This is a genomic window from Methylobacterium sp. E-005, from assembly GCF_022829725.1.
Classification (GTDB): Bacteria; Pseudomonadota; Alphaproteobacteria; order Rhizobiales; family Beijerinckiaceae; genus Methylobacterium.
This window is the reverse complement of the sequence record NZ_JAKSYG010000108.1, coordinates 1-54287: the sequence shown is the minus strand read 5'-3', so window position 1 is coordinate 54287 and position 54287 is coordinate 1. Positions and strand designations below refer to the sequence as shown.

The following is a 54287-nucleotide window of genomic DNA, read 5'->3' as shown; positions in this document are numbered from 1 at the left end:
ATCTTCTTCAGTGGCAGCACGTAAAGCCCGGATAGGGATTGGTAATCGGCTACGTCCCGGTCGACGAGCCCGAACTTGAAGTCCTCGCCCGGCCTCGGGACGCACAGGGTTCCGAACAGCCGGTCCCAGAACGAGAACAGCAGGCCAAAATTTTTGTCGTAATGCTCCGGCGCCGTGGAATGGTGGAGCTGGTGCCAATGCGGGCACAGGATGATCGTGTTGAGCCGTCCGAACGAGATCTTGAAATGTGTGTGCCGGACGAAGTCCATCATCAGGATGTTGCGCATAATGTAGACATTGATGCCGAACACGGTCAGCTCGACCGGGTTCAGCGCCAGCAGACTCCAGATCCCGAAGCAGATGCCGGGGATCACGCCGTCCCAGATGCGGTTCATCAACTCGTCGAGGGGGTGAACCCGATCCTTGGTGATCCCGACCATCACCTCGGCCGAGTGGTGGACCTTATGGAGTTCCCACAGGAACGGGTACCGGTGCTGCGCCGTGTGGTAGAGGTAGTAGGACAGGTCGTAGGCCAGCAGCATCGTGGCGGTGAAAACCACCACGGTCACGGTCACGGTCACGGGCCCGGGGTCGCCGAGGATCGGCTGATCGATCCCGAAGAGCGCGCCCAGCACCCGGTTGGTGGCGTAGCCGACTGCGACCACGAAGGTCACCCCCGCCGGGATCAGCAGGAACGGCATGATCGCCTTGCGGGTGACGTAGAACAGCAGATCTGCCCGGGCTGAGGGGTGGGTCATGACCTCCCGCGGCAACGCGAACTCGAAGAACTCGGCGAACGAGTATCTCTCCGCTGTGCGCAGATAGGCGATCAAGGCGCAGCCGATCGCGGTTGCGAACAGCAAACCGGCGGCGAGCAGGTTCTCGCCCGAGAGCTTCGCGACGATCCGCTGGATGAAGTCAGCGACATCCATGTCTACGCGTTCCCTTCATCCAGGAGGGTTGGAGCCGGACGTGCGCCGCCCCGATGCCGCTGGCCGGATATCCGTTTCGGTAGTCTGCTCCGCCCGCAGGCCCTGGCGGGTGGACTATCTTGCTCCGATGAACGTCTGCCGAACATTGGTTTCAATTGCGGACTCGTGCATCGGACGTCATGCAGCGCAAGGCACAATCCGATTGCGCGGGCGATTTCTTCGCGCATTGCGGTTCATCCGACCGGCAATGTTGGGCGGATCCCGGCTTTCGCGCGCCGCAGGGTGTCGCGCACCGCGGCCGTGATGCCCGCGGCCGCGGAGGCCTCGGCGAACAAGGTCTCGTAGCGCGCACGGGCCGCCGGCCCGAAGGCGTGCCAGCCGGCCGGATCGGCGATCATACTGGCCAAGGCCTGCGTGATCGGTTCAGGGCTGCCGTGCGGGACGACCCATCCCGTCCGCCCATGGTCCACGACCTCCGGGAGACCGCCAATCGCCGTCACCAGCGGCGGCACGCCGTACGCCATGGCTTCGATCGCGACCCGGCCGAGGGATTCCGGGCGCTGCGAGGGCATGGTCACGACATCGGCCCAGCGATAGAGTCCGGCCGGATCGGCCACGAAGGGCTCGAGGCTCACCTGTTCCGACAGGCCGGCCGCAACGATCCGTGTCGCCAGGGCGCGCTCACGGGCCTCGTCCTCGAAGGCGCTGCCGACGATGCGCAGCTTGACCTGCCGCCGCAGCGTCTCCGGCAACGCGGCGACCGCATCGACCAGCACGTCCTGTCCCTTGATCCGGCTGATGCGCCCGAGCATCAGCACCCGCAGCGGGCGGCTGCCGTCATAGGTGGTCCGGTTCGCCTCCGCGGGTCCGGCCACGCCATTATAGACCACCCGGGCGGTAGCTTGTGGGGGCAACGCGTAGGTCCGGGCGGTGGCGTGCGAGTTGAACACCACGTCGGCGCCGCTCCAGCGGATCAGCCCCCGCAGGACCGTCAGCACGGCCCCCTCCGGGATCTCGTGAACGTGGACGATGCTGCGTCCCGCAATCAGGCGCGCGGCGAGCAGGTAGTCGGCCACCACGGTGGTGTTGATGTAGACGAGATCGCTGGCGCGGATCCGCCGGAGCGCCCGCAGGATCGCGATCGGAAGAGCCATCAGTTCGACGGTGAGACGCCGCGCGAGACCCTTGCGCCGGAGGATCCACAGCGGCTCGATCAGAACGCGGCTGGCGAAGGGTTCCAGGGCCGCTACGATCGGCCCCTGTCGCGGCAGAATCACGTCGATCCGCGCGGTCGGATGGGCGGCGCGGAGGGTGCGGACCGATTCGATGAAGCAGCGGTCGGACCCATAGAGTTCGAAGCCCTGATGCACGCAGGTGATGATGCAGGCCCGTGCGGCGTCCTCCGGTCTGGCGGACGCCGGAACAATCCGGTCGTCGGTCGCGGTGGCATCAACGGACTGCAATATCGAAACCTCTACCGCAGGACTATATTTTCGAGAATTGGCAAACCGAAGGTTGAGAGCCCCGCGACACCGCTTGGCTGACATGTCCTGTTACAATATAAGCGCTGGATTGGGAAGGAAGGACAATGCCGGACCGGGTACCCATGGTGCTTATTCTGGGAACGCGCGGTATCCCGGCCGCTCACGGCGGGTTTGAGACTTTTGCGGAACGGTTCGCCCGCTACTTAGTCGACCGAGGCTGGCGCGTCGGCGTGTACTGTCAGCGGGAGGTCGAGCGGGTCGGCACGCGGGTTTCGTCGGATGTCTGGAACGGCATCGAGCGGATCACCGTGGAGGTGGGCCTGACAGGTCCGGCCGCCACCCTGGCGTTCGACGCCCTCTGCGCCCACGATGCTGCCCGGCGCGGCGGCGTCTGCCTTGTGCTCGGCTACAACGGCGCGGCGTTCCTGCCCTACCTGCGCGCCCGTGGCGGCCGGATCCTGACCAACATGGACGGGATCGAGTGGCGGCGCCCGAAATGGTCCCTGCCCATCCGTGCATACTTCTACATCAGCGAGTGGATCGCCGCTTGGGCCTCGCACCGGCTCGTCGCCGACCACCCGGCCATTGCCGACCATCTCGCCACGCGGCGACCCCACCGGGCCATCGCGACGATCCCCTATGGCGGCGACCCGCTGCCTACGGAAATCGGGCCCCCGCCGCTGGGGCTGGAAGCCGGCCGCTACCTCATCTCGATCGCCCGGATCGAGCCCGACAACAACATTTTGACGATCGTGGAAGCGTTCTCGCGTCGGCCCCGGGGCGTCCGACTCGTGGTGCTGGGCACCATGAGCGTGCGCAACGCCTACCATCGGGCCGTCGAGGCGGCCGCCTCGCCCGAGGTGCTGTTCCCGGGCGCCATCTACGAGCCCGATCAGGTCCGGGCCCTGCGGGCCCATGCGCTGGCCTACCTCCACGGCCACACGGTCGGCGGCACAAATCCGTCGCTGGTGGAAGCCCTGTGGGCGGGCAACGCGGTGATCGCGCACGACAATGCCTTCAACCGGGGGACCGCCGGCGAGGGGCAGTTCTATTTCACGGACGTCGAGGCCTGTGCAGCCGCGATCGAGCGCGTCCTGTCCGATGCGTGGGCGGTCGACGGCGCCCGCGCGGCCGCCCGGCGGCGGGCCGAGCATTTCCAATGGGGCGATGTCCTGGCGGCCTACGAGGACGAGGTGCTGCAGGTTGGGGATTATCCGCCCGCGGAACGGATCCGGCCGGTGACGCCCGGGCCGATCGGTGCCACGGCCGGGGCTGATTGGTGAATGCCAGCCGCCGGACGCTGCTCACGGGCGCACTGGCGGCAGCCGGGATGGCGGCTTACCCGGCCCTGGGTGCCCCGGAGCCGCTCAGGCTCCGCCGGGGCATCGCGCTCTGGCCCTGGTTCTCGCTCACCACCGAGTATCCGGCGCCGCGCATCGATTACGCCTGGCCGCCATTCCAGGCGGACCGACCCGTACCCAGCCACGCCGATCTAAGGCGGCTCGCCGCCCTCGGCTTCGATTTCGTGCGCCTGCCCCTCGATCCCGGCCCGTTCGTGGCCTTTACGGGCGCCCGCCGGGGAGAACTCCTCGGAAGCCTCTCGACCGCGATCGACGCGGTGCTGGCGACCGGGCTGCGGGTTCTGCTCAACGTTCAGGCCAATGCCGCGACCCACCATTACACGCCGGAGGCTTTCTACGGCACCGACCGTGCGCCGCTCTTTCCGGCCTACCGGGATCTCATCGGCGAACTCGCCCGCCTATGCGCCCGGAAGGGGGCGGACCGGGTGGCGTTGGAGCCGATCAACGAGCCGCCGCAGGCCTGCGGTGCCCTCGTGTGGAACCGGGTTCAGCACGCGCTCCTCACCGCCGCCCGGATGGCGGCGCCCGGGCTGACCCTGGTGGCGACGGGCTCATGCGGCAGCCTGATCGCCGGCCTGACAGCGCTCGATCCGGCGCCGCTCGCGCGGTTTGCGCCGCTGCTCTACACCTTCCACTTCTATGAGCCGTACCTGTTCTCCCACCAGGGTGCGACCTGGCTCACCGATGAGCCGTTCTATCGCTGGCTCAACGCCGTGCCCTGGCCGGGGACGCGCGGTCGGATGCCGGAGACGTTGAGTGCCGTCCGGGCTCGTATGCAGGCCGACCGGTCGGTCCCGCCGGCCGAGAAGGCCCGCGATCTGGCGGTGATCGAGGCCAAGTTGCGCGAGTACGGCGCGGCCGAGCCCGGACCCGCCTACCTCGCCGCCGCCATGGATCCGGTTTCGACCTGGGCCGACCTCTACGAGATCCCGCGCCGGACCGTGCTGATGGGCGAGTTCGGGGCCCTGCGCACCGACGTCCGCTACACGGCCGCGCGGGCCCCCGACCGGGCCGCCTATCTCCGCGACGTGCGGCTGGCGGCGGAGCGGTCAGGGTTCGGCTGGTCGTTCTGGAACCTGTTCGACGGGCTCGGCCTGATGGACGAGGCGCATGCGGTCGATCCCGCCCTGGTCGCAGCGCTGGGCCTGAAGGCCGCGCCGTAGAGCCGTTTAGCCGGCACGTCCCCGCAGCGGTCCCCGGGGGAACAGGACGATGAGCATCAGGGCGAACTTGGCCAGCAGCGTGGACTTGCCCGCCAGCCCCTCGAAGGTGTTGACCAGGATCACGAAGGCCAGGATCGGCAGCCACACGCCGTGCCGGCAGGAGCGCGCGATCTCCGCGAGGTAGAGGGCGACCGCCACGACGAGGAGCGTGGTCACCAGGATGCCGTTGTAGAGCAGGGTCGAGAGGATCGAGTTCTCGATGCCCCATTCCAGACCCCAGATTCGCCGCAGGGTGGTGACCTGAACCAGATCCGGGCCCAGCAGCAACTCCCGGAACGGGATCGCATCAAAGACTGCCAGCATGTCGACTCGGGCCTGCGCGCTGCCACCATCGGAGGAGAACCGTTCCAGCAGGGTATCGAAGAAGCCCAGGGCGGCCAGAAGAGCCACGGCGACCGGCACCAGCGTCAGTGCGAAGCAGGCGCAGGCCGCGCCGATCAGCGGGATCCGCCCGCCCCGCAGGACGCGGCCGAGGGCGACGAGGCCGACAACACCGCCGAGGACGAGGGTGATGATGGTGGCGGACCGGCCGCCGAACGTCACCAGTGCCACGAGTTGCAGGGCGATCATCGCGGCGCGCTGAGCCGGGCCGAATCGTCCGCCGCCAGCAGCGAGCGCCAGGATGTAGCAGGCGGTGACGGTCGCGTTGCTGAGCGGATGGCCCTGTAGGGCCGCCGAGCGCGTGTCCCACGCGAAGTCCGCACCGTCGAGGCGGAACGGGAAGAAGCGCTGGCCACTGGCGAGTTCGTACAGGCCGAGCAGCGCATTGGCGAGCATCACGACGTGGAACACGGTCTCGATCCGCGCCAGCGTCGCGGCGTCGCGGTCCATGAGCAGGATCGGCAGGAGGCCGGCCAGCACGAAGGTATCGATCGAGCCGGCGAGGCCGTTCCCGCCGCGGATCGCGATCAGGGCGAGGAGCAGCACGCCCGAGATCGTCACCAGCACGCTGGCGGGGCGATGGATTAGGGCCTGCGCCACCGGTCTGACCGGGTTGCCGGCGCGCAGCAGCATCCATCCGGCGAGGACCACCGCGAGATAGGTCGCCGGATGGATCTTGGACGCGGCCGAGCCGGTCAATCCGTCATAGTTGAGCCCGACGACCCACAGCACGCCCCCGGAGACCCCAACGAGGACCGCGGCCCAGAGGACGAGGAGGTGGGATTCGAGGCGGGCAGGCACGCTTCGCTGGGTCGCGCGCGATTGCGCGGGCGCGGCGCGGCGCGGAATGGGCTCGGCCCGCGCGATCCTCACGCCCGGCGCCGCGTCAGCAGCAGCGAGCCCGAGATCGGCCGGCCCAGCGCTTCGGAGGTGTCGACGAGGTCGATCAGGTCGCGCTGGCGGGTCGCACCGTTGCAGGCGACCATCAGCACCCGGTCGGCCGCGGCCGCCAGGGGACCGAGCCGCAGGTTCTCGCTGAGCACGCCGCCATCCACGATGACCAGATCGAACCGGCCCTTCACGCCGGCCACGAAGCGCTCGATGTTGTCGGTGGTGAGGGCGTCGCGGACCGGTTTGCTCGCATCGCCAAGCCCCATCCGGCGTGCGCCGGATTTCGGATCGGTCTCGGTCACCGCGTTGAGGCTCTGCTCGCCGCGCAGCACGTCGAGGAGGCCGCCCGCGCTTGAACCGTCGCCGCGCAGGTCCGCATCCACCAGCAGGACCCGATCCCCGCGCCCGACCGCCACCGCGGCGAGCAGCCCGATCACGGCCCGGCGCTGCAACTCGTCCGAGTCACCCGACGTCACCATCAGCACGAGGGAATGCCCGTGGCTGCCCGTGGTCGCCGCGAGATGGTCCAGTGTGAAGCTTGCGGCCGCCGCATTGGCGCCCCGCGGCCGCAGGCCCGGCAGCACCGCCACGACCGGCGCATTCGAGATCCGCTCCAGCTGGCGCGGCGACAGCACCGTGGGCGCCAAGTATTCCCGCATCAGCGCGAGCCCGGCTCCGAGACCCAGCCCGCCGAACAGGGCTGCGGCCACCAGGACCAGCCGCGGCGGCCAGCTCGGATCCTCCGGCGGTCGGGCCGCCGTGATGATCCGCGCGTTCGAGCTGTCGATGCTGGTCTGCTCCTTGATCTCGCGGGCGCGGACCAGGAAGCTGTTGTAGACCGAGCGCGCCGCCTCGACCTCACGCTCCAGCTCGCGCTGCTGCACCGAGGACTGGGAGTTGACCGCCGCCTGCTGCCGGAGACGCCCCAGTTCGGCGGTGAGCGTCCGCTCGTTGGCCTGGGCGCGGTGGAACTCTGTTTCGGCGGCGCCCGCGATCCGGTTGAGTTCGGCATCGATCAGGCGGCGGACATCCTGCATCTGGGTCCGCACGGCAGCGATGAACGGGTGGCGCTCTCCGAGATTGGTGCGCAGATCCGCCTCTTTGGCGGCGAGTTCGGCGTACTGACCGCGCAGGCGTTCGACGGCCGTTGACTGGACCGCCTCCGGCATCGCGCCGGCCCCGACCGCCCGGCCGCGGGCGTCCCGGATCCCCTGCAGGCGAGCCTGCGCGTCGGCGGTCCGAGCCTGGGCCGCCACCAGCCGGGTGTTCAGGTCGGTCAGCTGCTGCTCGTTGACCAGCCGGCCGCTCGCCGTGATCAGACCGTTGCGGGCCTTGTAGTCCTCGAGCTTCTTGTCGGCGGTGTTCACCGCGTTGCGCAGCTCGTCGAGCCGGCCCCGCAGGTCGCCCGCCGCGCGGCGGGCGGCCTCGGCGCGTGCCGCGGTCTGATCCGCGAGGTAGGCATTCGCGATGGCGTTGACGATGCGCGCCGAAAGGTCGGGGTCGATCGTCGTGACGATCACGTCGATCACGAACACCTTGTCGGCGCGCTTCACCGCGAGCTTGCGCCGGAGCTGGTCGAGGGCCCGGCCCTGCGCGTCGATCTTCCGTTCGGGCCGCGGCCCATTCACCAGCTCCCGCAGGGCGGCCGCGGCGCGGACGTACCAGACGTTGCGGGGCACGCCGAAGCCCGGCTCCGTTTCGAGCCCCGTCTGGGCGACGGCCCGGCCCAGCACCGCGTCGGACTCGATCACCTTCACCTGGCTCTCGACCTGCGCGATCCCGCCATCCGGCGAGAGGGTGCCGGGATTGACGTCGTTGGAGACGACCTGACGGTCGCGGGGGTCGATCAGGATCTGGGCGGTCGCCGTGTACAGGGACGGCGTGAGCAGGGCATACGTCAAGGCCAGGAGGGCGAGCAGCAGCGCGGTCCCGATCACGACCCGCTTCCGCCGCCAGAGGATGCGCCACAGATCGCCGGCCTCGGCGCTCGTCTCCGGACGGGCGGGCCGCTCGGGCAGAGCCGGCTGCACCGGCGCCAGCCAGGTCGCGACAGCGAGGTTAGGGTCGATCCGTGTCACGATCGGTCACCGTCGTCTCAATCCAGGGCAGGTCCGCATGGGCTACAGGACCAGTTGCAAGAGTCGCGCATGTGGCTGGTAAGCTGCAGAAACTGAGATTGTCCCGGCAAGACGTACCCATTACTGAACATGTCGTAAACGCCCGGTGCAACTTCGGATCAGTTATACCGTGCAATCACCCTGCTTACGGTTAGGGATTGGATCTGGGGCCGATACGGTGATCAACGGATCACGGGGCAGCGAAGGGGCGTCCAGATCGATGCATGTGCGTGTGCGCCTCGATGGCACCAGGCCGCGCCGCTGGCATAGCACGCTGCTCCAGCGGATCAGCGTGATCCCCGGCATCGGCCCGGTCAGCGTAGCGGATGCACCCGGAAGCGGGAAATGGCCGGACACGGCCGATCTGCTGTTCCGGCTCGAGGCCCTGATCCACAGCCTGAGCCGCCTCGATTCGGGGCCGATCGCCAAAGCTGAGCTCGATCGCTGGCGTCAGGCGGATGGCGCCCCCGATCTCGTGCTCGACCTGTGCGGCGATGTCCCGTCCGGACCCAACATTTGGCATCTCGCCTATGATGGCAGGGCCGGCGAGGACGCGTTGTTGGCAAGCCTGCTCGCCGGGGCGGTACCGCGTCTCACGCTGGTTGAGAACGGGACGCTTCGCGCCGCCGGCCGCCTCGGCGCCGACCGGCCCGGAATCGTGCTGGCGAGCTTCGAGGACGCCCTGGCGCGGACGATCACGCTGATCGTTGCGGCCCTGCGCGACCGGATCGCCGGACGGGGCGGGGCGGAGGCATGCGGCGATAGTGCCCTAGAGCATCCGGCGGCCCTCACGGTGCCGCGCCTCGGCGCGCGGGCGGGGCGCATGCTCGCGGGCGCGCTCATCCACCGGCTGTATCGCCTCTGCTACAAGGCCCCGCACTGGCGCTGCGGCTGGCGCCCCCTCGCCGGGCCGGACCTCATCGATCTCGGGCGCCATCCCGAAACGGGCTGGATCGTCCTCCCGGATGACGGAAGGCGCTTCTACGCCGATCCGTTTCCGATCTCCGTCGCGGGACACACGCATCTCTTCGTTGAGGACTTTCCGCACGCCACCGGCAAGGCGCTCATCTCGGCGGTGCGCTTCGGGCCGGACGGTCCGGAGGGGCCGCCCGTGCCGGTGCTGGAGGAGGCGCATCATCTCTCCTACCCGTTCGTCTTCGAGCGGGAGGGATCCGTCTGGATGGTTCCGGAGAGTTCCGCTGCCGGAACGGTCGACCTTTACCGCGCCACGCGCTTCCCCGGCGGCTGGGTCAAGGAGGCGACGCTTCTCTCCGGCGTGGTGGCGAGCGATGCGACCCTGATCGAGCATGCCGGCCGCTGGTGGATCTTCGCCACCGTCCGCGATGCGGGGCTCGATGCGCCGGCCGGGGCGGGCTGCTTCCACGACGCCCTCCACCTCTGGTCGGCGCCCGATTTCCGCGGCCCCTACACGCCGCATCCGGCCAACCCCGTTCTGGTCGATCCCGCTCTGGCGCGCCCGGCGGGCCGGATCGTGTGGCGAGGCGGCCACCTGATCCGCCCGATCCAGGATTGCGCCACCGGCTATGGCCGTGCCCTCGTGCTGGCGCAGATCGACCGCCTCGATCCGGAGGGCTTCGGGCAGACCGTGATCGGACGGATCGAGCCCGGCCCGGCCTGGCCCGGCAACCGTCTGCACACCCTGAATGCGGGCGGCGGGATCGAGTGCATCGACGGGGCCGGGCGGGCCCCGCGCTACAGAGGGCTCATCGGCGCTTGAGCGGCGGCCAGCCGTGAATCTCAGCCGGCGCGATTTTCTCCGCCGTGCGGCCCTGGCGGGAATGTGCCGGGATCGCTACATATCAGTGGCGGGGCTGCAGAGTTCGTCAGGAGCACTATCCCCGGGGCCTTATCGACTCCCTCGGGAGCTGTCCCTGGCCTCGTCCCTGGACCTGGCCAACACGGCGCCCACCTACGCTGTAGGTTTCCCGGGATCGATCCTCCAACGGCTCACGTGGCTCCGCACTCGCCTTCCTCTGAGACTACCGACGCTGCGCGCAAACAGGAACTGCGCCGCGCGGCCCTGGCGGCCCGCGACGCCCTGGGCGTCGAACGCAGGCAGGTTGCCTCGGCGACGATCGCCCGGGCACTCCTCGCCTTGCCCGAGCTGACACAAGCCCGGCTCGTTGCCGCCTTCTGGCCGATCCGCAGCGAGGTCGACCCACGCCCCGCCGCCGAGGGACTGCTGGCCCGCGGGCAGGCCGTGGCTCTGCCGCAGGTCACCCGTGAAGGGCTCGTGTTCCGGGAATGGCGGGCCGGGGACACGCTGGTCTCCGGGGGCTTCGGCCTGAGCGAGCCCGACCCGTCCCTGCCGCCGGTGGATCCTGACGCGCTGATCGTGCCGCTCGCGGCCTTCGACCGGTCTGGCCAGCGGATTGGATACGGCCGCGGCTATTACGACGGCGCGATCGAGCGCCTGTCCCGGAGCCAGCCGCTCTTTACCGTCGGCATCGGCTTCGCCGTGCAGGAGGTCGAGCGCGTGCCGGCCGAGCCGCACGACCGGCCCCTCGACTGCGTGATCACCGAGGCGGGCCTGATCCGCTTCGACAGGACGGCCTGACCGATGCGGCTCCTCTTCCTCGGCGATGTGGTCGGCCGTTCGGGCCGCACCGCGGTGTGCGAGCAGCTGCCGCGCCTGCGGGAGCGCTGGCGGCTCGATTGCGTTGTGGTGAACGGCGAGAACGCGGCCGGTGGCTTCGGCATCTCCGAGTCGATCTGTGACGAGTTGATCCAGGCCGGCGCCGATGCGGTAACGCTGGGCAATCACAGTTTCGATCAGCGCGAGGCGCTGGTCTTCATCGCCCGCCAGCCGCGGCTGGTGCGCCCGGCCAACTACCCGCCCGGAACGCCCGGTCGGGGCGCCACGGTGGTGGAGACGCAGGGCGGTGCCCGCGTTCTCGTGGTCAACGTGATGGGCCGCGTCTTCCTCGACGCGATGGACGATCCCTTCGCCGCGGTGGAGCGCGAGATCATGGCCTGTCCGCTGGGAGCGGCGGCCGACGCCGTGGTGGTGGATGTCCACGCCGAAGCGACCAGCGAGAAGCAGGCCTTCGGCCACTATCTCGACGGCCGGGCAAGCCTCGTGGTCGGCACCCACACCCATACGCCGACCGCCGATCACCGGATCCTGCCCGGCGGTACGGCCTACATGTCGGATGCCGGCATGTGCGGCGATTACGATTCGGTGATCGGCATGCAGAAGGACGAGCCGATCCGCCGGATGATCCAGAAGACGCCGGGCTCCCGCTGGGAGGTCGCCACCGGCGAGGGGACGCTCAGCGGCATCGCCGTCGAGATCGATGCGCGGGGGCTCGCCACCAGGGTGGCGGCGCTCCGGCTCGGCCCGCATCTCGAGGAGAGCGCGCCGCATTTCTGGGATGAGGGCTGATCCCGATTGCGTCAGGCGGGCGAGGTCCGGATCCGCCTTCCGTTCACCACGCGATGCGCCTGCGTCCTGGGCGTGACTTGATCGCATCCGGCCCTGCCGCCACAGTGAGCAGGACGGACGCCGCCGGCGACCGCATCTTCTGAGATCAGGCTAGAGCGACCGATGGCCGCCCGCGATACCGGCGAGAACACCAAGGAACCGCTGGCCAAGCCCGGAATTTATCTCGGGCGCATGGTCGTCTTTCTGATCCTCGTCGGCTTCCTCGCCTTCATTCTGTTCAAGCAGATCACGCCGGCCTTCCTCGCCAATCCCGGTCTCAACGGCCTCATCCTCGGGGTCCTGCTGATCGCGGTCGTGATCGCCTTCGGGCAGGTCATCCGACTGTTTCGCGAGGTCGCCTACGTCAACGCCGCCGCACGCGGCGCCCAGGCCAAGCGCCCGCCCGCCCTCCTGGCGCCGATGGCGTCGATGGTCGCCGCCCGGACCGGGGGGGTGACGCTGCCCGGCACCGCCGGCTACCTCGACACGATCGCGGCCCGCCTCGACGAGGGGCGCGAGATCCTGCGCTACATCGCCGGCATCCTGATCCTGCTCGGCCTGCTCGGAACCTTCTGGGGCCTGATCGACACGCTCTCGGCCGTGGGCGGCGTGATCAGGGGCATGCGCGGCGGCGGCGATGCCGGGGTGATGTTCGATGAGCTGAAGTCGGGCCTGGCCGTGCCCCTCTCGGGAATCGGGCTCGCCTTCTCGGCCTCCCTGTTTGGCCTCGCCTCGTCGCTGATCACCGGCTTCCTCGAGCTGCAGGCCGGCCAAGCCCACGCACGTTTCCACAACGAATTGCAGGATTGGCTGATGTCCGGCGAGGCGTCAGTGGCCGCTGAGGCCGCCGTTCCCGTCCGGACTGGGGGAGCCGGCACCCAGGAACTGAAGGAGGCGATCGATCGCCTGGCCACCCTGGTGGCCGAGGGCGGCGGCAGCCGCGCCGCAACGCTCGCCATGACCAACCTCGCCGAAGGCATCCAGGGTCTCGTGCAGCACATGCGTGCCGAGCAGCAGATGATCCGTGACTGGGTCGAAGCCCAGGCGAGCCGCGAGCGCGAGCTGAAGCAGGTGCTCGACCGGCTCGGCCGGGAGCGGGTCTGATGGCGTCCACGGCGGCGCGGTCCCGGCGCACCCTCAACGTCTGGCCGGGCTACGTCGATGCCCTGGCGACGCTCCTGCTCGCGGTCGTGTTCCTGCTCACGGTCTTCGTGGTCGGGCAGTTCTTCCTCTCGCAGGAGCTGACCGGCCGGGACGAAACGCTCGTCAAGCTCAACCGCCAGATCGCCGAACTCACCGATCTTCTCGCCCTGGAGCGCTCGAACCGCCGCAATCAGGAAGACGAGGTCCGCAATCTGCGCACGACGCTCGCCGGCGTCGAGGCCGAGCGCGATCAGGCGAAGACCCAGGCCGAGGCCGCAACCGTCAGCCAGGGGGCGGCGGGCGCGTTCGACAAGCAGCTCGAGGCCGAGCGGGGCGCGACCAAGCGGGCCCTGTCCCAGATCGATCTGCTGAACGAGCAGATCAGCGCCATGCGCCGCCAGCTCGCCGCCCTGGAGGATGCGCTCGCCGCCTCCGAGAGTCGCGACCGGGAATCCCAGGCCCGCATCGCCGAGCTCGGCAGCCGGCTGAACGTCGCCCTGGCGCAGAAGGTCCAAGAGCTGGCGCGCTACCGCTCCGACTTCTTCGGCCGCCTGCGCCAGATCCTCGGCAACCGCCCCGACATCCGCGTGGTCGGCGACCGCTTCGTGCTGCAATCGGAGGTGCTGTTCCCCGCGGGTTCGGCGACCCTGAAGCCCGAGGCCGGGCCGGAACTCGACCGGATCGCCGGCGCGATCTCGGACCTCGCCAAGCAGATCCCGGCGGATCTGCCCTGGGTGCTGCGGGTCGACGGCCACACCGATGCAAGGCCGATCAGCACGTCGCAATTCCCATCGAACTGGGCGCTCTCGGCGGCCCGCGCCATCGCGGTGGTGCAGTACCTCTCCGGCAGGGGCATCCCGCCCCAGCACCTCCTGGCCGGCGCTTTCGGCGAATTCCAGCCCCTTGATGCCGGAACCACCGAGGAGGCCTACGCCCGCAACCGCCGGATCGAGATGAAGCTCACCGAGAGGTAGGAGCGGCCTCCCTGTCCGGGCGGCCCGACAGCACGCTCAGCCCGCCAGCGCGTCCTTGTAGGCGAAGATCCCGGGCGTGCCGCCGGTCATCAGGAACAGCACCGCTGATCCCGCCGGGTAGAGTCCGGCCCGGACGTCGTGCAGCAGGCCCGCGAAGGCCTTGCCGCTGTAGACCGGATCGAGGAGCTTGCCCTCGGTTCGCGCCATCAGCCGGACGGCCTCCAGCATGCCGGCCGTCGGGATCCCGTAGCCCGGGCCGCGATGGCCGCCGTCGAGGTTGATGTCCTCCGGTGACACGCGCTGCTCCGTTCCGATCAGCGCCAGCGTCGCGTTGGCCTTCTCCAGGACCTCCGCCCGGGCACGTTCCTCCTCGGCGAGTACCGCGAAGGATTTCGCCAGGCGCGGGTCGAGGCCCATCGCGGCGAGCCCCGCGACCAACCCGGCATGGGTGCCGGCGCTGCCGTTCGCCGTAACGATCTGGGCGAAGGTCACGCCCAGCTCGTCCGCCTGAGCCAGAATCTCGGCGGCGCAGTTTGCGTAACCGAGGCAGCCGGTCGGGCTCGAGCCGCCGGAGGGGAAGGTGTAGACCGTCCGGCCCTGCGCCCGCAGCGCGTCCGCCCGCGCCTCGGCGGCTGCAAGGGAATCGGCCTCGCCCGGCAATTCGTGAACCGTGGCGCCGAACAGATCGTCGAGCAGGCGATTGCCGTTGCCGGTATAGTCGGGATCCTGGCGCGGCACGCTGCGGGTCAGGAACAGCTCGCAGGCGAGGCCCGCCCGGGCGGTCGCCGCCGCGGTGAGTCGCGCGTGGTTCGACTGGATGGCGCCGACAGTGATGGCCGTGTCGGCGCCCGCAGATTTTGCGGCACCGAGCAGGTATTCCAGCTTGCGCAGCTTGTTGCCGCCGAGGCCGATCCCAGCCACGTCGTCGCGCTTCACGAAGATCCGGACGCCGTTGAGCGCAGCCCCAAGATGGGCCGTGAGGCCGTCGAGTGGCTCGATCGGCGTCGGAAGGGCCAGGAGCGGCAGGCGCGGGAAGCGGGTGACATCGAGCGTCGGCATGACGGCCTGTCTACACCGTGCCGCGACCCCTGTCCCGGGTTTGGCTCACTCGGCCGCCGGCAGCCGCTCGCCGCGTGTGCGGGGCTCCTTGCCCCGGGCGGTCTCGTCGAGCGCATCCGTGAACTGCAGGTTCGCGAGTTGCGCGTAGAGCGCGCCCTGGGCCAGCAGGCTCTCGTGGGTCCCGGTCTCGACGATGCGGCCGTCGTCGAGGACGAGGATCCGGTCCGCGGCGCGGATCGTGGCGAGCCGGTGGGCGATGACCAGGGTGGTGCGCCCGCGCATCAGGGTATCGAGGGCGGCCTGGACGGCGCGCTCGGATTCCGCGTCGAGCGCCGAGGTCGCCTCGTCGAGGAGCAGGATCGGTGCGTCCTTGAGGATCGCCCGGGCGATGGCGATCCGCTGCCGCTGGCCGCCCGAGAGCGTCACGCCGCGCTCGCCGACCTGCGTGTCGTAGCCCTGGGGCAGGGCTGTGATGAAGCCGTGCGCGTGAGCCAGTTCGGCAGCTTGCCGGACCTCCGCTTCGCTCGCCTCCGGCCGCCCGTAGCGGATGTTTTCGCTGACGCTGCCGGAGAACACGACCGGATCCTGCGGAACCAGGGCGGTGCGGGCGCGCAGGCGCTCGGGGTCGACCTGCGTGATGGTGGCGCCGTCGACCAGGATCCGGCCGCCCTGCGGATCGTAGAAGCGCAGCAGCAGCTGGAACACCGTCGACTTGCCGGCCCCGGAGGGACCGACGATGGCGATCCGTTCACCGGGGGCGGCCGCGAAGCTCAAGCCATCGAGGGCGGTGTGGCCGGGCCGGGTCGGATAGGCGAAGCGCACGGCCTCGAAGGTGACGGCGCCCTGCGCGGGCTCGGGCAGGGGAAGGGCCGGCACCGGCGCGCGGATCGCGGGCTCGGCCGCCAGAATCTCGGTGAGCCGCTCGGCCGCCCCCGCCGACATGGCGAGGTCGCCGTAGACCTCGGAGAGCTGGCCGAGGGCGCCGGCGCCGAACACCGCGTAGAGGACGAATTGGGAGAGTTCGCCGCCCGTCATCGTGTGGGTGAGCACCCCTTGCGCGCCGTACCACATCACCCCCACCACGGAGGCGGAGATCAGGAAGATCGCGACGCCGGTGAGCAGCGCCCGCGCCCGGATCGAATCGCGGGCGGCCCCGTAGGCTTCCTCGGAGGCCTTCGCGAACCGGGCGGCGGTGCTGCCCGACCGGCCGAAGGCCTGCATGGTCCGCACGGCCCCGACCGCCTCGGCGGCATACGCGGAGGCCTCGGCCAGCCGGTCCTGGGCGGCCCGGGACCGCCGACGCACGCCGCGACCGGACAGGATCAGCGGGAAAACGATGACGGGGATGGCGGCCAGCACCATCACGGACAGACGCGGGCTCGTGATCACCATCATGGCGGTGGCACCCACGAACAGGAACAGGTTGCGCAGCAGGATCGAGACCGAGACCCCGAAGGCCGACTTGATCTGAGTCGCGTCCGCGGTGAGCCGCGAGACGATCTCGCCCGATTGCGCCCGGTCGAAGAAGGCCGGGTCGAGGATCGTGAGCCGGGCGAACACGGCCGCCCGCAGATCTGCCACCACCCGCTCGCCAAGTGTCACGACGGTGTAGACCCGGGCCGCGCTCGACAGCGCGAAGGCCGCCACCACCCCGAGCAGGGCCAGGAAATAGGCGTCGATCACCCCCGAGCCGTCGACCGTGAAGCCGTGGTCGATAACCCGGCGCATCGCGATCGGGACCACCAGGGTCGAGGCGGACGCGCAGGCAAGGGCGATGAGCCCGGCGACGATCCGGCCGCGATAGCGCAGCGCGAACGGGAGCAGCGGCCGGAGCGCGCTCAGCGGCGCTTTCGGCCGCCCCTCAACGGCCACCTTGGGTCTACGGGCCATTACGCCTCTCGTGTTCGTCACTCTCCCGGTCCGCGGCGCTTGTGACCGGGGCGAGCCTGCGGTATACGCCGCCGCTCATCCGATTGCGTGTGTTCAATGGCCGCGGGCCGCCACCACGGTCGGCTTGTACGTGCCGTTGCACGAACCCACGGTTCGGTGCAACCGGTGACATCTTCCGCATTCCGGGCCGGGCGGCGCCTCCTGCGCTTCCCGCCGGCGTGCCAGATCAGGGACGACAGGTCATGGCGAAGGACGCGGCCGCGAAGGCCAAGGGGACAGAGCACCCCGATTACCACTTCATCAAGGTCGTGATGACGGACGGCACCGAGTACCGGACCCGTTCGACCTACGGCAAGGAGGGCGACACCCTCAACCTCGACATCGATCCGCTCACCCACCCGGCCTGGACCGGCGGCGAGCAGAAGATGCTCGACCGGGCTGGCCGCGTTTCGCGCTTCAACTCGCGCTTCGGCAACATCGGCAAGCGCTGAGTCATCCGAACGCTGCACCCCCGGGTGCGATCTGTTTCAGGGCGGGCGGCTTCCTCAGGGGGCCGCCCGTTTCCGTTGTGATTGCCGCGCGGCCGTGGACGCGCCCTCGTCGGTGGTGCCGCGATCGGCCATCCGCCTGTGTTCCACGAAACGGTACCGCGAATGCCTGCCCCGCCGTGCCAGAACGCCGCTGTCCGGCGGTCGGATTCCAGTCGATCCGTCCCGGGATGGTCGCAGATCGGCTTCGGAACGCAGTCCCCTCTGCGCCGTGGGCATTCTCATCGCAGTCAACGCATCGTGGATCCCCGACCCGTTGATCCATCATCGGGGAATCCTGGGATGCGTGCGTTGCGCTCTGCTGGAACTCCGGTTTTGCCGCGGCGTGAACGTCTGCGCGGTTAAACGGCGGATCCGTCTCAGATGATCCGGACGCTTCCCCTCGCCTTCGCCGTCCCGTGGATCGTATCGGCACCGGCGTGCGCCCGGGACCGAATCAGGCGCGGCATCTGGGGCGGCGATTCCGAGATTCACCGGGCGACGGCCAAGGAAATCGTTACCCGGGACGGGCTTGGTCCCGAGCTCGTGGTCTTCTCCGACCACCCGTTGCCGAACAAGGGTCCGGTCGCGCTCGAATCGGCTTTGGCCAATCCCTACAACACCGTCGTCGGGGTCCGTGAGGCGGACAGGAACGCCGATCGGGTGCCGCCACTGGTGCGCGCCTTCCGGAACGACGCCATCCGCCAACTCCTCAAGGCGCGGTTTCCCAGCCAGTTACCGGCGTTCTGAACGCCGGATCCGCTTTCGAGAGCCTCAGCCGTCGCTGAGGCGGAACGCCATGCGGAGCAGGCCGTGCTGAGCGGCGACCGGACTCTCCACCGGGGCGGGCGCCGGCCGGTCCTCGGTGATCAGGACATCCAGATGCAGGATGCGGCTGTGCAGGCGCCGCGCCCGCATGATCAGCTGCTGGAGCCGCATCGGCAGAAGGTTGAAATCCTGCGGCTTCGGTGGCTCGCTGCTGCCGAGCTTTACGCGGTGCTTCTCCAAGAGAGCCTCGGCCGGCGTCATTTCACCCTCGGCGACGGCACGCTGCACCAGCAGCCAGGAGGCGACCTGCATCAGCAGCGTCGTCAGGCGCATGCTCTCGGCCGCGTAGCTCAGCGTCGCGTCGCGCGAGATGAGGCGTGATTCGTCGCGTCCCTCGCCGTCGAGATAGGCGGCTGTCTCCTCGACGAGCTTCATCCCCTCGCGGAACAGCGACTTGAAGGCCTCCGAATTGACGTAGGACTTGCCGAAATCGACCCAGTCCTGATCGTCCCGGAACGTGACATCGAAGCCGTTCATCTTGCCTCTCCCGTGCCGTCCGACGGCTTTGTCTGCCCGGAAATGGGACGCCTCGTCCCGTGCTGTCCGACGACGCTGCAATCCTAGCGCCGATCGGCGCCGGGATCAGGCTTCAACCTTTTTTAACGTTAACCCCGCGCGGGACTCCAAGATAAGCGGTCTGCCCGCGGATGCCAGCATTCAAAAGGCGGCACGCAAGCCCGCGAAGACGCTGCGACCGTTGCCGGGGTAGAAGGCGGCCAAGCTCGCCGTGCCGCCGGACGTCCGGGCGTTCGCCACCACGGCGATGTCCGATACGTAGCGCGCGTCCGTGAGGTTGCGGGCGTCCACGAACAGGGCGACCCCGTTGGGGAAGTCGATCCCCGCCTCGATCCCAAGCAACGCGTAGCCCGGCACCCGCAAGGTGTTAGCGTGGTCGGCGAAGGCACCCTCCGGTATCCAATCCACCGCCGGGGCGATGTGGAAGCCGCTCGGATGGCGGTAGCTCAACGCCGTGCGCAGCACATCCGAGGGGATGCCGGCAATGCGGTTGTTGCCGAAGACCGGGTCGCGCACGAACCGGAAATCGTTGTGCGTCCAGATCTGCGTCAGGCTCAGGCCGTCACCGGCGCCAATGAGATCGCCCGCAAGGTCGAGGGTCACGGCCGCCTCGACGCCCTGATGGATCGAGCGCGGCGTGTTGAAGGTCGCGGCCGGGATGTTGAGGCCGGGATTGGTCGAGAAGTTGATGAGCTCGTCGCGCAGGTCCGACCGGTAGAGCGTCACGTCGAAGGAGAGGCGGTCGATCCGGCCACGGGCGCCCGCCTCGTAGGTCCAGGCGCGCTGGGCCCGCAGCGGCACGAACGTGGTGTTGAAGAGGTTCTGCTGCACGAGGTCCCCGAAATCGGGCACGTCCCGGGACCGGGTCACGTCGCCGAAAACCTGCACCGTGGGCAGCGGCTGCCAGAGCAGGCCGATCTTCGGGTTGATGCCGGCATAGGTCAGCGTGGCGAAGCGCGGGTTCAGGTCGCCGGGCAGGCCGCCCTTGTCGCTGTAGGCCCGGTTCGACGAGAAGGCCTTGGCGCCGGTCATCAGCGCCACGTCCGGCAGGAACCAGAACCGGTTCTCGCCATAGGCCTCATAATTCGATGCGCTCTGCAGCGCGTTGAGCGTCTGGGCCCCCCGCTGGCCGCGGATGTTGGCGAATTGCAGCGCCGAATTCTGGCCCGCGAAGGCGCGCAGGCCCAGCACCACGTCGTCACGAAACCCGCCGAGGTCGAAGGTGCCGGCCCAATGCGGGCTGATGCCGTAGGTCCAGCCATCCTGGTCGAGCGCCTGGAAAATCGGGTGATAGAGGCTCTTGTGGATCGCCCAGCTGTCTACGTCGAGCTTGCCGACATCGAGCAGGAACGAGGTGCGGTTGGCGATCCGCTCCGTCTCGACCTTGCGCGACTGGTTGCCGGTGATTGCCGTGGGATTGGCGAGCGTCGGCGTGGTCAGGCTCTGGCCGAGGGTCAGGCTGCCGGGCAGCTTCTGGTCGGTGAGATAGGTGCCGAGATAGAACCGCGTCTCGATGTCGGGGGCGATCCGGTAGCCGATATTGGCATTGAAATTCTTGGTCGCCTGCGCCTCGTGGGCGCGGAAGCCGTCGGAATTGGTCAGCGTCGCGTTGACCAGCACGTCGAGCGGCCCGTCGATGCGGGACATCTGCGCCTGCTCGCGGATCGTGCCGAAGCTGCCACCATCGATGCGCAGGAGGTTGGGCGCGATGGCCGTGTAGGCCGTGGGCGTGACGAAGTTGATCGCGCCGCCGAGCGTCGTCGCTCCGAAGGTCAGGGCATTGCCCCCCTTGTAGACCTCCACCGAACGCAGGGCGAGCGGGTCGATCTGATAGAAGTCGCCGCTCCCGTCCGCGAGGTTGAACGGAATGCCGTCCTGCAGGATCTCGATGCCGCGCAGGTGGAAGTTCCGGGCGACGCCTGAGCCGCGTACCGACAGGCGCAGTTCCTGGCCGTAGCGCTCCTGCACGTAGACGCCCGGCACGTCCTTCAGCACGTCCCGGATCGTATTGGTGTAGCGATCCTGAAGGGTCGCGGCGTCCACGAAGGCGACCGATCCGACCGTCTGGTAGAGCGTCGCGCGCTGGCGGTCGACGCTCGGCACCGAGAGCGACCCACGCGCCTCCCCCGGAAGCGGACCGGTGGGCGTGGCGTCGCCGACGACGCTGAGTTCGGGGAGGGTGACGGCGGGGTCCTGGGCAAGGACTGCCGATGGCGTCGCGCAGACGAGGAGCGACAGGGCGGCGCGGTGGCCGGCCCGGCTGGGGGAGGGCATGGACTCGTATCCGTGTCTGAGGATCGGGGAGGGGCGATCGGGTCAGAAGACGGGGGGCGGGGCTCGGGCGCGGTGACCGGTTTCAGGGGGTGCCCGCGGCAGGGCGACGCGCGCCCACCGCGCCGGGACGAGCGCGACCGGGTCGGGAACCGGCATGGCTTCGGCCGGCCTGGGGGCGGGGAGGGCGGCCGGACTGGCGATGTGGCAGGCGACGCAGCAGGCCATCGGCCTGGGGGCCGGGTGATGCGGATCGTCCAGACCCGACCTGTCGATGTCGCCGGCAAGGCACAGCACGTGCTCCGGCCCTGCCGCGGCGGCCATCGCGAGGCCGCCGAGGACACTTTGGAGTGCGAGCACGTACAGGACGAGGATCGCCAGCAGACGGCGACCCGCCGGGATCAGCCGGGTGTGACGCCCCAGTGATCCGGTCCGGTTGCCGTGGGGTTGGGCGCACGCCATCGGGCGCTCGTGGCTGTTCGTTCTCGGTGCGCGGCTTCTGCTGAACCGCTAGTGCTGGTGCTGGTGCTGGCCACCGGGCGCGGATGCCCCGATCGGCGCCACCGAGAAGGTCACCGGAACGGTGCCGGCCCGCTGGAAGGTGAGCGTCCCCGCGATGGTCTCGCCGGCCTTCGGCGCACCGGTGAGACCTTCGAACATCAGGTGATAGCCGCCGGGCTTCAGTTCGACGGTCTCGCCGGGCTTGATGGTCAGCCCGTCGGAGACCGGCGCCATCTTCATCACACCACCTTCCATCGACATGGAATGGATGTCGCCCGACTTGGCGAAGGGCACCGCGGCGCCGGTCAGCACGTCCGGCGTGCTGCCCGTGTTGGTGATCCGCACATAGCCGCCCGCCACCTTGGCGCCGTTCGGCGTGGCGCGCAGCCACGGCGTCTCGATGGTCAGGTCTCCGGCCTTGATGGGGGCCGCCTGGGCTGCCATCGCCCCGCCCGTCTGGGCGGCCTGAACGATGCGGAAGGCCGGGGCCGCCGCCTTCAGGTCATGGGCGTCCTGGCCTGGCTTCGGGATGTCGGACCAGGAATGGCTGCCCTCCGCGCAACCCTGCTGCACCGGCACGTAGACCGTCGCGCCGGGCTCGAACGTGTCGGACACCTGCGCCAGGAAGGTGAACTCGTCGACCTCGTCATCCGGCAGGGAGCCACCGCTCCACGTGATCGATTTCACGCCCTCCGAAGCGGTGCCGTGATGGGTCGTGTAGGTCTTGGCGTAGGCGCCGCGGGTGGTCGCCAGCGTCCAGCCGGGCTTCGGCATCGGCTTGGCGCCGATCAGCCCCTCGGGGATGCTGACGCTCACCTTGGTGGTCGGCTTGCCGTCGCAACCGTGCATGATCTGGACGACACCGCGATAGGTCGAGCCGGGGATCGCCTGCTTGCGCTCCAGCACCGCGTGGGCCTGCGCCGCCGATGCGACGAGGCCGAGGCCGATCACGGCCGAGACAGAAATCTTCATGGGAATGCATCCGTTCTGAGGGAGTCGTCGGGGAACGATCGCTCAGGCGGATGGGGGCCCCCGTGGTGATACGCTGCGGTCGGGCGGGGCGCGGGCGCCGACCCGGCTGACGGATCGATAGGCGGGCCCGCCACGATTCTCGGACGTCCACGCGACGATGGCCGGTGCGACGCGAGCGGGGAGGACTGTGCCGGTTGCCTGCGCCGCCGTGCAGCAATCGCCGTGACCGTGGGCGGGCAGCCGGTCCGACACTAAATCGGAGGCCGCGTGCTGCGCGCAGAGCCCGGCGGCGGTGGCCGGGATCGGCATCAGCCCGCCCAGGAAGGCCTGGAGCACGAAGGCGTAGAGCGCCAGCACAGCGATCACGCCGCGCAGGGGCGCCACGGGATTGCCGTCGGATCGTATCGATCTGGCCGAAGCCCGGTCCATGCTGCGCCCGTTCCCGGTTCGACCCGGATCACTATGGCATCCCTGCCACACCGAAACGCCCGTGGCTGTTGCCAGGCTGCCGCACCTGAAGGCTGCGTGCGCTGGCGCACCGCGATGCCATATTCCGGCCCCTTCGATAGGGAGTCTTAAGCCACAACCCGACAGCGTGGCGGCCGAGACCAACTTCTCCCGCCACGATCCGAACAGACTCCGGACCAGAGCCAGCGACCGATGCGCAAGACGGCACATAACCGGTTCACCACCTTCCTCAGCGTGGCCGCCCTCGGCACCCTGGGCCTCGGTGCCGCGGAGGCCCGTGACCAGGGCAACTATGCTCAGGCCGAATGGGCACAGGACTACGCCTCGCCCGCCGGCATGCAGGTGCAGCGCGAGACCGTGCCGATCCTCTCGCCCCAGACCGTGGCGGCGACCGAGCAGATGGTCGAGCGCTACAAGGACATCGTCACCCGCGGCGGCTGGAAGCAGGTCTCGGGCGCCGAGCACCTGCGCATCGGCTCCCGCGGCCCGGCCGTGGCCGCCGTGCGCCAGCGCCTGATTGTCACCGGCGATCTCGATTCGGCGGCCGGCGGCTCGGGCGTGTACGATTCCTACGTCGCGGCCGGCGTGAAGCGCTTCCAGGCCCGGCACGGCCTCAGCCAGACCGGCACGATGAGCCTTGCCACCCAGCAGGCCATGAACGTGCCCGCCGACGTGCGCCTGCGCCAGCTCGAGACCAACGTGGTGCGGCTGCGCTCCTATTCGGGCGATCTCGGCCGCCGCTTCGTGATCACCAACATCCCGGCCGCCCTCGTCGAGACGGTCGAGAACGGTCAGGTCGTGACGCTTCACGCCGCGGGCGTCGGCAAGATCGACCGCCAGTCGCCGATCATGAACACCAAGGCGACGCAGATCAATTTCAACCCGACCTGGACGGTCCCGGCTTCCATCGTGAAGAAGGACCTGATCCCGAAGATGCAGAAGGATCCGAACTACCTCACCGACAACCGGATCCGCATCCTCTCGAACGGCCAGGAGATCTCGCCGAAATCGGTGAACTGGTTCTCCGAGGAGGGCACCCGCTACACCTACCGGCAGGATTCGGGCGCGGACTTCAACTCGATGGGCATCGTGCGCATCAACATCCCGAATCCCTACGGCGTGTTCATGCACGACACGAACACCAAGGGCGTGTTCGGCGACGATTTCCGCTTCATCTCCTCGGGCTGCGTGCGCGTGCAGAACGTGCGCGAGTACATCACGTGGCTGCTGAAGGACACGCCCGGCTGGGATCGCCAGAAGGTCGAGGAGGCGATCGAGAGCGGCAAGCGTGTCGACGCCAACATCGCCCAGCCGGTGCCGGTCTACTGGACCTACATCACCGCGTGGTCGACCCCGGACGGCATCGTCCAGTTCCGCGACGACATCTACAAGCGCGACGGTGTGAACGTCCCCTCGACCATCGGCGCACCGACCCCGGTCGCCAGCGCCGAGCCGATGCCGCAGACCTTCGAGCCAAGCGACGAGGAGTAATCCTCCGCCCGACCCGCTCCGGATGATCCGAGGCCCGCATCTCCCCCGAGATGCGGGCCTCGCGCGTTTGGAAGTGCGTCTGTCATCGCCCGGTCAAATGCGTCTGCTTGGCCGTCACAGCACACGTCGTGGAGACCGCTTTGCCGGCTTCCTGCGACGCAGCAGGACACCGCTAGGAGCCCCGATGTCGCGCGAATCCCCATCCGGAGACGGAAGCCTGACCCGCCGGGAGACCGTCGTGGGTCTCGCGGGCCTCAGCCTCCTCGCCGGCCGTGCGGAGGCGCAGGGCGTCGTCGAGGCGACCGGGATCGTCTACGCGACCGACGGGACCGGCATGGACCGCGCGCCGCTGCCGGGTGTGCTGGTCTCCAACGGGCGCGAGATCGCGCGCACCGACGACCAGGGTCGCTACCGCCTGCCGCTGCCCGGCGACGGGGCCATCTTCGTCATCAAGCCGCCGGGCTATGCCCTGCCGCGGGACGCGGACAACGTGCCGCGCCACTCCTACATCCACCAGCCGGAGGGCACGCCCGCCAGCTTGGGCCTGCGCTATCGCGGCGTCGCGCCGACCGGAAAGCTGCCCGCCTCGATCGACTTCACCGTGACCCGCGTCGACGAGCCCACGGATTTCGACGTCGTCCTGTTCACCGATCCGCAGCCCGAGAGCCGGTTCGAGCTCGACCACGTGCGCGACACCGCGATTGCCCGCGCCATGGCGATCCCGGCCGCCTTCGGCATGACCATGGGCGACGTGCTGTTCGACGACCTCTCGCTCTACGGCCGGTCGAACCGGATCGTCGGGCGGATCGGCCTGCCCTGGTACAGCCTGCCGGGCAACCACGACCTCAACATGCAGGCGCCCGATGCCCGCTACAGCCGGGAAACCTGGAAACGGGTGTTCGGCGCGCCGACCTACGCCTTCCGCCACGGCCGCGCGTGGTTCGTGATGCTCGACAACGTCGAGTGGCTGGGGCCGCCGGTGCCGGTGGGGGCCAACACCTACCGCGGCCAGATTGGCGAGCGCAGCCTGGCCTTCCTTTGCAACCTCCTCGCCGAGATCCCGCGGGACGATCTGATCGTGCTCGCGATGCACATCCCGCTCTTCACCGACACGACGCCGGACGATCCCCACGGCATCACCACGGACCGGACCGCGCTGCTCGACCTGCTGGCCGGGCGCACGGTGCTGAGCCTGTCCGGCCATACCCACACGACCGAGCACCATTACCCGGCCGAGGGGCACCACCATCACGTGCTGACCGCCGTCTCGGGTTCGTGGTGGAGCGGGCCCGACACGCGCACCGGCATCCCCTCGGCCGACAGCCGCGACGGCACGCCGAACGGCTTTCACGTCCTGTCCGTGCGCGGGACCGACTACACGACCCGCTATGTCCCGGCGCAGGGCCAGCCGGACGAGACGATGCGCATCCTCTTCGAGAGCGAGGCGCGGGTCGGCGCCGTGGAGGTCATCCGCCTGACCCGGCCGGTGCAGGGTCTCCGGCCACCGGTGCCGCAGGACGCGCTGCCCGACACGACTCTTGTGGTGAACGTGTTCGACGGCGGCCCGCGCACGAAGCTCAACTCCGGATCGGTGACCGCCCGGCTCTGGCGCTGGCCCGGACCCGTCGAACCGATCCGTTCGTCGCCGAACTGTTCGCCCGCTATCCAGAGACCAAGAAGAGCTGGGTGCAGGCCACGCCCTCCAGCCATATCTGGACGGCGCGGTTGCCTGACGACCTCACATCAGGCGCCCACCGCGTCACCGTGGAGGGAACCGACGAGTACGGGCGTCCGATTCGGAGCTGCACCGTGCTGGAGATCCACGGCGAGCGCGGACGCGGATAAATCCTCTCCCCGCACGTGGGGAGAGGGGGGATCCGCTCGATAGCGGCTTCAGGCCGCGAGCTGACGCGTGCCGTGGCCGCCTTCCTGGATCTCCTCGATGATCTTCGCACAGAACGCATCGAGGTCGCCGGGGTTGCGGCTCGTGATGATGCCCTGATCGGTCACGACTTCCTTATCGTGCCACCGACCGCCGGCATTAATCACGTCGGTGCGGATCGAGCTGAACGAGGTGAGGTCGCGGTCCTTGGCCGCGCCGGCCTCGATGAGGAGCCAGGGCGCGTGGCACACGGCGGCGACCACCTTGCCGGAGGTCAGGAACGTCTTGATCACCTCCAGGGCCTTGGGCTCGAGCCGCAGCTTGTCCGGATTGATCTGGCCACCCGGCAGGACGAGCGCGTCGTAGGCTGACGGATCGACCTGCTCGACATCGGTATCGACCGCGACGTCCTTCCCCCAGTCGGTCTTGTCCCAGCCACGGATCGTGCCCTTGCTCTGGCGCGATTGCGGGGCGGCGACCGTCACGGGGGCACCGGCCTGGGACAGTTTGGATTGCGGAACGGTCAGTTCGCTCTCCTCGAAGCCGTCGGTGGCGAGGATCAGGATCTCGGCTTGGCGGATGTCGGGCATGGAGTACCTCCTGCTGATCGGGTTTGGCCCGATCAACCAAGCGCCCCGCGGCCTGTTCCCGCCGATCCGAACCGACCTGCCCTGCGGCGAACACCGGTCGGAACCCACCGGAGCCCGATCCGTTGGTCCCCATCCCGAACCGATAGGAGCCGCGTCATGGCCAATCCCGGCCTACCCGAGCCGACGCCCGGCGATCTGCCGCCGCCCCCGCCCATTCCTGATGAGGAGCCCGATATTGGCCCGACCGGACCGCGCACGCCCTACCCGGTGAACGATCCCGGCATCGGCGAGCCGGGTGGCCCGGGCTCGGAGCCCGACATCTTCCCTGGTACGCCGACCGATCCCGGCACGCGGATGTGAAGCGAACGGTCAGTGACCGCCGTGCGAGGTGCGTACGTCGCGCGGTGCGTTGAGGATTTCGGAGAGGCTCGTCACGACGTGGCGGGCCTCTTCGTCGGTGAGGCGCAGCTGGAACGGCGGCAGAGCCCCGGCCTGGAGCGCGACCACGGCCTGCCCCTCCTCGTCGGTTCCGATCTCGATCGCCGAGGACGTCACGTCGAGCATGGCGATCTCCTCATCGCCCATCTCATCGGCCATATCCGGCTCGTCGGTATCGTCGATCGCTGTGAGCAACTGCCCGACGGCCCGCACCAGGGCGCGGGCGGCTCGGGCGTCCATCACCACCGCTGTCGCCTGATCGTCCTTCTGGAAGGACAGCTGGATGTTCGCGCCGTCCAGCGAAACCGATATGCCTGCCATGTATCGTCCAGAGCCGCGCGCCGTAACTGTTTGCGCGTACTCCGTATATGCATCGTGAAGGCTCGAAATCCCAGGGGGCGGCGGAGCAGGGTTGCGCCTTCACCCCCGCCTGCGACGCAGAAGATACGCGCGCAGTGCCTTGTTGCGGCCGCAGCCCACGCCTAAATACGTCCTCGGGGGGCTTACCCACCGAGGCTGACGCTGTTCAAGGTTCAGCGACTCGCGCCCCGCCGCACTGGCCAAATCCAGAAAGACCGTGGTGCACCACGCGGCGCTTACGCCGCGCCGGTGGCCTATGGACGAATGAGGTACACTACGTGAATACCGGCACTGTGAAGTGGTTCAATGAGACCAAGGGCTACGGTTTCATCCAGCCCGACGACGGCGGCAAGGACGTGTTCGTGCACATCTCGGCCGTCGAGCGCGCCGGAATGCGCAACTTGATCGAAGGTCAGAGGGTCACCTACGAGATCCTGACCGACAAGCGCAGCGGCAAGGACGCTGCGGGCAACCTCCAGGCGGCCTGATCCGTCGGCGGGTCCTGCCCCGGCGCCCCCTGATGCGCATGACGTGACAGGGGGTTCTGCCTAGCGGAACGCCGGGTCGGGACGACGAACCGGCCGCACGATGCGGCTCCCCCTTCCGACGCTACCGGTCCGGACAAACCCATTCGGAAACAGGTTGCGCCGGAGGCAATATCCCAGAAACGACGCCGGACGGAGCTAATGTCCGGTCCAGATAAGAAAAGACGCTTATGTTATTCGAGTACACACGCCGTCGCGGCCTCCGGTCCCCCGTGACCGACGCCCCAACCTTCCGGGTTGGTAAGCTGGCGGAGGCCAAGACCGCGAGTCAGACGGGGAGCGACATCAGCCACCTGATCGACCGCTCTTACAACTACCATTCCTCACGCGAGCTGCATTGGCATCTCGCCGACCGCCTCGGGATCGCCCCCGGCGCGGTCACGCTCCGCGAAGTGCGCGCGGCCTGACGGGCCCGCATCAGCCTCGGCGGCCCCAAATCGTCAGCGATCCCACGCCGTGAGGACGGGATCGCGCAGGGCCGCCGGAACCGCGAGCAACTCGCCGTGCACCGGCTCGGGCCGGTTGTAAGGGGTCGCTGCACCATCGAAAGCGCAGACGACGCCACCCGCCTCCCGCAGGACCAGATCGGCGGCCGCAAGGTCCCAATCCCGGGCATGACCCGAGATCATGCCGACATCGACGCTGCCCTCCGCCACCCGTGCGAGCCGCAGGGCGAGGGATGGAATCCGGGCAACCACGCTGAAATCGGGGTTCGGCCCGGCGCCCCGCGTCAGGCGGTCGAGCATCGGCTTCGGGCCGGTGATGCGGGCGCCTGGCAGAGCCTGCCGGGAGTCCACGCGGATGGGAGTGCCGTTGCGCGTCGCGCCGCGTCCGCGCACGGCCTCGTAATCGGTCTTCCCCGCCGGTGCGTGCACGAACCCGATCAGCGGCTCGCCCCTGGCGAGCAGCGCGACCGCGATCGACCAGTCGGGATGACCTGACAGGAATGCCCGGGTGCCATCGATTGGATCCACGATCCAGACGAGGTCGTGGCCGAGACGCGCCGGATCGTCCGCGGTCTCCTCCGACAGCCACGCCGCCTGCGGCACCAGCGCGCTCAGGCGGACCTTCAGGAAGGCGTCCACCGCGACGTCGGCCTCCGTCACCGGTGAGCCGCCGGCCTTCGACCAGATCCTCGCAGAGGTGTGGCCGCCGAGCCGGAAGAACGGCTGCGCGATATCGGCAGCCTCGCGCATGACGGCACGCAGCTCCGGCATCAGGGCGGATACGGCGTCGTCGGTGAGGGGCTCGGGCATCGCGCTCCGCGTGGGATCCGTTGAGGGCCGGACAGTCCATCGCGCCATCCATCCGGTCGCCCGGATGGCAGGACGATCGAGCTGTGGGGGCCGGCCGCGGATGATCGCGCACCCGGCCCTGCCGTTGTACGGCGCCGCCCGCACCGCCACAAGGATGCTGGTTGATCAATCGATAACGACCAATCCGCGCAAGGAAATGTTGAGCATTCAAGGAAGCATTGAGCATTCCGCAAATGACAGGCCTGTCCAGATTCGCTTAACGACGGCTCTTAAGCGGTGCGGAGGAGTTCGGGTGCGATTTTGCTTGGCATAACGGACGGCCCGACAGGGGCCACCACTTGCCCCAGGGACTCGGACCGATGAACACTTCCCCGCTCACGGACGAACGTCACGCAGGACATTGCATGCAGGGTGCCGAGGGCCCGCTCCACCTCACGGTTTCGCCGCTCCCGGTGATCGGCCGGCTCCCGGGCGCACGTCGCGCCGCCGGGATCGCGCTGGCCTACGCCGCCGAGGAGGCCGAGATGGCCGGGGCCGACCGGTTCAGCCTGATCCTGGTCGATGCCGAGGGCGAAGAGCTCCACCGGCTCGGCAGCTTCGATGAAGACGATGTGGTCGCCGTCTGGCGCGACATCGCGGCGCGGGCCGGGCTGGTGCGCATGATCGTCCGGGAGGACGGTGTGCTCATGCCGGTCAATGAGCAGATTGGCCGGCTGATCCTCGGCCGCGTGCGGATCCGGCGCCGGCATGCGGGGCTGGGTGGTCGCCGCCCGCGCTTCCTGGCCCGCCGCAAGACCGGCCGCCTGCCGGCACGCCCGCAGATTCACCGGGGTGAGAACGAAATCATCGCCCGGACCTGATCGCGTCGGCCGACTTAAGGAAGGTTGCGCAGCAGCGCGTCGGCGGTGAGGCCGACGAACAGGATCAGGCCGGCATCGCGGTTCGAGCGGAACAGGGTCAGCGCTCCGCGCCCATCACGCTCCCGCAGCGACAGAACCTGCCAAGCGAGGTGCCCGGCGAAGGCCGCCACCCCCAGGTATCCCACGGGGCCCGCCCCAGCCCGCCACGCCGCCAGGGCTACCAGCAGGGTCGCCAGCGCGTAGCACAGGCCGACCGCCCCCCGCACATGCCGGCCGAACAGGCGGGCGGAGGAGCGAATCCCGGCCATCTCGTCATCCTCGATGTCTTGGACGGCGTAGACCGTGTCGTACCCGACCACCCAGAACCACGCGCCCGCGTAGAGCAGCAGCGGCGCCGCATCGAGGCGTGCGAAGACCGCCGCCCAGCCCATCAGCGCGCCCCAGGCGAAGGCCAGACCGAGCACCCCCTGCGGCAGGGGCATGACACGCTTCATGAACGGGTAGATCGCAACCGGCAGCAGGGAGCAGAGCCCGACCAAGATTGCCTGCTCGTTGAATTGCAGCAGCACCGCAAAGCCCACCAGGGCCTGGACCACGAGGAACAGGGCGGCATGGCGCGGCCGGATCTGCCCCGAGGGCAGGGGGCGCAGGCGGGTGCGCTCGACCTGCGCGTCGAGGTCGCGGTCGGCAAGGTCGTTGTAGGTCGAACCCGCCCCGCGCATCGCCACCGCGCCGACCAGGAACAGCAGGCAGTGCCAGGGATCGGGGAAGGCTTGGTCCGCCGCGATCGCGGCCAGTGCCGCCGACCACCAGCAGGGGAGCAGAAGCAGCCACCAGCCCACCGGCCGGTCGATCCGCGCGAGGCGGAGATAGGGGCGCCAGGATCGTGGCGCGAGTCGCTCGACCCAGTGGCCGGCCACCGCATCGGCCGGACGTGGATCCTGCCTCACGGTTCCGCCCGTTGGCTGCGCGCTCATCGGCCGGGTCTCCGGTCGTCCCGCATGGCGATCCTTTCTCCGCAGCGGAGGAAGGATCCGCGTTGAATCCGCAATCCCATAGGGCCACGGCCGATCGCGTTGCAATCGGCCGTGGCTTTAAATCCCCGGGGCGACGCCTGCTCCTCTGTCGGGGCGGCGTCGACGCCGCTGGAGCGCGCGGTCCTTACAGCGCGCCCTGCGGCAGCTTGAAGCTGCCGGTCAGACCCGGGCCGCCGAGCAGGCCGCCGCCCTGGCCGCTGGCTTGGGCTTGAGCCTGGGCGCGGGCCTGCGCCTCCATCTTGGTCGCCTGAGCGGCGACGCTGCAGATCTTGGTGCGGATGCCGCTGACCTTCATGTGGTCGGCCTTGAAACCCTCGGCGAAGGAATCGGGGATCGAGCACCATTCCTTGTTGGCGGTGATCCACTTCAAGCCCTCGGCACCGTTGGCCTGAAGCCGTCCGAACAGCGCGCAAGCCTCCTGCGGGGTCATCTTCTTCTTCGACTGCGAGGCCGCGTTGGCCTTGCCGACCAGCGCCTTGCGCTCGGCCAGGGTCTTCTGGATGGTGCCGCATTCCGGCGCCGCACCCTGCGCGGAGGCCGCCGTTCCGAACAACACGGTGCCGACCAGCACCGCGGCTCCCAGGCTCAAGCTCCCCTTCACCATCCCGCAACTCCCTCGACGCCCCTGCCGAATCCGCGCACGGCCGGCCCAATTCCGTATTGTTGGGTTCGCCATAGGAATGTGGCGTCAATCGAGCGACAAACCGGCTCTTCAAGACCTCTGTGTCTCGGAAGCCGAAAAGCCGCGGTCGTAACCCTTTGGCAACACTTTCGCGGGGCGACGGCGCGTTGACAGGCTGGACCCGCCTTGCGACCACGCCGGCATGCCGGCCTACGATTTCACCGCTCCGCGCCTCTACGTCGCGGCCGACCTCGCCGAGGGCACGCGCCTGCCACTCGATCGGGCGCAGGCGAACTATCTCCTGAACGTTCTGCGTCGGGGGCCGGACGATCCGGTGCTGGTCTTCAATGGCCGAGACGGGGAGTGGCGTGCCCATCTGGTCCAGACCGGGCGTAAGGGCGCCGATCTGCACGTCGCCGCACAGACCCGCCCGCAGCCCGCGGCCGCCGATCTGCAGTACCTGTTCGCTCCACTGAAGAGCGCGCGCCTCGACTACCTCGCCCAGAAGGCGGTTGAGATGGGGGCCGGCACGATCCGCCCGGTGATCACCCGTTACACGCAGGGTGACCGGGTCAACATGGACCGGCTGCGGGCCAACGCCGTCGAGGCCGCCGAGCAGTGCGGCATCCTGGCGATCCCCGATTGCCCGGCGCCCGAACGGCTCCCCGTGGTTCTCGCGGGCTTCGATCCGGCACGGCTCCTCGTGTTCTGCGACGAGGATGCGCCGGTGTGCGATCCGGTCCGGGCGCTGGCAGGCGCGGCCGATCCGCAGGCGCCGCCGCCGCTCGCCGTGCTGGTCGGGCCGGAGGGGGGCTTCTCCGAGGAGGAGCGGGCTTCGATCCGGGCCCGGCCGAATACGGTCGCGCTCTCCCTGGGTCCGCGGATCCTGCGGGCCGACACCGCCGCGGTCGCCGTCCTCACCCTGGTCCAGGCCGTACTCGGCGACGCGCGGTAACGTGGTGACCCGCGGCCTTTGATGTGTGCCCGCGCACATCGGGGTGCGATGGCGGCCGATTGTTTCCGGAGATCGGACGTGCCGACCCGCGTCAGTCCACGGCGCCGCGTTGTGGGTTTTGGGCGGCTCGACTATGTGCGTGAACGGACGCCGCCTGCGCCGCGCGCTCGGCGGGGTCGGGGGCGGGTGTCCGCCCGGACCCCGTTCGCGAGAGGGGGGAACCGGACGGACCCGCTGGATCAACCCGGCGCGTTCATTCCAGGCTCAGGTCAGACGCACGGACGGGTAGCGCATGGCGCGCGACAGCAACGACAGCACGCCGCTCACCTCGCGTGCCGAACTGATCGAATGGTTCGCGGCGGGCGAGAAGCCGCGCGCGCGGTTCGCCATCGGGACCGAGCACGAGAAGATTCCCTTTTACCGGGAGAGCCGGGCGCCCGTACCGTATGATGGGGAGCGGGGCATCAAGGCCCTGCTGGAGGGGCTCGCCCGGGAGACCGGCTGGGAGCCGATCCTCGACCTCGGCAACATCATCGGCCTGGCTGCGGAGGAAGGTGGAGCGATCTCGATCGAGCCCGGTGGCCAGTTCGAGCTCTCCGGGGCCGCGCTGCCGGACGTCCACGCCACGGCGTCCGAACTCGCGACCCATCTCGCGGCCACGAAGCGTGTGGCCGACCCCCTGGGCATTGGCTTCCTGACGCTGGGCATGAGCCCGAAATGGCGCCGGGACGAGACCCCGGTGATGCCCAAGAGCCGCTACAAGATCATGGCCTCCTACATGCCGAAGGTCGGCTCCCTCGGCCTCGACATGATGCTGCGCACCGCCACCGTGCAGGTGAACCTCGATTTCGCCTCCGAGGCCGACATGGTGCGCAAGATGCGCGCGTCCCTCGCGCTGCAGCCGGTGGCGACCGCGCTCTTCGCCAATTCGCCGTTCACCGACGGACGGCCGAACGGCTTCCTGTCCCGCCGCTCCGAGATCTGGCGCGACACCGACGGCGACCGCACCGGCATGCTGCCCTTCGCGTTCGAGGCCGGGTTCGGCTACGAGGCCTATGTCGACTGGCTGCTCGACATGCCGATGTATTTCGTCAAGCGCGGAGACATCTATCATGACGTGTCGGGCGCCTCGTTCCGCGACCTGATGGCCGGGACGTTGCCGCAGCTTCCGGGCGAGTACGCGACGGTGGCGGATTGGGCGAACCACGCCTCGACCGCCTTTCCCGAGGTGCGGCTCAAGCGCTTTCTGGAGATGCGCGGGGCGGATGTCGGTGATCCCGGGATGATCGCCGCGCAGGCCGCCTTCTGGACTGGGCTGCTCTACGACGAATCAGCCCTCGACGCCGCACTGGACCTCGTGAAGGGCTGGAACTCGGCGAACCGTGAGGCCGCCCGGGCCACCGCGCCCCGGCTTGGCCTCGCGACCCCGGTGGCGAACACGACCCTCGGTGCGGTCGCCGCCGAGGCCCTGGCCATCGCCCGTTACGGGCTGCGCGCCCGTGGTCGCCGCGATGCCGAAGGGCGGGATGAGACCGTCTTCCTCCAGCCGCTCGAAGCCATCGTGGCGGCCGGTCGGACCCGGGCCGATGATCTGCTCGCCGACTACGAGGGGCGTTGGGGCTCCTGCGTGCGTGCCGCCTTCGCGGAATGCATCTTTTGAGACGCCGCTGACGGACGGTCTCAGCGCGCGCGCGACTCAGTGTACGGTCATGCTATGGAAGAATTCCGAAGCACCCGCGCCGTGCACAGGAGTCCGTTTCATGTCGCGTTTCACCGCCGCTCTCGCAGGAGCGGCCGTTCTGGTCTGTAGCGCCAGTATCGGCTTTGCCGCGGATCCGGCGCAATACCGGTCGCAGGCGGATCTCGGGCGGCGCGTACCTGGGCCGACCCGGCCGCCCTTCTACAGCTATTATGGCGAATACCAGTACCCGGTGCCATTCGGGTACGGATACTCTTTCGCGCCGACCCGCTCGCACGGCTTCGAGTACGGTTATTACGGGCCGCGCTACGCATGGTCGGATCCGGATTGGTATGACGGCCCAGCCTTCAGTCATCCCGAATGGTAAGGGCCGCTGGCCCGCCGGCTCCCTCATCCGGTAAGAGCCACCCGGCAGGGGAGCTCGCTGCGTGGATGAACCGGACGACGTCGTTCTCGATCTCAGCGGCCTGAAATGCCCGCTGCCGGTGCTACGAACCCGCAAGGCCTTGCGCCGGCTCGCCGCCGGCCAGTCCCTGGTGGTCACCTGCACCGACCCGCTGGCGCTGATCGACATCCCCAACCTCGTGCGCGAGGAGGGGGCGCGTCTGGACCTGGCGGAACGGCACGGTGATCGCCTGCGCTTCCGCATCGCGCGTTCCGCGATGCCGCCGCATTCCTGAACGATCTGTCACGGTTTCCAGGGGTGGGATGGGACCGGCATGGCACCACGGATCGGGGGCGTGCGCCTCGTGCACGACGGCTGGGCCCGCTACCTCGTGGCCGAGGTCATCCAGGCGGACGGGACCCGCATCACGCGGGAGATCGAGGATCACGGCCGGGCGGTCGCGGTCCTGCCCTACGATCCGGATCGGCGGGTCGCCACCCTGGTCTCGCAGTTCCGGGCACCGATCCTCTATTGCGACGGTCCGCCGACCCACATGGAGGTTCCGGCGGGCCTGCTCGACGAGGGGGCGGCTGAGGACGAAGCCAGGCGCGAAGCCATGGAAGAGACGGGCCTGCGTTTGGGCCAGCTCGACTTCGTGGCCGGCGCATGGTCGATGCCGGGGATTTCCACCGAGCGGATGGACCTGTTCCTGGCCGCCTATGGGGCGGCCGACCGTACCGGCACCGGCGGCGGCTTGGCTGCGGAGGGCGAGGCGCTGACAGTCCACGAACTCCCGCTGCGGGAACTGGCCGCGATGGGCCGCGACGGGCGGCTCAACGACATGAAGTCGCTCGTCCTCCTGTACGCGCTGCAACTGCGGCGCCCCGATCTGTTCTGACGCGCCCGCGGCTCGCCCCGGCGCGCAGAGGTGAACACGCGTTCCGGAGCCCGTATTCAGGCCCCGTGACGAGACGGGTCCCTTCCAGTCCCCCCCTCATCCACCAGCCGCCCCCGGGCGACGATGCCGAGGAAGCGCCAGGACTTGATGAAGTAGCGGCGGAACAGCCGTCGCGGTGCCTGCAGGAACCGGAAGATCCATTCGAGGCCGAGGCGCTGCATCAGGCCCGGCGCCCGCATCAGGTAGCCCGCCGCCACGTTCAAGGCGTCGCCGACGCAGAACACCACCGGGTCGCCCAGCGCGGACCGGTGCCGGTCGATCCAGACCTCGGATTTCGGCGCCCCTACGCCCATCACCAGCAGGGTCGTTCCGTGCGCGCGGATCCGTTCCGCCAGGGCCCGACTGTAGTCCCGATCGGTCTCGAAGCCGAAGGGCGGGACGGCGCTCGCCACAGCCCCCTCCGGCAGGCCCTCGGCACGCAGCCGGGCCGTCAGCGCATCGGCTGCGTCCGGGCGGGCCGAAACCAGGAAGATCCGCCGGGCAAAGGGGGGCGGGTCGGCCAGCACGCAGGCCAGGAGGTCGTGGCCCGTGACCCGATGGACCGGCCGGCGGCAGACCGCCCGCGCCAGCCAGACCAAGGGCATCCCGTCGAGGGTCCGGGCGGCCGCGCGGTCGTAGGCGCCCCGGAAGGCCGCGTCGGCGCTGAGCTGCACGATATGATCGACATTCGCCGTCACGATCATCCGGAGCCCCTCGTCCCGCCGGGCCGCCACTGCCGCCACGATGGATTCGGCGCTGCCGGTGCTGAAGCGCAGGCCGAACAGCTCGACGGTCGCGCCTGGCAGGGCGGAGCCAGGGAGCAGGGGGGTGGGCAACCGGACGGGGCGCACCTCCCGGGGAAGCGGATCTGCCGCTTTCAGGTCGAGTCGGATCTGCCCGAGATCACGCATCGGCGGCTCGGAAGCTTGCGCCCGGACGAACGGCGGCCCGCTGCGAACGGCGACGGTCGCTGTCGGCACCGAGAGCCAGGGCGATGCCACCACCGAGCAGCAGGCCGAGCACCAGGGCGAGCGGCAGGACGATCTTCGGCGAGGGTGGGAATGTCCTCTGCCGGGCCGGCGTGGCGGCCGAGATGATCCGCACGTTGGTGGTGTTGAGCCGCTCCTGCTCGCTCGCCTCGCGGGCCCGCTTCAGATAGGCCTCGTAGACCCCCCGGCGGGCTTCGAGCGTCCGCTCCAGCTCCCGCAGGCCGACATAGGCCCGATCGCTGGAAACGGTCTCGGTCTTGACCCGGTCGAGATTGGCCCGGATCGCCGCCTCGCTGGCGGCCGCCCGGTCGTAATCCTTCTGGGTCGTGTCGATGATCCGCTCCTTCTCCCGTTGGATCAGGCGCTGAAGGTCGCGTTGCTGGGCATATTGCTCGGCCATGGCCGGGTGGCGCTCGCCGAGTCGGGTCGCGAGCTCGGCGGTGTTGCGGGAGAGCGTGGCGTATTGCTGACGCAGCGCCTGCATCTCCAGGGACTGCAGCATCTCGGGCAGGGCCGTGCTCGGATCCGAGGAGCGCATCTTGCGCGCCTGATCGAGCCGCGCCTTCGCCTCCGCGGTCTTGATCGATGCGGTGACGAGCTGCTGGTTCAGGTCGCCGAGCTGCTGGTCGGTGAGCAGCCGCCCGCTCGAGGCCACGAGCTTGTGATCCTCGCGGTAGCGCACGACCGCGCCCTCCGCCTGTTCGACATCCCGCTTCAAGCTGGCGAGGCGCCCGGCCAGGGCGTCCGAGGCGCGGCGGGCCGTGTCGGTCCGGGCCGCGCCTTCCTCTGCGAAATAAGCGTCGCCGATGGCATTGGCGATCTGCGCGGCCTTTTCGGGATCGCGGGACTGCACGGAGACGTCGATCACGAAGGTCCGCTCGGCCCGGCGGACGCTGAGTCGGTTCTGGAGCGTGTCGAGGGCGATGTTGATCGGGTTCCGGCTTCCGGGCGGGGGCAGCATGCCGAGCGCGCCCTTGATCCAGTTGACCGTCGCGTTGTTGCCGTCCGGCAGCACGAACTCGTCGTCCTGATCGAGGTGCAGCCGCGCGATCACGCGGCGCAGGACGTTGTCGGACTGGATCACCCGCACTTGGCTCTCGGCGATCGAGACACCGCTATCGGCCTGGGGCTGGCGGGCGTTCACGTCGTTCTCCACGACCCGCAGGTCGCTCGGATCGACGAGGATCTGGATGCTTGAGGTGTAGCGTGGCGGGATCAGACCGAGCACCGCCACGGCGACCGCGACCATGAACAGGGTGCTCAGCGCGATGAAGCTGCGGCCGCGCCACAGCCGCCGCAAGATGACTTTGGGGTCGTTTCGGGGCGTGACCTCCGGAAGTACAATCCGGACGGGTTGCTCACCACTTATTCGTGTCGAGAAGTCGAACATACGCCTCGCTCCCTGACTTTCTGGGACGGATCAATCGCCCACCGTCCCCGTCGCCAGTTCCCGTTTTGACCAGCTTCGTGCCGATTCGAAACAGGTCCCCGCCGTGGGCAGTGTCTTGGAGGATATGTCAGCAATCGGCGTACCGCCAAAGTACTCTCGCCTTGAGCCGACCTCCGCGACTGACGACCCGCAGATGTTCGGTCTAGGGAGATCGGCAACTGTCACCACTTTAAGGCGAGAAAAGTCGTGGCCCGGTCGCAGACTACGTACAGCACTCAGGGATGGGGCGGCGCTGACACGATCGTGTCCGGGTGGCCGTACGCGTTCGGGTCGCCCGCCAGGAAGCGGCGGAACCGGATACCGTCTTCGGCCGCCGCGGCGTTCCAGCGAGACACGTTGTCCCGGCTCGCGACGGCCGCACGAGCCAGAGTGTCTGCGGAGAGCCATGCCGCCAGTTCGCGTGCGGCCGCGTCCGGCTCCCCTGGTCGGATCAGCAGACCGGATCGGCCGAGCACTTCGCGGAACACCGGATCGTCCGGCGCCACCACCGGCAGGCCGCCGTGCTGGACCTCCAGCAGCGGCAGGCCGAGCCCCTCCGCCTTCGAGGTCGAAAGCAGCATATGGCACGACGCCGCCAGGCTGCGCAGGTCGGCGTCCGACCGGTAGCCGTGCCGATGCAGGAAGGGCGGCGGATCGTCCAGGAACGCGTGCCGGCCCCAGCCGACGCGGCCGACGAGGTGCAGTTCCGCCGGTACGCCGGCCCGGATCAAGGCCACGGTCAGGGCGAGGGCGGCCGGGTAGTTTTTCCGCGGTTCGATGGTCCCGATGGCGAGGATGCGCAGCGTGTCGCCCGGCCCGTAGGGCGCTGGCCCCGGCAGATCGCCGAGGCCGAACGCGTCGCGCACGGGCGGCCGCAGCAGGGCGACCCGGGCTCCGGGTGCGCAGACCGCGCGCACGGCTTCGCCGGTGGTCCGACTGTTGACGAACAAGTTCGGGCACCACCGCAGAGCCATCGCGAAGCTCGGGCTCATGTAGAGCCGGCTGCGCAGGCTCAAATCCTCCGGCCGGGTGAGCAGGAAGGTGTCGTGCACGTAGAGCAGGCAGCGCTCGGCCGCCAGGGCGCAGAGCGGGCCCGGTGGGAACCCCGGGAACAGGAACAACGCATCGCGATCGCGCAACGCGCGCAGGGGCAGGGCGAGGTGCTGTGCCGCGATCATCCCGGGGAGCGATCCGCTGGTGATCGCCCGCACCGCATGCGGTTCGAGTTTATCCGGGGCGAACAGGTCGAGGGTCACCCGCTCGATCCCGGTGACGTGGCCGCGCAGATGGGTCTGATCGAGATAGATCTGCCGGATTCGCCCGGCGGGTGTATCGGGGCGCGATGTCACGCGAGGCTCCGGCGAAGGCGCCCCGCGAGGTAGAGGCAGCGGCGCACGAGGAGGGGCATCCGACGCCCGAGTACCTTCTGCTTGGCCTGCCGCAGACGCCGCACGAGGGGTCGCGAGGCTGTCGGCACGGTCCCGATCGCACCGGCCATCCGTACGGCCGCGAACGGGAAGTGGCCGAGTATCGCGGGATCGAAGCGCGGCCGTGCCGCCGCAGCCCGGAGGCCATGCCGCCGGAAGACGGCGTCCAGCGAGAGGGCGGCGGCGGCCGGGCTGAAGCGGCTTTCCAAGGCGATTCGCGCGAAGGCGCCGAGGCGGGCGCGCGTCACCGGATCGGCGACCAGCTCGATGAGGGCCTCCGCGAGGGCGCCGGGCCTTACGGGCACGAGGCGGCCCGACACGCCGTCGATCACCGAGGAGGTCAAGCCGGATGTGCGGTAGGCCAGGGTCGGCACGCCGCACAGGCCCGCCTCGATCGGCGTCTGCCCGAGGGTCTCGTGGCGGCTCGCGGTGACGTGGAGATCGCAGGCGCCGTACCACGCAGCCAGCGTGTCCTCGTCGGCGATCAGCCCAGGCGCGAACAGGTTGGCAATTCCGAGCCTTGCGGGATCGTCGAGCCGGCCGATCGCCACGACGCCCACGCCCGGCCGCGCGACGGCGTGGAGGGCGGCCCGCAGATCGTCAAACCCCTTGTCGGGACCGTCGACGATCACGGCGGAGATCAGGATCAGCACGTCGTTGGCCGGGAGCTCCAACCGGCGGCGCAAAGCCGCGCGGTCGCCCGGGCGGAACACGGCGGTCGGGAAGGCGAGCCGAATCGAATCCGCTGCGGTGCCGGGGGGCGCAAGGTCCCGGGCGCGTGCCAGCGTCCAGTCGGAATTGGCGAGCAGCCAGGGACCCGCGGGACCGGATAGGGTCGCGCGTTTGCGCGCGTGCATCCCGGCGATCCGGCGGGGGGCCAGCTGCGGGTACTCGTCGGGACCCGGACAGGCGGCGTCGCAGCCGATGGCGGCGCGGCCGCAATCCCGCGGATGGCAGCACCGGCCGGTCAGCGGAAACAGGTCGTGCAGCACGAGGGCGACCGGGCCACGCCGGCAGAGGCGGTCGATCACGTCGAGGCTGCGGGTCGCGCCGTGCAGGTTGCCGGCCAGGACGAGGTCGGGGGCTGCGGCCGCAATCGCCGCCTCGGCCTGCGGGAAGGCATCGGTCCACTCGGCCGCCTCGGGGCGGTCGCTCAGCGTGACCGGGGTCATCCGATGGCCCGCGAGGGCAAGCGCCCCGGCGAGGCGCCGCTGCGCCACGCCGGCCCCGCCCTGCGTGCCGAGCCCGGTGAGGGAGACGATGGACAGACCCGGCGACGGCGCCGGGTTCGACATGGTCCGGTGCAAGAGTACCGGCCGGCCGATGGTCCGGCGTCCCTCCTCCGGGATCGCCGACCACGCCGCCCCTGCGTCCAGCATCCCGTCGACATCGCGGGGGATGCCCGAACCGAGGCGTTTCAGCGCCCACAGGATCGCCCCGCCGGGGAACGTGCGATCCCTCGGATCCGCCGTGGAGGCGGGGCCATCGAGGCACAGAACCGTCGTATCGAACAGGACGCGCAGGCCCGCCACCGCGGCGGCCCCCGTCAGCTCCGCTTCCAGCGCCAGGGCGATCAGCGCGCCGGGGGCGAGGAGATCGCCGGCGTCAAGCTGGAGCAGCAGGTCGAGGCCCGGATCCGCCAGGATCCGCGCGACAGACGATAACCCGTCGGCGGGCGCCACGATGTCATGGCGCAACTCGGGATAGTTCTGGCGCAGGACCGATGCGATAGTCGCGCCGAGCCCCGCATCGGATCGGACCACGGTGACGATGCGGATCCGGGGCCAGGGCCGCCCATCCGGCAGCGAGACGGGCCGGGCTAGACCGGTGTCGGTCGTGCCGAATGGCCAGCCGGCGATGCCATGGGCAGGCGGCGATGGGTCTGGGACGGGGGACAAGGCGGCTCGGGCGGCTCGGGCATCGTGTGCAACTGCACCCTGGACGCGAAAGCTGAAGATTGCCTCTCGCGGTTCCGCCCCGATCCATCCGTCAGCCGCCCACGCGGATCCGCGCAGGGCCCGCCTTCATCCGGCCGATCCGGGCCGCCGCCTGCGGCAGCAGAGGCAGGGCGTCGGTCTCGAGCCGGAGGGTCAGTCCGGCGCCCCGGGCGAGTTCGAGGCAGAGGATGCCGAAGCCGGCAACGTCGGTGAGCGCATGCACGGCGGGCTCCGCGGCCAGCTCAGGATCGATCCGGTACAGCAGGGTGGTGGCGGCGCCGTCGCGGTAGCCGGCGGCGTCCAGCCCTTCGTGCTTGATCGCCGCCGAGTCGACGTCGACCCCCAGCGCCTGGTCAGGATGACGGCGTCGCTGGCCAGCGCGTCGGCGTTGCGTCACACCGCCTCCCGGCGGCAGGTGCCGATCACCGCGAGCCCGTCGATCGGCTCGGGCGTGCCGATCGCGTGTCCGCCCGCCACCGGAATGCCGGCTTCGACGCAGATTTCGGCGCCGCCCCGGAGGATCCGGGCCACCACCTCGGGATCAATCTTGCCGAGCCGCATGCCGAGGATGGCGAGCGCCAGGATCGGCCGGCCGCCCATGGCGTCGACGTCGGAGATGGCGTTCGTCGTCGCGATGCACCCGAAATCGACCGGATCGTTCACCTCCGGGATGAAGAAGTCCGTCGTGGCGATCACGCAGGTGCAGTCGTCGAGTTCCCAGACCGCGGCATCGTCCGAGGTCTCGTTCGCGACGAGCCGCCGCTCGAACGGGCCGGCAGCTGGCTGCGACGCCAGAAGCTGCCGAAGGACCGCCGGACCGAGCTTGCAGACGCAGCCGCCACTATGGGCGAGGCTCGACCGGTCGGGCATCGGTCGTGACGGGTCTCCGGTCCGGATGGCACGGGATCCCGTCAGTAGCGCGTCGTCACCGGATTGAGCCAGTCCGGTGAGGCCACCACGATGGCGGACCCCGCGCGCTTGTCGAGCCCGCTCAGCACCAGCAGGCCGAATACGATCAGCAGAGCGCCCAAACCGGCCTTCGCGGTCCGGCCGGCCGCCGCGATCCCGCCCCGCCAGCGCATCAGCGCCTCCCGGGAGGCGAAGCCCAGCAGCGTCAGCGGCAAGGCGGCGCCGATCCCAAAGGCCAGCATCGTTAGGGCGACGCTGCCGAGATGCTCGCCGCGCGCCGCCATCAGCGAGGCCGCGCCGAGGGTCGGGCTGACGCAGGGGCTCCAGGCAGCGCCGAGGAGCAGGCCCACGGCGAACTGGCCGGTGAGGCCCTTCGGGCCGTCGCCGCCGAAGCGCTCCTCAACCCAGGCCCCCACCGGACTTGCCGCGATCGCGACCCCGGCCTGGAGCCGCGGGAGAATCAGCACGATCCCAACGCCAACCATCAGGATCGCGCCGGCGGCCCGGAACACGTCGTCCTCCAGGCCGATCGCGAAACCCATGGTTGCAACGAACAGACCGATGACCGTGAAGGCGATCGCAAGCCCCGCCGCCAGCGCCAGCGGTCCAAGCCGATGCTCCGCCGCCGCCGTGCTGAGAACGATCGGCACGAGCGGCAGCACGCAGGGCGACAGCACCGACAGGAGCCCGGCCAGGAACGCGAAAGTCACCGTCCCGAGCATCGCCCAGGTCCTCCGAGGATCGTGATGGTTGGCGACGGGCTTTGCCGGCACCGGATGCGCCGTCCACGGGCGCGCGCGTCACGGTTTCGCGGGAACTCCGCCGTAGGCTTGGCGCTTCGCGTTCGGGCGGCAGCGGAGCCGAACGGTGACCATCTTCTTTACGGGCGACACGCATTTCGGCGATTCCCGCGCCCTGCGCTTCGACCACAGGCCCTATCCAGACCTCGACAGCCACGATGCTGGCTTGATCGCGGCCTGGAACGACACCGTGTCACCCGGCGACACCGTCTGGCACCTCGGGGATTTCGCCCTTGGCCCGAACGGTGCTCGGATCCGCGAGATCCTCGATGGCCTCAACGGTGAGAAGCACCTGATCGTCGGCAACAACGATGGTCCCGACACGTTGTCGGCACCCGGCTGGGCTTCGGTAAGCCATTACGCGGAATTCCCCGTCGAGGGCCGGATGGTGGTGCTCTGCCACTACGCCTTCCGCACGTGGAACGGCATGAGCAAAGGCGCGCTCAACCTCCATGGGCACAGCCACGGCAAGCTGAAGCCGCTGCCCAAGCAATATGATGTCGGGGTCGATCCGATGGGCCCGGCGCCGGTCGCGCTCCCCGCAATCCTCACGTCCCGCTTGCGGGGGAAGCGCTGATTTCGGCCGGAACCTTCACCACAGCTTCACCGTTTTTGCCCACAGAGAAGGGGCGGTCCTGCGCTGCCCCGGGAAACCCGGCAGCGCCCGTGCGGCTTGCCCTGCAACATGTGCGTGAGTGTACCCGTGAGAGCCAGTTCGGCTACTCTGCTTCGCTGCCTCGCCGGCCTGCTGGCCAGCCTCGCCCTGACCTCCTCGGCCCTGGCTCTGCCAGCCTGCCTGGAGGCCCAGCGCAAGGTCGATGAGGCCAATGCCCTGCGCTTCCAGGCACGCCAGGAAGCGCGGCTCGGCAACCACGACCGCGTCTGCGACACGCTCGACGAAGTCGGCGACCGCTACGACGATGCCCGCGACGCATTCGAACGATGCGGCGAGGGAGTCCTGGCGATCGACCTGCGAAGCGAACTGCGCGGCCTGCGGATCGCCAAGAAAATCAACCGCTGCGACTGACCGGGTGCGCCACCGCACCTCGATCTGCCCGCTCTCGCAGCAACGTCCCGTCATGCGCGACGCGTGTCGCCCTCAAGGTTTTGCGCCGATGACCCCCGTGACCCTGTCGACCGATCTCGAGACCTCCGTTGTCCGGACCGGTCCGTCCTTCGCCGCCGCCCTGTGCGGCTTCGTCAGCACCACCGTCGCGACGACGATGCTGCTGGTGCTGATCGGCGCGCTGTGATCACGGCGAGACCGACCAGAACCGCTGGCGGTTGAACAGGATTTCCTGGGCTGCGCCCTTTGGTGCCGCCTCCGGACGCCGGCCGCAATCGGGCTCCGGCATCTTGGGCGCTGCGGCGAGGGCCATGGGCGGCAAGACCGGTTTCAGGCCCAGGCGCGCTTGAACTTCCGGTTGCCGCGCCGCCGCGATGGTCAACACGCCGGCGATGAGAGCGCCGGCCACGGTTCCGAGAAAGAAATTCAACATCGTCGACGCGATCCGGGGCCGGCACCTGAGGCCATACTGCGTGGTCGTTGTCCAACCCGGCGTTATCATGGCCGACCCGACGCACACGCAGTCTTAACTCCTGATCTGCGACAGCTATGGGCAAGCCTGCCCTGCCGGCAGGATTGATGCCGGGGTCCGCACCGCCGATGAACACCGCTGCCAATGCTTACGCCAGAACCGCCCACAGCACGCTGACGCCCCGCGAAGCTGAATCTCAACTCCTGCTCAAGGCTGCGCAACGCCTGATCGGCGCGAGCCAAGCGCTCGTGGCGGGCGAGAGCGCGCGCCCCATCAACGAGGCGTTGACGTACAACCAGCGCGTCTGGACCCTGCTGAGCGCGGAGGCCACCGCCGATCAGAACCCGCTTCCCGCCGACGTGAAGCAGGGTGTCGGGCGTCTCGGCGCGTTCGTGCTGCAGAGCTGCCTCGATACGATGATCGCGCCGACGCCGGAAAAGATCGCCACGCTGGTCTCGATCAACAACCACGTCGCCGCCGGTCTGCAGGGCAATCCCGGCTGAGCGGAACGCGGCTTCTACGGTGCCTCCGCGGTCGCCGGGTGTCCGGTCTCGGGCATCCGCTCCGCGGTCTCCCACTCAACCAGTTTGCGACTCAGCTTGAGCGCCCGATAGAATTCGCCGGCCTCAACCCGTTCGGCGATGGCCGCGACCTGCGGCGCGGCCGCCGGGACGTGCCGGATCAGGTCGGTGGCTTGGCGGAAGAACAGGTCGATTCCCTGCGCCGGATCATCCGCCAAGTAGATCACCGTCAGCGTCAGGTGGAGCTGCTTGCAGGCGGTATCGGCCTCGCTCTCCGTGATGATCTCGCTCTCGCGCAGGAACTTGCACTGCGTCTCGACCAAGAAGGTCGAGCGACGCTCCCCGTTGCGCAGCAGGGCGCCGTTGATGATCAGCCGCTCGTAGGGCTTGAGTTCCAGACGCAGGGGCATCGCGCGCTGTCCTTTCTGGAGCGCTGCCCGCCGAAGACGCTCGGAACCCGGCGGGGGCGCGTCGAAGCAATGGCTTGAGGCCTCTCCCTCGTGGGACCGGCTCGGGGGAAGAGCCGTTCTGATTGGCCAACCGTTAATGTTTCGCAAATTTCGATGCGCTCGGCCGCGCCCTGTCGGAGGCTGGCCGGCGTCGGTCGGGTCGTCGAAACGGGACCCGGACTCCGCGTGAGGTACCTGCGCGTCGGCCAGTGAGCCGGTTCTGGAACCTGAGGATACGCCCGTCGATCGCCGCGAGCCCTCCGGCAATCAGAGCTATGCCGATGACGTGTCGGGGATCGAGGCGCTCGCCCAGGACAAGGACGCCGAGACCGGGATCAGGAAGGTGACGAGGGCGATATTGGTCGCACCCGCCGTCGCCGGGATTCGGAAGAACACGAGGTAGGCGAGCGCCGTCGAGAGCAGCGCGGCGCCGAGCACGGCGCACCACACGGTCGGGCCGGGTATCGGCAGGGTCCAGGGTTCGTCGACCACCAGCGCGATGGGCAGGATCGGCAGCGTGGATGCGGTGACCTGCCCGGTCGCCACCGTCAGCGGCGGAATGGCCATCAGCCGGAAACACCGGCCGAAGATGCTGGCGCCGGCATACGACAGCGCGGCTCGTCCACGATCGTGAGATGAGCCATCACGACGGTGAAAAGCGGCGTCGTGGCGTTGAGGATCGCCGCAAGTCCCAAGGCGATCTGCGTCTGGCCCCAGACGATGAGGCTGAACGGCACGGCGTTGTTCAGACAGCCCATGCCCAGGAAGGCTGCCAAGACCGAACGGCCGCGCGAAAAGTCGGCTCCGCGCGCCGCCAGGACTAGATTGAGCGCGACGGCCGCGAGCCCGACTCGCAGGGCCACCAGGGTGAAGGGCGGCAGGGCGGCGAGCGCCACGTGGGTGACGAAGAACGAGCCGCTCCAGAGGATCGAGAGGCCGACGAGCATGGCCCATTCGGAAGCCGTCATCCGGGGTGTTTCGGTCGCGGCCATGGCGAATCTCCGATCGGATCGGAGCTGAGACCCGGCCGATCGGAGGTGCAACGTTCTTCCTGTTCTCGAATCCTCGCGACGGAACCCCTCGGGATTGGCCACCGAGGGGTGGTCCTCAACGGCGTTCCCGATCCCGGCGCCGGGCGGGATCCGCGCCGGCGCCGTGCCGTGGCTCAGTCGCAGGATTCTTTCTTCACCGTCTTGGAGTCGCCCATGTCGTTCTCCTTGCGCACCGTCTTGGTGACGCAGCCATCGCCATGATCATGGACGGTGACCGACTTCGACTCGGAGGCCGGGCGGTCGACGACGACGGCGGGCCGGTCGCGCTCGATGACGGTGGTCTGAGCCTGCGCAGAGGCGCAGACGCTCAATAGAGCGGCGGTGGCGAGCAGTGCAGTGCGCATTCTGAAACTCCAGTACCGAAATTCGGCACCGAGTAACGGCAATCGCAGCTTAAGCGTTCCGCCTATTCAGGCAGCCCTGGGACGGACCGAACCCGTAAACAACTTGGCTCGGTCCGCGCGCCGTTCGGCATGAGGGACAGCCGGAGCGACGGCTCCATTGAGGCCGGCGCGGGGCCCGGCGCAAGTCCGCGGAAACTACCTGCGCCGCGGCCGATGACCCGTTTCAGCCGCCCGTCATCGGCGGGAAAAAGGCGATTTCCCGGGCGCCCGTGATCGTCGCATCCGGCTTGGCATGGACCCGGTCGATGGCGGCGCGCACCACGCCGGGATTCTCGAAGGCGTGGATGTATTCCTCACCGCGACCGCGAAGCCACGTCACCAGATCGGCCACGGTGGCGACCGCCGCCGGCGGCGTCAGCTCCTCCTCGGGCCGGCCGATCCGCTCGCGGACCCAGGCAAAATAGACGAGCTTCATCGGATCACATCTCAGCGCGGGTCGTCGATGACGTGCTTGATCCCAGCCCGCATATAGTCCCAGCCGGTCCAGATCGTGAGCGCGGCGGCGAGCCACAGCAGCGCGATGCCGATTTGCTCCGTCCCCGGCAACACCGTCTCGCCAGCTGGCCCCGCCACGAGGAAGCCCAGGGCCACGAGCTGAACGGTCGTCTTCCATTTCGCGATCTTGCTCACCGGCACGCCGACCTTCAGCTCCGCCAGATATTCCCGCAGGCCAGAGACCAGCACCTCGCGGCACAGGATCACGATCGCGGCCCAGACGCTGGAGCCCACGATCGTATGGTCGGCCGCCAGCATCAGCAGGCAAGCCGAGACCAGGAGCTTGTCGGCGATCGGATCGAGCATCCGGCCGAGCGCCGAACTCTGGTGGTATGTACGTGCGACATACCCGTCCAGGTAGTCTGTGATCGCGGCCGCCACGAATACCCCCAGCGCCGTCCACCGGGCGGTGTGGGATTCAGGCCAGAACAGCAGCGCGACCATCACCGGCACCGCGACGAGGCGCCCGTAAGTCAGGCAGTTCGCGAGCGTCCAGGCCGGCGACCGTCGTCGGGGAAGGACGGCGTTCATCGCCGCGGTGAAATCAGAGCGCGGCGCGGGCGTCAACGCCTCAGTGTCCGGCTCAGGCACGGCGGCGGGGGTCTCAGGCGCCGGCATGGAAGAAGTCGTAGACCGCCCGCGCGGTGGCTGCGTTCACGCCCGGCGTCTTGGCCAGGTCCTCGAAAGCCGCGCGCTCGATCGCCTTGACGGTTCCGAAATGGTGCAGCAGCGCGCGCTTGCGGCTCGGGCCGATGCCGGCGATCTCGTCCAGGGGATTCTTCACCATCTCTCGCTTGCGCTTGGCCCGGTGGCTCCCGATGGCGAAGCGGTGGGCCTCGTCGCGGAGTCGCTGCACGAAGTAGAGCGTTGGGTCGCGCGGCGGAAGCTTAAAGGGTGGCCGGCCGGGGACGAAAAAGGTCTCGCGTCCGGCATCCCGGTCCCGACCCTTGGCGACACCGACCAGGGGCACGTCCGTCACGCCGACCGCATCAAGGGCGGCCCGTGCGGCGTCGAGCTGGCCCTTGCCGCCGTCGATCAGCACGAGGTCGGGCCAGGCCGGGAAGGCTTCACTCTCCTCAGGAGGGGCTGGAACGGGCTCGGGCGCACCGCCCTCCGCGGCGGCAACTTCGGCCTCCCGGGCGGTGCGCGGCGCCTCCTTCACCAGCCGCTTGAAGCGGCGTTGCAGCACCTCGCGCATCATGCCGTAATCGTCCCCCGGGGTGAGCTCCTCGGACTTGATGTTGAACGTGCGGTAATGCGTCTTCATGAAGCCCGTGGGGCCGGCGACGATCATCCCGCCGACCGCGTTCGTGCCCATGATGTGCGAGTTGTCGTAGACCTCGATCCGGCGAGGCGCTTTCTCCATGCCGAAGGCCTGGCCCAGGGCCGTCAGTAGCTTGCCCTGGGAGGCGGTGTCGGCAAGCCGCCGGGCGAGGGCCTCCTTGGCGTTGCGCTGCGCGTAGTCGACGAGATTCTTGCGCTCGCCCCGGATCGGCCGGTGGATCTCGACGCGGTAATCGACCCGGCTCGACAGGGCCGCGGCCACGAGTTCGGCGTCCTCGATCGCGTGGCTGGTCAGGACCGTGCGGGGTGCCGGTTTGTCGTCGTAGAATTGGCCGATGAACGAGCCCAGCACCTCGTCGGCCGTCATGGTCCGATCTGCCTTGGGGAAGTAGGCCCGGTTGCCCCAGTTCTGGAAGTTCCGGAAGAAGAACACCTCGATGCAGAACTGGCCAGCCTGGTCGTCGAGGGCGAACACGTCGGCCTCCTCAACGCCCTGGGTGTTGACGCCCTGCACCCCCTGGATCGCCGAGAGCGCGGCGATCCGGTCCCGGTAGCGGGCGGCGCGTTCGAATTCCAGGGCCTCTGAAGCCTCCTGCATCTCGGCCCGCATCCGATCCTTCACCGCGTTGGACTTGCCGGCGAGGAACGCCCGGGCCGAGTCCGCCATGGCGGCATAATCCTCCTGGGCGATCTCGCCCGTGCAGGGGCCGGAGCAGCGCTTGATCTGGTAGAGCAGGCAGGGCCGGGTGCGGTTCTCGTAGTAGCTGTCGGTGCAGGTGCGCAGCAGGAAGGCGCGCTGCAGGGCGTTCACCGTCCGGTTGACGGCCCAGACGCTGGCGAAGGGCCCGTAATAATTGCCCTTCCGGCGCCGGGCGCCGCGATGCTTGACGATCTGCGGGGCAGGGCCGTCGGCGGTGACCAGGATGTAGGGGAACGACTTGTCGTCCCGCATCAGAACGTTGAAGCGGGGCTTCAGCTGCTTGATCAGGTTGGCTTCGAGCAGCAGCGCCTCGGTCTCGGTCGCGGTGGTGACGAACTCCATCGCCGCCGTCTGCGAGATCATCCGGGCGATGCGATTCGAATGCGCTTGGCCCCGCGCATAGGAACCGACTCGGGCCTTCAGGTTCTTGGCCTTGCCGACATAGAGGACGTCGCCGCGATGGTCGAACATCCGGTACACGCCGGGCGAGAGCGGCAGGGTCGACCAGAAGCGGCGGATCACTTCGGTGCCGGCCTCGACGGCACCCGGCTCGAAGTCGAAGTCGATCTCGGCCGCCGTGTCCTCCGGCAGCGGGGCCTCGGTCTCGTCGGCGGGTTCCTCCCGCTCGGCGTCGCGGCCGTCGTCGAACGTATCGGGGGGCAGGTCTGAAAGGGCTCTGCGGCTCATCCGACAGATTTAAGCCTTCCCGCCCCCGAGGGGGACGGGGGCGGCGAATAAATTTGGCCCGTCGCCCGGCGGACGCCGAATCAGTCGAACAGCGAGTCGATGTCGCTCTGGTCGACGTGGCCGATATCGTGGTCGAGCTTCGGTCCGTTGAGCAGGCTGCTCTCGTCGTCCAACGAACTCGGCGCCGATGGCATCACGGAGATCAGCTCCTTGAAGCTGTCCAGCTCAGACCACGTGTCGATGAGCCGGTCGAGGTGCTCCTCGATGAACTTCATCACGCCGACGATCTTGTTGATCCGCTGGCCGGTCAGGTCCTGGAAATTGCAGGCCTCGTAGGCTGAGATCACCCGTTCGAGGATCACGTCGACGTGCTGCTTCATGCCCGGCGGCAGCGTCGCCGCGTTGAGCATGCCGGCATGGGTCTCGATCTCCTCGACCGCGCCGAGCAGCTGCGTCGTGGCCCGCTCGGTCGAATCGACCACGGCGTCGAGTTCGTCGGCGGCCCGGCGCATGCCCTTACCGGTGTACTCGGTGCGGTGGAGGGTCGCCAGCTCCGACTTGGTGCGGGTGATGGCTTCCTTCATCACGTCGAGCTCGGTGCGCATGGCCAGCGCCTCGTGCAGGTCGCGCCGGCACGCCTCGATCGTCTCGCTGGCACTCATCTGCGTGATGCGGCGCAGATCCTGGATGGCGGAAAAAATCTCCTCCAGGCGCTCACTCGAGGCGGGAACGGCCGAGGGCGGCGCTGCTGCGGGAAGCCCGAGGCTGTCTTCGATGCGGTAGCGCTTCTGAGTCATCATCCGGGACGTCGACGTTCGGGGAGCCTGTTCGCGAGTGTCTAACATATCGGTTGACGGACTGTGACTGCCAAGCTCGCCCGAGGCCGTCCAGGGGACACCCGTTCGATGGGGATTTTTGCCAGAGCGGCAGCGCGGACACTTTACCGCGGATTCACGGTGTCAGCCCCCGGCAGGGGAGGGACGGTCCGAGGGACAAGATTCACCACGTTCGTTCACCCGATTCGGTGGAAATCGGCGCGATCGTTCCAGCGCCGGGGTCCGACATCCCGGTTCGGGAGCGGGTTGCGATGCGGGGTTCAATCGGACTGTGTCTCTGGGCGGCGACCGTTGTCGCGCTTGGCAGCGGACCCGCACAGGCGCAGCAGGCGCGCTACAGCGAGGGTGGCTATGGCGGCGGCCTGATCGAATATCTGGTCACCGGCAACGCCGGACGCGACGGCCGCAGCTGGCCGCAGCGCGCCCCGGAGCCCCAGCGCATGAGGACGCCGCAGCGCGTCGAGGCCTATACGGGTGAATTGCTCCCGGCCGAGCCGGACCCCGCGCCGGTCTACGCGGCGCCGGCCCAACCCTATGGCGCAGTGCAGGCCGCCTATGGCGCTGCTCAAGCCGATCCCGGCCGCATCACCCGCACGGTGGCGGCCGAGTATCAGCGTCAGGAGGTGGTGTTCACCGGACGGCAGAGGCCCGGAACCATCGTCATCGACACCACAGGCAAGCACCTCTACCTCGTGCAGCCCGGCCAGCGCGCGCTGCGCTACGGCATCGGGGTCGGCCGACCGGGCTTCGCCTGGAGTGGTCTGAAAACCGTCAGCCGCAAGGCCGAGTGGCCGGACTGGACGCCGCCGGCCGAGATGCTGGCCCGCCGTCCCGACCTGCCGCGCCACATGGCGGGCGGGCCGGCCAATCCGCTCGGCGCCCGTGCGCTCTATCTCGGCTCCTCGCTGTATCGGATCCACGGAACCAACGAACCGGGCACGATCGGCCAATCGGTCTCGTCGGGCTGCATCCGAATGATGAACGACGACGTCGTCGATCTCTATGAGCGCGTTCCTGTCGGGACACGCGTCGAGGTGCTGTGACGCGCGCGTAAGCGGTTTTTTTGTCGGTCGAAGAGGGGGGGGGGGGGCGCCTGGACCCCCCTCCGGCTGCATTTGTGCGGCGCGATCCGAAACGTCGCGACGTGGAAACAGGTGCCCACGAGCCATTACAGACGCGAATTGCCACTCCGGCCACTTGAGGGATCGCAGACAGGGGACTTCAACTCCGTAAGGTGGCCCCGACCCGGTTTTCACCAAACTCAGCCAACTTTCCGGTGACGCGCCACCTCCGGATTCAGGACCACGCCGAAGCCCGGCCTGTCGAGGGCAGAAGCTGCCATGCAGCCATTCACCGGCACGGGTTCGTTGGAGAGCCGCGGCGTGAAGGCCGGCCGTACTGCGTCGGCATTCAACGTCGTCATGACGATCTCGGTAAACGGACTGTCATGCCGGGCCATGACGCACTGGTCGCTGTAGACGGCGGATCTGCGCGGAACCATGAGAGCCGTGGGTATCGGCGAGCCATGGGGCCTTGATCAGGTCCGTGACGGCGCGACACCAATTCACGACGGGTTGGACGATGTCGGAGCGTCTGATCTGCAGCACCATGCGGAAGCTCAAGCGAGCCGCCTCGTGCGCGCCGGCGGTGACGAGCATCCCTTTCAAAAGGCTGCGGTGAAGCTGAGCATAGCCTCAGCTATCGTCGGGCGAGAGGCGCTCCTTCACCCGGTTGGGCCCGTATTCATGTGCCTTCCGGGCGAACTTGATGGCGTCCTTGAGGTCTGAACTCATCCAGCAATCGTACATGAGCCCGAGATCGTCGCTGACCTTGTTGCGCCCGTCCCCGAGCCAAGCCGGGCGTCTTTTCACGGCCTCCTCGGCGAGGCGGTGCCGGATCGACAGCTTGCCCCCGACGAAGGCCATTTCCTGGGCGATGCGGTGGGGGCGCCCCCTTGGTGTGAAGGGACAGCTCGTCCCACACAGGGCCGCCAACCATAACACCGAGGATGTCGCCACCGAAGCCGCGACGCCGAGTCCGGCGATGGCGCGGATGGCGGTCGCTTAGCCGCGCCATCGCCGAAGGCCGCGGCCCAGCGGCGGAGCCAGTCTGTCACGGTGAGTGCGCAGACCCACGGGATCGCCGAGATGCATCCGACTCCCAGGTCGACCCTTTGCCCGAGAAGCTGCGCCACCGGCGTCGGTCGATCGACGACACCGCAGATGCTCATCCGGACGTGCAAACAGATCAGCGCGAGCTGCAGCAGCCGGTCGTTGCACAACGCCGTGACGAGGTGGCCGGGCCCGTGCACTTCTTGTGCTGCTCCTCGGTGCGGATCGCGCGGGGAGCAACGGCTTTGCGTCCGCTAGCGGCCGTCCTCGGTACCATGGTCGGAGTGGAGATAGCCGCAGACGCCCACGCCTGCGGCGAGCAGCCCCTGTTCTTGCCGGAACCTCACGCCGGCGCAGGCTATTATGATCGCCCGCGGCCTCCGCAATGCGCTGAAGGCCCACATGGTCACCATCGGGGACGACGCGGTGGTCCCTGCCGCCGATCTGTCAGACCGCGACATCGCCGGACGCGTCCTGTCCGACAGGGCGATCGCCTGAATGTAAGATTTTAAAACAAGAAAACACCCCAGAAGCGGGGGCTCCCAGGGTGCTGCCGATCGAGCGGCCAGTTTGATCAGGCTGGAGATGCGAAGGTCAGCCGGACGGCTGCTCTTCGGCGGCGGAGAGCGATGAGGAGGACCAACGACCCCGCGCTCGCCGCCGCATCTCCCGGCACGGA

At 69.1% G+C, this 54287-nt stretch carries 55 protein-coding genes, 1 other RNA gene and 3 pseudogenes (1 of these 59 running past the window's edge); 27 read left to right on the top strand and 32 right to left on the bottom strand.

Annotation, left to right across the window (positions count from 1 at the left end; translation table 11 throughout):
* Together MKK88_RS12890 and MKK88_RS12885 are read right to left on the bottom strand one after the other, a co-directional pair.
* On the bottom strand, positions 1 to 932 hold the 5' portion of the coding sequence (locus MKK88_RS12890) for a sterol desaturase family protein (protein WP_244000239.1). 76 nt of this gene lie to the left of the window's left edge; only the first 932 of its 1008 coding nucleotides appear in the window; its start codon is at positions 930 to 932; the stop codon falls past the left edge of the window.
* A gap of 233 nt (positions 933 to 1165) precedes the next feature.
* On the bottom strand, positions 1166 to 2395 hold the full coding sequence (locus tag MKK88_RS12885; protein WP_279602266.1) for a glycosyltransferase family 4 protein: 1230 nt from the start codon (positions 2393 to 2395) through the stop codon (positions 1166 to 1168).
* Positions 2396 to 2520: 125 nt separating this feature from the next.
* Between MKK88_RS12885 and MKK88_RS12880 the strand changes: the two genes are divergently transcribed.
* Both MKK88_RS12880 and MKK88_RS12875 read left to right on the top strand, forming a co-directional pair.
* The gene (locus MKK88_RS12880; protein WP_244000237.1) at positions 2521 to 3699 is read left to right on the top strand and encodes a DUF1972 domain-containing protein; all 1179 of its coding nucleotides are present in this window, start codon (positions 2521 to 2523) and stop codon (positions 3697 to 3699) included.
* A complete protein-coding gene (locus tag MKK88_RS12875; protein ID WP_244000235.1) occupies positions 3696 to 4940 on the top strand; it encodes a glycoside hydrolase family 5 protein in 1245 nt (414 codons plus the stop codon). The genes MKK88_RS12880 and MKK88_RS12875 overlap by 4 nt, the downstream gene beginning before the upstream one ends.
* 6 nt (positions 4941 to 4946) lie before the next feature.
* Here MKK88_RS12875 and MKK88_RS12870 read toward each other — a convergent pair whose 3' ends face one another.
* The gene (locus MKK88_RS12870) at positions 4947 to 6182 is read right to left on the bottom strand and encodes a VpsF family polysaccharide biosynthesis protein (RefSeq protein WP_244000233.1); all 1236 of its coding nucleotides are present in this window, start codon (positions 6180 to 6182) and stop codon (positions 4947 to 4949) included.
* A gap of 68 nt (positions 6183 to 6250) precedes the next feature.
* Positions 6251 to 8350, bottom strand: coding sequence for a GumC family protein (locus MKK88_RS12865; protein WP_244000231.1), 2100 nt, complete (start codon positions 8348 to 8350; stop codon positions 6251 to 6253).
* A 259-nt stretch (positions 8351 to 8609) separates the two neighbouring features.
* Between MKK88_RS12865 and MKK88_RS12860 the strand changes: the two genes are divergently transcribed.
* The 6 genes from MKK88_RS12860 (at position 8610) to MKK88_RS12835 (ending at position 13951) form a co-directional block, all read left to right on the top strand.
* Complete coding sequence (locus tag MKK88_RS12860) at positions 8610 to 10127, top strand: formyl transferase (protein WP_244000229.1); 1518 nt, start codon at positions 8610 to 8612, stop codon at positions 10125 to 10127.
* Between the two features lie 88 nt (positions 10128 to 10215).
* Positions 10216 to 10372: non-coding RNA, 6S RNA (ssrS, locus tag MKK88_RS12855), on the top strand.
* Positions 10362 to 10967: a 5-formyltetrahydrofolate cyclo-ligase gene (locus MKK88_RS12850; protein WP_244000227.1), complete on the top strand. Its 606-nt coding sequence runs from the start codon at positions 10362 to 10364 to the stop codon at positions 10965 to 10967. Before ssrS ends, MKK88_RS12850 begins: the two co-directional genes overlap by 11 nt.
* A 3-nt stretch (positions 10968 to 10970) precedes the next feature.
* Positions 10971 to 11795: a TIGR00282 family metallophosphoesterase gene (locus tag MKK88_RS12845; RefSeq protein ID WP_244000225.1), complete on the top strand. Its 825-nt coding sequence runs from the start codon at positions 10971 to 10973 to the stop codon at positions 11793 to 11795.
* A 162-nt stretch (positions 11796 to 11957) separates the two neighbouring features.
* Positions 11958 to 12938: a MotA/TolQ/ExbB proton channel family protein gene (locus MKK88_RS12840; RefSeq protein WP_244000223.1), complete on the top strand. Its 981-nt coding sequence runs from the start codon at positions 11958 to 11960 to the stop codon at positions 12936 to 12938.
* On the top strand, positions 12938 to 13951 hold the full coding sequence (locus MKK88_RS12835) for a peptidoglycan -binding protein (RefSeq protein WP_244000220.1): 1014 nt from the start codon (positions 12938 to 12940) through the stop codon (positions 13949 to 13951). Before MKK88_RS12840 ends, MKK88_RS12835 begins: the two co-directional genes overlap by 1 nt.
* 36 nt (positions 13952 to 13987) lie before the next feature.
* Here MKK88_RS12835 and MKK88_RS12830 read toward each other — a convergent pair whose 3' ends face one another.
* Both MKK88_RS12830 and MKK88_RS12825 read right to left on the bottom strand, forming a co-directional pair.
* The gene (locus MKK88_RS12830) at positions 13988 to 15010 is read right to left on the bottom strand and encodes a D-cysteine desulfhydrase family protein (protein WP_244000218.1); all 1023 of its coding nucleotides are present in this window, start codon (positions 15008 to 15010) and stop codon (positions 13988 to 13990) included.
* Positions 15011 to 15055: 45 nt separating this feature from the next.
* Positions 15056 to 16900 carry an ABC transporter transmembrane domain-containing protein gene (locus MKK88_RS12825; RefSeq protein ID WP_244000216.1) on the bottom strand — a complete coding sequence of 615 codons (1845 nt, stop codon included), beginning with the start codon at positions 16898 to 16900 and terminating at the stop codon, positions 15056 to 15058.
* A 242-nt stretch (positions 16901 to 17142) separates the two neighbouring features.
* Between MKK88_RS12825 and rpmE the strand changes: the two genes are divergently transcribed.
* Both rpmE and MKK88_RS12815 read left to right on the top strand, forming a co-directional pair.
* The gene (gene rpmE, locus MKK88_RS12820; RefSeq protein ID WP_244000214.1) at positions 17143 to 17391 is read left to right on the top strand and encodes a 50S ribosomal protein L31; all 249 of its coding nucleotides are present in this window, start codon (positions 17143 to 17145) and stop codon (positions 17389 to 17391) included.
* Between the two features lie 420 nt (positions 17392 to 17811).
* Positions 17812 to 18177, top strand: coding sequence for a hypothetical protein (locus MKK88_RS12815; RefSeq protein ID WP_244000212.1), 366 nt, complete (start codon positions 17812 to 17814; stop codon positions 18175 to 18177).
* A gap of 24 nt (positions 18178 to 18201) precedes the next feature.
* Here MKK88_RS12815 and MKK88_RS12810 read toward each other — a convergent pair whose 3' ends face one another.
* The 5 genes from MKK88_RS12810 to MKK88_RS12790 all read right to left on the bottom strand — a co-directional run bounded on the left by MKK88_RS12810 (position 18202) and on the right by MKK88_RS12790 (position 22899).
* Complete coding sequence (locus MKK88_RS12810; protein WP_244000210.1) at positions 18202 to 18732, bottom strand: DUF1465 family protein; 531 nt, start codon at positions 18730 to 18732, stop codon at positions 18202 to 18204.
* A 180-nt stretch (positions 18733 to 18912) separates the two neighbouring features.
* On the bottom strand, positions 18913 to 21045 hold the full coding sequence (locus MKK88_RS12805) for a TonB-dependent receptor family protein (protein WP_244000208.1): 2133 nt from the start codon (positions 21043 to 21045) through the stop codon (positions 18913 to 18915).
* Positions 21046 to 21087: 42 nt separating this feature from the next.
* Positions 21088 to 21504: a hypothetical protein gene (locus MKK88_RS12800; protein WP_244000206.1), complete on the bottom strand. Its 417-nt coding sequence runs from the start codon at positions 21502 to 21504 to the stop codon at positions 21088 to 21090.
* 48 nt (positions 21505 to 21552) lie between these two features.
* Positions 21553 to 22515 (bottom strand): DUF1775 domain-containing protein, encoded by a 963-nt coding sequence (locus tag MKK88_RS12795; RefSeq protein ID WP_244000205.1) that lies wholly within the window; start codon positions 22513 to 22515, stop codon positions 21553 to 21555.
* 42 nt (positions 22516 to 22557) lie between these two features.
* The gene (locus MKK88_RS12790) at positions 22558 to 22899 is read right to left on the bottom strand and encodes a hypothetical protein (protein WP_244000203.1); all 342 of its coding nucleotides are present in this window, start codon (positions 22897 to 22899) and stop codon (positions 22558 to 22560) included.
* Between the two features lie 276 nt (positions 22900 to 23175).
* On the opposite strand from MKK88_RS12790, the gene MKK88_RS12785 reads away from it, so the two are divergent.
* A complete protein-coding gene (locus tag MKK88_RS12785) occupies positions 23176 to 24474 on the top strand; it encodes a murein L,D-transpeptidase (protein ID WP_244000201.1) in 1299 nt (432 codons plus the stop codon).
* Positions 24475 to 24658: 184 nt separating this feature from the next.
* Positions 24659 to 26319, top strand: a pseudogene (locus tag MKK88_RS12780) (calcineurin-like phosphoesterase C-terminal domain-containing protein).
* A gap of 48 nt (positions 26320 to 26367) precedes the next feature.
* On the opposite strand, the gene MKK88_RS12775 reads toward MKK88_RS12780, so the two are convergent.
* A complete protein-coding gene (locus MKK88_RS12775; protein WP_244000199.1) occupies positions 26368 to 26946 on the bottom strand; it encodes a type 1 glutamine amidotransferase domain-containing protein in 579 nt (192 codons plus the stop codon).
* A gap of 156 nt (positions 26947 to 27102) precedes the next feature.
* On the opposite strand from MKK88_RS12775, the gene MKK88_RS12770 reads away from it, so the two are divergent.
* Complete coding sequence (locus tag MKK88_RS12770) at positions 27103 to 27306, top strand: hypothetical protein (protein WP_091712736.1); 204 nt, start codon at positions 27103 to 27105, stop codon at positions 27304 to 27306.
* A gap of 9 nt (positions 27307 to 27315) precedes the next feature.
* Here the strand turns inward: MKK88_RS12770 and MKK88_RS12765 are convergent, their stop codons facing one another.
* Positions 27316 to 27705: a hypothetical protein gene (locus MKK88_RS12765; protein WP_091712734.1), complete on the bottom strand. Its 390-nt coding sequence runs from the start codon at positions 27703 to 27705 to the stop codon at positions 27316 to 27318.
* A gap of 317 nt (positions 27706 to 28022) precedes the next feature.
* Between MKK88_RS12765 and MKK88_RS12760 the strand changes: the two genes are divergently transcribed.
* The gene (locus tag MKK88_RS12760) at positions 28023 to 28232 is read left to right on the top strand and encodes a cold-shock protein (protein WP_091712733.1); all 210 of its coding nucleotides are present in this window, start codon (positions 28023 to 28025) and stop codon (positions 28230 to 28232) included.
* 227 nt (positions 28233 to 28459) lie between these two features.
* Entirely contained in the window at positions 28460 to 28696 is a 237-nt protein-coding gene (locus tag MKK88_RS12755) for an AsnC family transcriptional regulator (protein WP_244000197.1), read from the top strand.
* Positions 28697 to 28729: 33 nt separating this feature from the next.
* On the opposite strand, the gene MKK88_RS12750 is transcribed toward MKK88_RS12755, so the two are convergent.
* Positions 28730 to 29545, bottom strand: a complete 816-nt coding sequence (locus MKK88_RS12750) for an inositol monophosphatase family protein (RefSeq protein ID WP_244000195.1) — start codon at positions 29543 to 29545, stop codon at positions 28730 to 28732.
* Positions 29546 to 29949: 404 nt separating this feature from the next.
* Here MKK88_RS12750 and MKK88_RS12745 point away from each other — a divergent pair, with 404 nt between their 5' ends.
* A complete protein-coding gene (locus MKK88_RS12745) occupies positions 29950 to 30405 on the top strand; it encodes a DUF6101 family protein (protein ID WP_244000193.1) in 456 nt (151 codons plus the stop codon).
* A 14-nt stretch (positions 30406 to 30419) separates the two neighbouring features.
* Here the strand turns inward: MKK88_RS12745 and ubiA are convergent, their stop codons facing one another.
* Together ubiA and MKK88_RS12735 are read right to left on the bottom strand one after the other, a co-directional pair.
* Entirely contained in the window at positions 30420 to 31382 is a 963-nt protein-coding gene (gene ubiA, locus MKK88_RS12740; protein WP_244000191.1) for a 4-hydroxybenzoate octaprenyltransferase, read from the bottom strand.
* Between the two features lie 184 nt (positions 31383 to 31566).
* Complete coding sequence (locus MKK88_RS12735) at positions 31567 to 32046, bottom strand: hypothetical protein (protein WP_244000189.1); 480 nt, start codon at positions 32044 to 32046, stop codon at positions 31567 to 31569.
* A gap of 220 nt (positions 32047 to 32266) precedes the next feature.
* On the opposite strand from MKK88_RS12735, the gene MKK88_RS12730 reads away from it, so the two are divergent.
* The 5 genes from MKK88_RS12730 to MKK88_RS12710 all read left to right on the top strand — a co-directional run bounded on the left by MKK88_RS12730 (position 32267) and on the right by MKK88_RS12710 (position 36001).
* Entirely contained in the window at positions 32267 to 33019 is a 753-nt protein-coding gene (locus MKK88_RS12730) for a 16S rRNA (uracil(1498)-N(3))-methyltransferase (RefSeq protein WP_244000187.1), read from the top strand.
* Between the two features lie 292 nt (positions 33020 to 33311).
* Positions 33312 to 34679 carry a glutamate--cysteine ligase gene (locus MKK88_RS12725; RefSeq protein ID WP_244000185.1) on the top strand — a complete coding sequence of 456 codons (1368 nt, stop codon included), beginning with the start codon at positions 33312 to 33314 and terminating at the stop codon, positions 34677 to 34679.
* A gap of 100 nt (positions 34680 to 34779) precedes the next feature.
* Positions 34780 to 35085 carry a hypothetical protein gene (locus MKK88_RS12720; protein ID WP_244000183.1) on the top strand — a complete coding sequence of 102 codons (306 nt, stop codon included), beginning with the start codon at positions 34780 to 34782 and terminating at the stop codon, positions 35083 to 35085.
* A 61-nt stretch (positions 35086 to 35146) separates the two neighbouring features.
* On the top strand, positions 35147 to 35398 hold the full coding sequence (locus tag MKK88_RS12715) for a sulfurtransferase TusA family protein (RefSeq protein WP_244000181.1): 252 nt from the start codon (positions 35147 to 35149) through the stop codon (positions 35396 to 35398).
* Positions 35399 to 35437: 39 nt separating this feature from the next.
* Complete coding sequence (locus MKK88_RS12710; RefSeq protein ID WP_244000179.1) at positions 35438 to 36001, top strand: NUDIX domain-containing protein; 564 nt, start codon at positions 35438 to 35440, stop codon at positions 35999 to 36001.
* Positions 36002 to 36057: 56 nt separating this feature from the next.
* Here MKK88_RS12710 and MKK88_RS12705 read toward each other — a convergent pair whose 3' ends face one another.
* From MKK88_RS12705 to MKK88_RS12680, 6 genes and pseudogenes are all read right to left on the bottom strand, one after another.
* Complete coding sequence (locus MKK88_RS12705; protein ID WP_244000177.1) at positions 36058 to 36951, bottom strand: WecB/TagA/CpsF family glycosyltransferase; 894 nt, start codon at positions 36949 to 36951, stop codon at positions 36058 to 36060.
* Positions 36944 to 38329: a GumC family protein gene (locus tag MKK88_RS12700; protein WP_244000176.1), complete on the bottom strand. Its 1386-nt coding sequence runs from the start codon at positions 38327 to 38329 to the stop codon at positions 36944 to 36946. Before MKK88_RS12700 ends, MKK88_RS12705 begins: the two co-directional genes overlap by 8 nt.
* Positions 38330 to 38694: 365 nt before the next feature.
* Positions 38695 to 39807, bottom strand: a complete 1113-nt coding sequence (locus MKK88_RS12695; protein WP_244000174.1) for a glycosyltransferase — start codon at positions 39805 to 39807, stop codon at positions 38695 to 38697.
* The gene (locus MKK88_RS12690; protein ID WP_244000172.1) at positions 39804 to 41783 is read right to left on the bottom strand and encodes a glycosyltransferase; all 1980 of its coding nucleotides are present in this window, start codon (positions 41781 to 41783) and stop codon (positions 39804 to 39806) included. The genes MKK88_RS12695 and MKK88_RS12690 overlap by 4 nt, the downstream gene beginning before the upstream one ends.
* A 148-nt stretch (positions 41784 to 41931) precedes the next feature.
* Positions 41932 to 42692, bottom strand: a pseudogene (gene selD, locus MKK88_RS12685) (selenide, water dikinase SelD); the annotation flags it as partial.
* A gap of 41 nt (positions 42693 to 42733) precedes the next feature.
* Complete coding sequence (locus MKK88_RS12680; protein ID WP_244000170.1) at positions 42734 to 43453, bottom strand: cytochrome c biogenesis CcdA family protein; 720 nt, start codon at positions 43451 to 43453, stop codon at positions 42734 to 42736.
* A 145-nt stretch (positions 43454 to 43598) separates the two neighbouring features.
* Between MKK88_RS12680 and MKK88_RS12675 the strand changes: the two genes are divergently transcribed.
* The 3 genes from MKK88_RS12675 to MKK88_RS12665 all read left to right on the top strand — a co-directional run bounded on the left by MKK88_RS12675 (position 43599) and on the right by MKK88_RS12665 (position 44784).
* The gene (locus MKK88_RS12675; protein ID WP_244000168.1) at positions 43599 to 44108 is read left to right on the top strand and encodes a metallophosphoesterase; all 510 of its coding nucleotides are present in this window, start codon (positions 43599 to 43601) and stop codon (positions 44106 to 44108) included.
* Positions 44109 to 44234: 126 nt separating this feature from the next.
* Complete coding sequence (locus tag MKK88_RS12670) at positions 44235 to 44558, top strand: hypothetical protein (protein ID WP_244000166.1); 324 nt, start codon at positions 44235 to 44237, stop codon at positions 44556 to 44558.
* Positions 44559 to 44646: 88 nt separating this feature from the next.
* Positions 44647 to 44784 carry a hypothetical protein gene (locus MKK88_RS12665; RefSeq protein ID WP_244000164.1) on the top strand — a complete coding sequence of 46 codons (138 nt, stop codon included), beginning with the start codon at positions 44647 to 44649 and terminating at the stop codon, positions 44782 to 44784.
* Here the strand turns inward: MKK88_RS12665 and MKK88_RS12660 are convergent, their stop codons facing one another.
* Complete coding sequence (locus MKK88_RS12660) at positions 44785 to 45030, bottom strand: hypothetical protein (RefSeq protein ID WP_244000162.1); 246 nt, start codon at positions 45028 to 45030, stop codon at positions 44785 to 44787. It abuts the gene before it with no gap.
* A 167-nt stretch (positions 45031 to 45197) separates the two neighbouring features.
* Between MKK88_RS12660 and flaF the strand changes: the two genes are divergently transcribed.
* Positions 45198 to 45572: a flagellar biosynthesis regulator FlaF gene (flaF, locus tag MKK88_RS12655; RefSeq protein WP_244000160.1), complete on the top strand. Its 375-nt coding sequence runs from the start codon at positions 45198 to 45200 to the stop codon at positions 45570 to 45572.
* 14 nt (positions 45573 to 45586) lie between these two features.
* On the opposite strand, the gene MKK88_RS12650 is transcribed toward flaF, so the two are convergent.
* The 7 genes and pseudogenes from MKK88_RS12650 to MKK88_RS12620 form a co-directional block, all read right to left on the bottom strand.
* Positions 45587 to 46000, bottom strand: coding sequence for a flagellar biosynthesis repressor FlbT (locus MKK88_RS12650; RefSeq protein ID WP_244000158.1), 414 nt, complete (start codon positions 45998 to 46000; stop codon positions 45587 to 45589).
* 133 nt (positions 46001 to 46133) lie between these two features.
* Positions 46134 to 47031 (bottom strand): annotated as a pseudogene (locus tag MKK88_RS12645) (DMT family transporter).
* 173 nt (positions 47032 to 47204) lie between these two features.
* A complete protein-coding gene (locus MKK88_RS12640) occupies positions 47205 to 47435 on the bottom strand; it encodes a hypothetical protein (protein ID WP_244000156.1) in 231 nt (76 codons plus the stop codon).
* Between the two features lie 223 nt (positions 47436 to 47658).
* Entirely contained in the window at positions 47659 to 47910 is a 252-nt protein-coding gene (moaD, locus tag MKK88_RS12635) for a molybdopterin converting factor subunit 1 (protein ID WP_244000154.1), read from the bottom strand.
* 11 nt (positions 47911 to 47921) lie between these two features.
* Positions 47922 to 48521 (bottom strand): CDP-diacylglycerol--glycerol-3-phosphate 3-phosphatidyltransferase, encoded by a 600-nt coding sequence (pgsA, locus tag MKK88_RS12630; RefSeq protein ID WP_244000316.1) that lies wholly within the window; start codon positions 48519 to 48521, stop codon positions 47922 to 47924.
* A gap of 73 nt (positions 48522 to 48594) precedes the next feature.
* On the bottom strand, positions 48595 to 50661 hold the full coding sequence (uvrC, locus tag MKK88_RS12625) for an excinuclease ABC subunit UvrC (protein ID WP_244000152.1): 2067 nt from the start codon (positions 50659 to 50661) through the stop codon (positions 48595 to 48597).
* Between the two features lie 80 nt (positions 50662 to 50741).
* A complete protein-coding gene (locus MKK88_RS12620) occupies positions 50742 to 51458 on the bottom strand; it encodes a protein phosphatase CheZ (protein WP_244000313.1) in 717 nt (238 codons plus the stop codon).
* 290 nt (positions 51459 to 51748) lie between these two features.
* Here MKK88_RS12620 and MKK88_RS12615 point away from each other — a divergent pair, with 290 nt between their 5' ends.
* Entirely contained in the window at positions 51749 to 52540 is a 792-nt protein-coding gene (locus MKK88_RS12615) for a L,D-transpeptidase (RefSeq protein WP_244000150.1), read from the top strand.
* A gap of 218 nt (positions 52541 to 52758) precedes the next feature.
* Here the strand turns inward: MKK88_RS12615 and MKK88_RS12610 are convergent, their stop codons facing one another.
* Positions 52759 to 52920 (bottom strand): hypothetical protein, encoded by a 162-nt coding sequence (locus MKK88_RS12610; protein ID WP_244000149.1) that lies wholly within the window; start codon positions 52918 to 52920, stop codon positions 52759 to 52761.
* A gap of 271 nt (positions 52921 to 53191) precedes the next feature.
* Positions 53192 to 53422 carry a hypothetical protein gene (locus MKK88_RS12605; protein ID WP_244000147.1) on the bottom strand — a complete coding sequence of 77 codons (231 nt, stop codon included), beginning with the start codon at positions 53420 to 53422 and terminating at the stop codon, positions 53192 to 53194.
* A 549-nt stretch (positions 53423 to 53971) separates the two neighbouring features.
* Here MKK88_RS12605 and MKK88_RS12600 point away from each other — a divergent pair.
* Positions 53972 to 54106: a hypothetical protein gene (locus MKK88_RS12600; protein WP_244000144.1), complete on the top strand. Its 135-nt coding sequence runs from the start codon at positions 53972 to 53974 to the stop codon at positions 54104 to 54106.
* Positions 54107 to 54287 lie beyond the last annotated feature (181 nt).

What these genes read in the sequence shown, in the direction of transcription:
- MKK88_RS12620 (WP_244000313.1), bottom strand. Translation starts at nt 51,458, where the DNA reads ATGACTCAGAAGCGCTACCGCATCGAAGACAGCCTCGGGCTTCCCGCA.
- MKK88_RS12745 (WP_244000193.1), top strand. Translation starts at nt 29,950, where the DNA reads ATGCAGGGTGCCGAGGGCCCGCTCCACCTCACGGTTTCGCCGCTCCCG.
- MKK88_RS12775 (WP_244000199.1), bottom strand. Translation starts at nt 26,946, where the DNA reads ATGCCCGACATCCGCCAAGCCGAGATCCTGATCCTCGCCACCGACGGC.
- uvrC (WP_244000152.1), bottom strand. Translation starts at nt 50,661, where the DNA reads ATGAGCCGCAGAGCCCTTTCAGACCTGCCCCCCGATACGTTCGACGAC.
- MKK88_RS12785 (WP_244000201.1), top strand. Translation starts at nt 23,176, where the DNA reads ATGCGCAAGACGGCACATAACCGGTTCACCACCTTCCTCAGCGTGGCC.
- MKK88_RS12600 (WP_244000144.1), top strand. Translation starts at nt 53,972, where the DNA reads ATGATCGCCCGCGGCCTCCGCAATGCGCTGAAGGCCCACATGGTCACC.
- MKK88_RS12795 (WP_244000205.1), bottom strand. Translation starts at nt 22,515, where the DNA reads ATGAAGATTTCTGTCTCGGCCGTGATCGGCCTCGGCCTCGTCGCATCG.
- MKK88_RS12800 (WP_244000206.1), bottom strand. Translation starts at nt 21,504, where the DNA reads ATGGCGTGCGCCCAACCCCACGGCAACCGGACCGGATCACTGGGGCGT.
- MKK88_RS12770 (WP_091712736.1), top strand. Translation starts at nt 27,103, where the DNA reads ATGGCCAATCCCGGCCTACCCGAGCCGACGCCCGGCGATCTGCCGCCG.
- MKK88_RS12810 (WP_244000210.1), bottom strand. Translation starts at nt 18,732, where the DNA reads ATGAACGGCTTCGATGTCACGTTCCGGGACGATCAGGACTGGGTCGAT.
- MKK88_RS12860 (WP_244000229.1), top strand. Translation starts at nt 8,610, where the DNA reads ATGCATGTGCGTGTGCGCCTCGATGGCACCAGGCCGCGCCGCTGGCAT.
- MKK88_RS12730 (WP_244000187.1), top strand. Translation starts at nt 32,267, where the DNA reads ATGCCGGCCTACGATTTCACCGCTCCGCGCCTCTACGTCGCGGCCGAC.
- ubiA (WP_244000191.1), bottom strand. Translation starts at nt 31,382, where the DNA reads ATGAGCGCGCAGCCAACGGGCGGAACCGTGAGGCAGGATCCACGTCCG.
- MKK88_RS12725 (WP_244000185.1), top strand. Translation starts at nt 33,312, where the DNA reads ATGGCGCGCGACAGCAACGACAGCACGCCGCTCACCTCGCGTGCCGAA.
- MKK88_RS12705 (WP_244000177.1), bottom strand. Translation starts at nt 36,951, where the DNA reads ATGCGTGATCTCGGGCAGATCCGACTCGACCTGAAAGCGGCAGATCCG.
- MKK88_RS12710 (WP_244000179.1), top strand. Translation starts at nt 35,438, where the DNA reads ATGGCACCACGGATCGGGGGCGTGCGCCTCGTGCACGACGGCTGGGCC.
- MKK88_RS12840 (WP_244000223.1), top strand. Translation starts at nt 11,958, where the DNA reads ATGGCCGCCCGCGATACCGGCGAGAACACCAAGGAACCGCTGGCCAAG.
- MKK88_RS12815 (WP_244000212.1), top strand. Translation starts at nt 17,812, where the DNA reads ATGATCCGGACGCTTCCCCTCGCCTTCGCCGTCCCGTGGATCGTATCG.
- MKK88_RS12615 (WP_244000150.1), top strand. Translation starts at nt 51,749, where the DNA reads ATGCGGGGTTCAATCGGACTGTGTCTCTGGGCGGCGACCGTTGTCGCG.
- MKK88_RS12605 (WP_244000147.1), bottom strand. Translation starts at nt 53,422, where the DNA reads ATGGCCTTCGTCGGGGGCAAGCTGTCGATCCGGCACCGCCTCGCCGAG.
- MKK88_RS12765 (WP_091712734.1), bottom strand. Translation starts at nt 27,705, where the DNA reads ATGGCAGGCATATCGGTTTCGCTGGACGGCGCGAACATCCAGCTGTCC.
- MKK88_RS12880 (WP_244000237.1), top strand. Translation starts at nt 2,521, where the DNA reads ATGCCGGACCGGGTACCCATGGTGCTTATTCTGGGAACGCGCGGTATC.
- MKK88_RS12680 (WP_244000170.1), bottom strand. Translation starts at nt 43,453, where the DNA reads ATGCTCGGGACGGTGACTTTCGCGTTCCTGGCCGGGCTCCTGTCGGTG.
- MKK88_RS12805 (WP_244000208.1), bottom strand. Translation starts at nt 21,045, where the DNA reads ATGCCCTCCCCCAGCCGGGCCGGCCACCGCGCCGCCCTGTCGCTCCTC.
- MKK88_RS12835 (WP_244000220.1), top strand. Translation starts at nt 12,938, where the DNA reads ATGGCGTCCACGGCGGCGCGGTCCCGGCGCACCCTCAACGTCTGGCCG.
- flaF (WP_244000160.1), top strand. Translation starts at nt 45,198, where the DNA reads ATGAACACCGCTGCCAATGCTTACGCCAGAACCGCCCACAGCACGCTG.
- MKK88_RS12720 (WP_244000183.1), top strand. Translation starts at nt 34,780, where the DNA reads ATGTCGCGTTTCACCGCCGCTCTCGCAGGAGCGGCCGTTCTGGTCTGT.
- MKK88_RS12650 (WP_244000158.1), bottom strand. Translation starts at nt 46,000, where the DNA reads ATGCCCCTGCGTCTGGAACTCAAGCCCTACGAGCGGCTGATCATCAAC.
- pgsA (WP_244000316.1), bottom strand. Translation starts at nt 48,521, where the DNA reads ATGAACGCCGTCCTTCCCCGACGACGGTCGCCGGCCTGGACGCTCGCG.
- rpmE (WP_244000214.1), top strand. Translation starts at nt 17,143, where the DNA reads ATGGCGAAGGACGCGGCCGCGAAGGCCAAGGGGACAGAGCACCCCGAT.
- MKK88_RS12660 (WP_244000162.1), bottom strand. Translation starts at nt 45,030, where the DNA reads ATGTTGAATTTCTTTCTCGGAACCGTGGCCGGCGCTCTCATCGCCGGC.
- moaD (WP_244000154.1), bottom strand. Translation starts at nt 47,910, where the DNA reads ATGAAGCTCGTCTATTTTGCCTGGGTCCGCGAGCGGATCGGCCGGCCC.
- MKK88_RS12845 (WP_244000225.1), top strand. Translation starts at nt 10,971, where the DNA reads ATGCGGCTCCTCTTCCTCGGCGATGTGGTCGGCCGTTCGGGCCGCACC.
- MKK88_RS12830 (WP_244000218.1), bottom strand. Translation starts at nt 15,010, where the DNA reads ATGCCGACGCTCGATGTCACCCGCTTCCCGCGCCTGCCGCTCCTGGCC.
- MKK88_RS12755 (WP_244000197.1), top strand. Translation starts at nt 28,460, where the DNA reads ATGTTATTCGAGTACACACGCCGTCGCGGCCTCCGGTCCCCCGTGACC.
- MKK88_RS12665 (WP_244000164.1), top strand. Translation starts at nt 44,647, where the DNA reads ATGACCCCCGTGACCCTGTCGACCGATCTCGAGACCTCCGTTGTCCGG.
- MKK88_RS12825 (WP_244000216.1), bottom strand. Translation starts at nt 16,900, where the DNA reads ATGGCCCGTAGACCCAAGGTGGCCGTTGAGGGGCGGCCGAAAGCGCCG.
- MKK88_RS12610 (WP_244000149.1), bottom strand. Translation starts at nt 52,920, where the DNA reads ATGACGACGTTGAATGCCGACGCAGTACGGCCGGCCTTCACGCCGCGG.
- MKK88_RS12640 (WP_244000156.1), bottom strand. Translation starts at nt 47,435, where the DNA reads ATGCGCACTGCACTGCTCGCCACCGCCGCTCTATTGAGCGTCTGCGCC.
- MKK88_RS12735 (WP_244000189.1), bottom strand. Translation starts at nt 32,046, where the DNA reads ATGGTGAAGGGGAGCTTGAGCCTGGGAGCCGCGGTGCTGGTCGGCACC.
- MKK88_RS12750 (WP_244000195.1), bottom strand. Translation starts at nt 29,545, where the DNA reads ATGCCCGAGCCCCTCACCGACGACGCCGTATCCGCCCTGATGCCGGAG.